Below are 44,863 nucleotides of genomic sequence, written 5' to 3'. Positions count from 1 at the left end.
CTGTCAGTTCGAGTGATTTCTTTGGAGAGCAGCGGAAAAGAAATTGTATCGAGAACTTTGACAACCATACGCATTCTCGATAAAATTTTCGATTCCATTGCATTCCATCAAAAACCACTCGAACTGACAAAGGTGTACAATTTTTGATTCCATTGCATTTCATCAAAAACCACTTGAACTGACAAGGTGTACATTTTTTATATCTCTGTCAATTCGAGTGATTTCTTTGAAGAGAAACGGAAAAGAAATTGTATCGAGTATGTCAGTTCGAGTAATTTCTTTGAAGAACAGCGGAAAAGAAATTGTATCGAGAACTTTGACAACTATACGCATTCTCGATAAAATTTTTGATTCCATTGCATTTCATCAAAAACCTCGAACTGACAAAGGTGTACAATTTTTATATCTCTGTCAGTTCGAGTGATTTCTTTGGAGAGCAGCGGAAAAAGAAATTGTATCGAGAACCCCGTTCTCTGCCTTCTAAAAGGGCTAAATGAGATTAGAAATCGTATAGAATAAAAAGCAATGTAATTCCAAACACCATCTCGAACGGATAATAAAAATACCTTTGCTTTATGGAAAAAACAAAAAAAAGCAGTTGGAAAAGCAATCTAATTTTTATTGGAATAATGGCTTTAATTTTTTTTACACCCCTTGGGTTTCATGTGAAAAAATGGACCTCCAGACTTTTAAGCTTTACGCCAAGTATTCTTGATAAAGAAGATCAAAAAACACTTAAATCTTATCAATGGATTCTTGTAAACGAAGAAGGAAAGCAAGTGAGTTTTGAAGATTCAAAAGGAAAAGTGGTTTTAGTGAATTTTTGGGCAACTTGGTGTCCTCCGTGTATGGCAGAATTACCAGAGTTGCACGATTTGTATCAGAAATATAAGGGTCAAATAGATTTTTATTTTGTTTCTAATGAAGAAAAAGGGATCGTACAGAAAAAATTAGAAGAAAAAAAATATGAATTAGCCACTTTTCAGGCAATCACTCAAACGCCCAATGCATTAAATTCAAATAGCTTGCCTACCACTTATTTAATCAATAAAAAAGGAGAAATTTTGATAGAAAAAACAGGAGCTGCCAAGTGGAACAGTGAAGAAATTCATCAGTTGATAGAAAAATTGATACAAGAATAAAATAGGAATCTTAATTTTGAGCTAAATTTAGTTTCAAAATTGAAGATTTATGAAGGTTTGTATTGCAGAAAAACCCAGTGTTGCAAGAGAATTGGCTAAAGTACTTGGAGCCCAAGAAAAATATGATGGTTACATCCAAGGTAATGGCTATCAAATTACTTGGACCTTTGGGCATTTTTGTGGATTGTATGAACCTAATGAATACTTCCCGCATTGGAAACGTTGGGATTTAAATTCCCTTCCTATGCTTCCTAAGAAATTTGAAACCAAGGTTATTAATGATCAAGGGGTTCAAAAACAATTTGGAATCATCAAAAAACTTTGCGAAAACGCCACCGAAGTTATTAATTGTGGCGATGCTGGGCAAGAAGGTGAACTGATTCAAAGATGGGTGCTTAAACAAGCAGGTTTTGAAGGGAAAGTAAGAAGACTTTGGATTTCTTCCTTGACGAATGAAGCCATTAAAGAAGGTTTTAAAAATCTTCAAGACGCTGAGTCTTTTGATAATCTATACTATGCAGGAAGTTCTAGAGCCATTGGCGATTGGCTTTTAGGGATTAATGCAACCCGTTTATACACACTTAAATACGGTAGAGACCGTCAAGTATTATCCATAGGACGTGTACAAACACCCACACTGGCTATGATTGTCAACCGTTTTTTGGAAATAGAGAATTTTATTTCAAAACCTTTTTGGGAAATTCAGACGCAGTATCGTGAAACCACATTTTATTCCGAAAAAGGAAAATTCACCATAAAAGAGGAAGCAGAAAAGATCGCTTCAGAAATAAAATTACATCCGCTGTCCATTCTTTCGGCAGATAAAAAAAACGGAAAAGAACTTCCGCCAAGACTGTTTGATTTAACAAGTTTACAAGTAGAATGTAATAAAAAATATGGCTTTTCGGCTGATCAAACATTGAAACTCATCCAGAGTCTCTATGAGAAAAAAGTAGTTACTTATCCTAGAGTAGATACCACTTATCTTCCCAATGATATGTACCCTAAAATAGAGGGAATTCTAAAAAACTTATTGGATTATAGAGATTTGATTAGCCCGCTTTTAGGTAAAAAAATTAGAAAAAGCAAAAAAGTATTTGATGATAAAAAAATCACCGATCACCATGCCATTATTCCCACAGGGGAGCAAACACATCTTCAGCCATTAGAGCATCAAGTTTATGAGGTAATTTGTAAACGTTTCATTGCCAATTTTTATCCTGATTGTCTAGTAGCAAATACGCTGGTGAAAGCTCAAGTAAATAAACATAAGTTTAAAGCAACAGGAAAGGTGATTACCGATATGGGATGGCGTGTGGTATATACTTCAGAAAAGAAAAAAAGCACGAATAAAGATAAGGAGCAAATTATGCCTGCCTTTGTAGTAGGGGAGTCTGGAAATCATTTTCCTTCTTTATTAGAAAAGAAAACAAATCCTCCAAAACAATTTACAGAAGCTACACTCTTAAGATCTATGGAAATGGCAGGGAAAAACATAGAAGACGAGGAACTCAGAGATGCTATGAAAGAGAATGGAATAGGGCGTCCTTCTACACGTGCAGGGATAATAGAGACACTTTTTAGAAGACAATATATCAAAAGAAACAAAAAACAAATTTTGCCTACTCAAATGGGAGTGGAGCTCATTAGTTTGATAGAGAACGACCTGTTACTTTCTCCCGAACTTACAGGTAAATGGGAAAAACAACTGAGAGAGATAGAGGCAGGTAGTTTTAGCGCGGGAACTTTTATCAAGAATATGAAAAAAATGGTTGATGATTTAGTTTTTGAGGTAAGGATGTCTTCTCATTCTGCCAGACTTTCTCAAAGGATGAATGATGCTAAGAAAGCTAAAAAACAAAATGCCAAAGTATTGATTGGGAAATCCTGTCCTGCTTGCGAAAACGGTAAAATGATCAAAGGAAAATCTGGTTATGGTTGTAACCAATGGAAGAACGGCTGTAAATTTGTGATTCCATTTGAGTTTATGGGTAAAAAAGTTTCAGAAAATCAATGGATTAGACTGCTGGATAAAAATGAAACAACTTTACTAAAAGGTTTTAAGCAAGGAACAGAAAAAGTAGATGGAAAAGTGGTTTTAGATGAGTATAAAAAACTCCAATTTTTCCCAAAAGAAAACCAAGCTACCAAAGAAAATACCTGTCCTAAATGCCATAAAGGAACTCTTTTAAAAGGAAAAACAGCTTATGGCTGTAGCCAATGGAAACAGGGCTGCGATTTTAGTTTTGAGTTTGACAAAATAAGGGCCTTAGCCAATGGACAACAACTTACCAAAGAATTAGTATTGGAAATTATTGCCAAAAATTCAAATTGATAGTGCATCAAATTGTCTCACTTTTGGCAGTAGAATAGTGCAAATAATGTATTTTTGACTTTCCTTAAAAAAATGACAAAATGAATCATCAAGAAACAGTTTTTATCACAGGAGCTACCAGAGGTATAGGTGCTTGTTTGGCAGAAGAATTAGTCAAAAAAGGCTATCAAGTGATTGGAACAGGAAGAAATGTTCAAAATTTAGATAAAAGCCTTGATGGGGTACATTATGTAGATTTAGATTTATCAAAACCTGAAAGTATTTCTACTTTAAAAAATAGGATTGATTTATCTGATGTTTCTATTTTGATCAATAATGCTGGCCAGTCTCAAATAGGAAGCTTAGAGGAAACTCCGATAGAAAAGTATGAGGAACTTTTTCAAATTAATGTTTTTGGGATTTTACAACTAACTCAAGAATTGTTGCCCTTTTTAAAGCAAAAACCCAAAGCTCGGGTGATAAATGTAGGTTCTTTAACAGGAAAATTTCCACTTCCTTATTATTCATCTTATTGTGCTACAAAATTTGCGGTTGATGGAATGACTCAAGCGCTTCGTCATGAAATGAAAACTGTGGGAATAGATATGGTGGTGGTGCATCCCAATGATATCAAAACCAGTATAACTCCAACATTTTTTGGGAAAGAAGGCTCAGATTTTTACCAAGCAGCAAACAAAATTCGTGAACGAGTAAAAATGAAGATGGCAAATGCCACACCTGTTGAATATTTTGTAGAAAAGATGGTGAAAATAGTAGAGGCCAAAAAGACTAAACCTGCCTACTATATTGGCGGAAATGCCAATTTTTTGGTTTTTGTTCGTCGTTTTATGACTGATACTTTTGCACTAAAGCAAATAGAAAAATCCTATAAATAATAAAAAAGCCTCATATTTATGAGGCTTTTTTTATTTAAACATCTGTGAATTTTGGATCAGAATCCATTACTGTTCCACATTTTTCACAAGTTCGTAGCTCCTCTGAATTATAAAATTTTCTAAAAACAGGGAAGAAATCCTTCTCAATATTGGTTAAGTAAAAATACTCTTCAAAAAGTTTGTGATTACAGTGATCACAGAACCACATAAGACCATCTTTTTCGGGGTTTTTACGCACTTTTTCTACTACCAAACCTACCGATCCTTCAGATCTCCCCGGTGAGTGGGGAACATTTCCGGGAAGTAAAAACATGTCTCCAGGACCCAAATGCACTTCTTTTGCTTCTCCATCTTCTTGGATTTTTACACAAATATTTCCTTCTATCTGATAAAATAGTTCTTCACTTTCATTGAAATGATAATCTTTTCGGGCATTTGGACCGCCAACAATCATCACAATAAAATCCCCAGCTTCGTGGTATAAGTTTTTGTTTCCCACTGGTGGTTTTAGTAAATCTCTATTTTCTTCGATCCATTTATGAAGGTTGAAAGGCATTTTTACAGGCATAATTCAATTTTAAAATTTAGTAAAACATCTCAAAAAAGCTTTTTTGGGCTTTTAGGATTGCCCTTATATTTAAAAAAGGAAGTTCTTTTTTACTTTATGGGCTTGCGTAAAATTAGTAAAAATCTCGAATACAAATTATCTTGAGATTGCTTTTTTGAAATTTTACCAGTGGTTGTTTGTTTGCTAATCCCAATTTTTCGCATAGGTTGTTGATTTAAAGCTTGTTTTGTGAGTGATTTGCGGGTTTGGTTATTGAGCTCTGTGTTTTTCTGTTTTAATTATGTGTACATTTCCAAAACCTTGTTTTGTGCTAATTGTAAAATACCAAACGTTTTTCAATCCATTCAAAAGAACAGGTTGCTTGTCTGATTCCTTGGAATCAATCTGTTCCTTAATTTCTTCAATCGTTTTTGTTCCAATTTGATAAATTTGTTCTTGTTCCTCTTTGATTTTCACAGTCCATTTATCTATTGAATCGTGTAGATTAATTGATTCTACCTGAGTAGTATATGTTCCTCCTCGAAACTCCAGTATGAATGTAAATAAGCTTTTCATTATTTATCTAAATTTTTTTATACAACTGTATTAAAGCTCGTTAGTTTCTATCTGCTTCCTCCAGCTACAATCATAAAATAAATTAAAAACATAACTAAATTCGATATGGAATTTGCTTCTAGATAAGTCCAAATTCCTTTTTTTCTTTTCTCAATTTCTTTCACTGACAACAAATAAAATGGCAATTCCAAAATCAATGTAGCAACAAATGAGGCTAACATTCCAAATATGAATCCGTTTAATTCATAATTCCCGTGACTTGTACTTCCTCCCCAAAAATCAATATTTCCTGTTATAGTTGAAAAATATGGAGCTATATAATAAAATCCAATAAACATCGAAAAATAGTTTCCAATAATTATCAGCCACATTCTATTTTCGATTTCATTTTTCTCTAAATATTTACTTTCATAAAACCCAATAAGTGAATTCAAAAGCAGTGAATGTAATATTCCAAACCACATCATTGGCGAGCCAGCATTTGCAAATACAAATGTTGGAATTAGAGTAAGAATCAGGGTTATTTTTAAATTCTCTTTATTCAATCCTATTTTTTTGTGTTCAGCCAAATGTTTGCTTTTTTTGTAAAAACTTGATAATGAGTTGTCTTGTGTCGAATTAATAGTTTGTCAGATTCTAGTTGAATGATTTATCGCTTATTGTTCTCCACAAATTTTCGGGATAGAGGCTACTGAGTTTAGGTTTATGAATAGTCCACACTCTTCCTTTAGTCAGTAGTTGTTATTCATAAAATACGGTCTTTATCGGGTATTTTTCTATATAATTCTTAGTTGTTTTATCTGGGTAAATATGACTTTCATTTTTATTAATTCCTTCACATATTCCTATCGCAATATTTTTAGGTGTCGATTTTTCTGTTTTTGTTTCTTCTGGGACCATGCTAGTGTCTACGTATCCGATATATGTTGCCATTACTTTAATGTTTTTTTCTTCTAATTCTTCTCTAATTGTTTCTGTTAAAACATGAGCGGCTGATTTTGAAGCACAATAAGTTCCTAATCTTTTTACAATTGCAAGAGCGCCAAGAGATAGAATATTCACTATGCCAGCATGATTTAGTTTTTCAAGATTCGGAATAAACGAATTAATCATTTCAATTAATGCGATATAATTTACTTTCATTTCCATTAATGCTGCTTGGCTACTTTTTTCTGCAATGAAAGGGATCTTAAATTCTACTCCAGCATTATTAATTAACAAGTTTGTATCGGCACATAATTCGGCACACTCTTTTATCCGTTCAGAGTTTGTTACATCTAATTCAACTGGAACTACTTTTTCAACATCTCTAAATGTCTGATTCAAATTTTCCAATTTCAAGCCTGTGGCATAAATTTTCTTTGCACCTTGAACTAAACACTCTTTAACAAGTGCTATTCCTATTCCTCCATCTGCACCTGTTATTAAAATTGTACTATCTTTTATTTGTGTCATTCCTTATACTTTATAAGTTAGAATCAAAACACAAAAACACCAGTAAATACACAAATATGAAGGTGAATTTAGTGGTTTATTCATGTTTTTGAATATTAAAAAGCAAGGTACAAAAAACATTGTTATTGAGAATACGCTGTGCGTTTTAGTCAATCCCGATGTTTTCGGGGGCTTCAGATTTTGCTCTGTGAGTAATCCGAAGACTTAGTTATTGTAGTCAGTTTTCTTGATCTTTATTTTTCTTTAATAGCTCTTTCGTTTTGTTTTCAATTTGCTTTTTTTCTGTTTTAATAGTTTCCTTTTTTTTTAACTTCATGTTTTTTTCTTTTTCACGAAATGCCCTCAATTGTTCATTGTTCATCCCTTTAGTTTTTCGGTTCGAGGGAAAGTCTTTAATTCTTGTTAGTCTATTAGTTTCTGGGTCGACATAAAATTCCTTTGAGGTATAAAGTTTCCAATCAAAAGGTTCGTTTAGTTCAAGTCTTATATATTTTTGTTCTCTTTTGTCCCAAAGTCCATCTTCACGTTTTTCTATTAAGTCTGATACGAACCACTTTACGCAATCTTTATATTCTAAAAGGTCTGTCGGTATTCTATCTTGAATTTCTTTACTAACCTCATTCCAATCATTTCCAACTTTACCACGAAGAAATCTGACTAAAAGACCGTAGTTTATTTTGCTATTAAAGAATTTAAAACTTTTCCCCATTCCCTCATAAGAAGGAAGGTTTTCCCAATCTTTATTTTTTTTTGAATTTCGAGTATCAGAATAGTCACCATCAATCACATATCTTCTTTTACTTCCAGAAGTTTTTAAGCGTGAGATTAACCATTTCTTGTTATGACTTTTTCCTTTATTACTCATTTTCCTTAATTGACTACAACGTTTAATGCAAGCGGACGTTTTAATTCCGTTTGCATTGTGTTGAACTAAACCCGTTTCACGGGTAGCTTTTTCTTAAAAGTATATAAAACTACAAAATTCTCTAATTTTAAGAAAGTTAAAATTACCGATTATGAAAAAAAAGAGAACTTTTAGTAGACAAAGCCAGTAGGATAGTAGCCTCCTTTTCTAGGAATTTTGTAAAGCTAAGACGGCATTACGAATTAGCAGGAAAGAGTCAGAGTACGGTTAGCAATTATGGTAGATGCTTGGCTCACATGGCTTTGCATTTTATACTATTTTGATGTTAAAAATAAATTAATTCAAGGAATAATGCCGATACATTACTAAAAGTCAATTATGAACAAAGTGAACTAATTGAATATTTAGTAAGTAATAGGTACAACAGCTTGGTTTTTAGTTAATCCCGATGTTTCGGGATCTTCAGATTTTGCTCTGCGAGCAATCCGAAGACTTAGTAATTGGTTGCAGTATTTTAACGTAAATGCAATTCAATCTTCTCATCGTTATCCCAAAATTGATTTTCTAAATTTTGTTCTCCACTAACACAATCAGTCAGCATTGACATCAATTCCTCTTTGTTATTTTCTAGTTTATCTTTCCAATTGTGGTAGTAAATGTGCTTGATTGTAAATAGAACAAATCTTAATGGAGAAAGTATTTTGTCAATGGGAATTCTAATATTGCTCAAATGACCAATGTGTATATGTGATACAGAATGTAATATAGGTTTGTAATTTTTAAAATCCGAATCATATCTAATTGTAGAATAATTTGATGATAGGTCTTGTTCATTTAAAAATTGATTATATTCTATCTCAAATAAACTACCTATACTTTCAATAGATTCTTCAATTTCATCTAGGCCAATTTCATTAGCTAAATATTCTTCATATGTTAGGTATTCAAAAGGGTTTTGAAAAAATGAATATCTAATTTCTAAAATACCTTCTTTAATAGAAAATTGAAATTGAAAATATGACTCATCATCAAGTAAGAAGTCAAAGTCGTAATTTTCTAATCCAGTCTTATATGCTTCATAATATTTATTGCCTAATGAAGCTTTTTTAAATTCGTCTGTTACTCCGTCATTTTTCAAATTTTTAATTCCTCTCATCTTGAAAAGATTAAAGGATTTAAGGGTTTTTTCTATTTTTGAAAATGAAATATTAAAATTGGCTTCTGTCATTTTTTATCTAAGAATTTAATTTTCAACTGCTCAACAATCTCATCTTTTGATAAATCAGTTTCTTTAACTAAATCATCTGCTAATCGTTCTAACTTATTTAATAGTTTTTGCTTTTTATTAATTCCTTGCCTAACTGTTCTTACATCCCTTTCACTAGGTTGTTTAAATATTAATTTATAATCATTATTTCTTAGTGTAGTAATTTCATTGATGCAATAATCAATAGAATCTCCTACTCCAGTCAAAGTAACCCAACCTAAACTTCTAGTAAGGGCTGTGAAAATTTTATTTCTTTCAGTTATATCATCTTTTTCTTGAAAAACTGAATCAATTCCAACGATATATACTTTTCCAGTTTCATTTCCTTTAGCATTATAAATAGTACTTAAAGTAACGTGGTCTTGTACTTTAAAAAACTTATTACTGCTTGAAACCTTTAATAGGTTGAAACTACTAACACCATTTAGCTCTAGTTTTTTTTCAATGTAATCGAAATATTTTTTGACGTTTATGTTATCCATACACACAACGCTAATATCTTCAGGCTTCAATTCTTGAGTTAAGTCTTTTAAGATTGACTCAACAATGTAATCCAACTCTTTTCTGAATTCATCAAATTTTAAAATTTCAATAATCTCATCATCACTCAACATCTCATTTTTAATAGAAGCACTATTATGAATTGGTCTCTCAATTTCCATTTGAGATTTATCTGCTGAATCTCCTCTATTAACTTTAAATCCTAAGCTTTCCCAATGGTCATTGCTCTCTAATCGTTGAATAATTTTAGGATTGTCCTTTTTATTTTTATTATAAATACCAAGACCTAGAGCAAACGCAGTTATCAAAATTTTTCTTGGATTACGATAACAAATATGTAATATCAAGTCTTGTAATTTGTCCTCACTTCTTGAAAAGTCTATAAAATATTTTCCTTCTTCGTCTTTTCCAAAAGTTTCTTTCTCATCTTGAATTTCAATATCTAAAATATTCTGAAAATCGTCATAAGCCCATACAACTCTGTCTTTGTAAGTTATTTGTCTACAAATTCTATAAAAACTATTTGGAAAATCTTGTGCTTCATCGATTAAACAGTAATCAAATTGCTTCTTTAAGCTGTTTTTATTCAGTTCTTCACAAACATATTTAAATGGTTGTTCTTTGTTATTTGCTCTAGCTTTGGAAAGGTTTATAGGTGATATTCCATTATTTTTACTAGCATTATAATAAACACCTTCTAAATACTTTCCTCCCCAAGCGTGCATAATATTAATCTTATTCCAATTTGGGTCTCTATCTGCAAACTGTCTATAAAATCTTGTTATTAAATTTTTGACTACGTCATTTAAACTTTTAGTGTAATATGTATAGAGAACATTAGCTTCAGGGTTTTGTAAATGAATTAAAGCAGCTTTCATTGAAAGAATAACTGTTTTTCCAGAACCGGCTAGACCTCTAATTCTTTGAGGACCATCTAATATGAATAAAGCTGCTCTTTTTTGCTCTAAATCAAAATTGTAAATTTCATTTTCAATTGCAGATAATATTGCTCCTTTAGAGTTTTTAAAGTCGAACTTATCTTTTAATTTTCTATTCTTAGGTTTCGGTATTCCTTTTGAACCTTCTATTGTTGCTTTTAAATCTCTATATTCTGATTCAGTTAGTTCATTGTTTTCGCCTGAATCTATTATTAATTTTCTAATATCATTAAATGTAGTACAGATTTCAAATTCAGATTCAATTTGATAATCATTTGGAATATTGTTTAAAAATAAAATTGATGTTATATCAATTTTGAGAGTCTTTCTTCTTCTATCTTCAATAAGAATTGGTGATTCTTTAAGAAGTTTAGCAAAGATTAATCTGTCAATGTCATCTAATGAATTTTCTTCATATTCAATCGAATCTAATTCTTGATTAGAACATTCAATAGTTTGGAATATAAATAATCCGTAATTTTTTGAAACGAATATTACGTTTGCAGAAATTGTATCATCAGAGTCTAAATTCGGATAAATAGGAAAATTATGATAGATAGCTGAGTTTTCGAATAGTAGTTCTTCATCTATTTGATACAAGTAAGTCAAAAGAGCCCTTGCTGAAGAATCTTTCTTTACTAAGTTTTCGTTTATGTTTTTTTCTATCATAAAGTTTTTTTCAATATTGCAACCAACAACCGTATAAACACACCCTTGCATAACATAGGTGTGTTTATACGCTCTATACGTTTATACTTTTTCTGTCATTATCAAAAACACAAAAAGCCCAGTAAAAACAGGTTTTGGAAGTGAATCTAGAGGTACTATTTATATTTTTGAATATCATAAGACTAAGATACAAAAAACAATTTTATGAAGGAAGGATAAGCGAATAATTATACGTGTAATATTCGAATAATATACGGTTATTGTTATTAGATTTCGTTGGACTTATCTTCCCCTGCACGATCTCCCTAGCCCCGATAGAGGCGGTATCCTTTTGTTTTTTGAAGAAAAACAAAAGATAAAGCCGAAAGCGGGAAATAGCTCCATAAAAAAACCCAACTCAAAAAGAGCTGGGCTTATATAAGAAAGTTCGAAGTCTAAGTTAACAATCTACTTAGAGAATTATTTTTTTACTTGATCTACGATTGCTTTAAAAGCTTCTGGGTGATTCATCGCTAGGTCAGCAAGTACCTTACGATTTAATTCAATTCCTTCTGCTTTTACGGCTCCCATAAATGTAGAATAGGTCATACCGTGAAGACGTGCACCTGCGTTAATACGTTGGATCCAAAGCGAACGAAAATTTCTTTTCTTTTGCTTACGCCCAATGTAGGCATATACAAGTCCTTTTTCAACCGCGTTTTTAGCTACGGTATATACATTCTTTCTTCTTCCGAAGTATCCTTTAGCAAGCTTAAGGATTTTTTTTCTACGTGCCTTAGAGGCAACATGATTGACTGATCTTGGCATAATGTTTCTTTTTTTTGTAATTAGTGGAGTTTATTGCATCTCACTTGGGGTACTAATTCCATGGTTAATGAATTTACCTAAAGACTTAAAGTATTTCAGTAATTATTTAAGTCTCAATTGTAATTTGATGTTCTTCTCGTCTGATTCATGAACCAAACCAGTTTGGGTCAAATTACGTTTTTGTTTAGTCGTTTTCTTTGTTAAGATATGACTTTTGAAAGCGTGCTTTCTTTTGATTTTACCAGAGGCAGTAAGCTTAAAACGCTTCTTTGCACTGGATTTTGTTTTCATTTTTGGCATAATCTATTCTTTTTGCGACTTCGAACTACTTCTTCGGTTTTTTAGGGGCAAACATCATAATCATACGTTTACCTTCCATTTTTGGGAGTTGCTCTACCTTAGCCAATTCTTCCAATTCTTGGGCGAATTTTAATAGTAGAATTTCTCCTTTATCTTTAAAAAGGATACTTCTACCTTTGAAGAAAACGTAAGCTTTAAGTTTCGCTCCTTCTTCCAAGAACTTTTTGGCATGTTTGAGCTTAAACTGATAATCGTGTTCGTCCGTGTTGGGTCCAAAACGGATTTCTTTTACGACTACCTTACTACTTTTTGCCTTGAGTTCTTTTTGCTTTTTCTTCTGATCATAAAGGAATTTTTTGTAATCAATTACTTTACAAACAGGTGGATTGGCTTTTGGGGCAATCTCAACAAGATCCAACTCCATTTTTTCGGCAATTTCCAGTGCTTTTCGGGTATCAATGATTCCGTTCTCAACATTGTCTCCTGCCAATCGAACTTGTGGTACACGGATATTTCTGTTTATCCTGTGTAAATCTTTCTTCTCTACTCTTACTGGTCTTCTTCTTCGACCTCTTCTAATAGCTATGGTAAAATCCTCCTATTCTTTAGTTAAACAATTCTATTTTATTCAAAATCCTTTTGGATTTCTTTTTGTACTAAGTTTTTAAACTCCTCTATAGATAGCACTCCAAGGTCTATTTTCCCGGGTTTTCTAACGGCTACCGTATCCGATTCGCTTTCTTTTTCTCCGATAATTAATAAGAAAGGTACTTTTCGCTTTTCGGCATCAAATATTTTCTTACCAATTTTTTCGGCTCTCTCATCTATTTCGGCACGAATATCGGAATTTTTCAGCAAATGTAATACTTTATTCGCATAATCGTGGTATTTTTCACTGATTGGTAATATGATAACTTGATCTGGATTGAGCCAAAGTGGGAAATCTCCTCCAGTATGTTCTATCAAAATACCGATAAATCTTTCCAAAGATCCGAATGGAGCTCTATGAATCATTACGGGTCTATGTTTTTGATTGTCAGATCCTACATAGGTTAAATTAAATCTTTCTGGTAGGTTGTAGTCTACCTGAATTGTCCCTAGTTGCCATTTTCTTCCAAGTGCATCTTTGACCATAAAATCTAATTTTGGTCCATAGAAAGCAGCTTCACCATATTCTACAACGGTGTTGAGTTCTTTGTTTTTAGCGGCTTGGATGATGGCATTTTCGGCTTTTTCCCAGTTTTCATCTTCTCCGATGTATTTTTCTGGGTTTTCTGGATCTCTTAGTGATATTTGTGCAATAAATTCTTCAAATCCTAAAGCATTGAAAGTATAACTTACCAAATCAATTACTTTTTCAAATTCATCTTGTACTTGATCTGGGCGGCAGAAAAGGTGGGCATCATCTTGAGTAAATCCTCTTACACGAGAAAGTCCGTGTAGTTCTCCAGATTGTTCGTAACGATAAACGGTTCCGAATTCTGCTAAACGCAAAGGTAAATCACGGTAGGAGCGAGGTCTCGAATTATAAATCTCACAGTGATGCGGGCAATTCATAGGTTTGAGCATGAACTCTTCGTTATCACTTGGTGTTTTGATGGTTTGGAAGGCATCTTCACCATATTTTTCAAAGTGACCTGATGTTTTGTAGAGTTCTACATTCCCTATATGTGGGGTAACTACTGGGTCGTATCCTCTTTCCATTTGGGCGTTTCTCATAAAACGCTCTAATCTTTCTCTTAGCATAGCACCTTTTGGTAACCAAAGTGGTAAACCAAGTCCTACACGTTGAGAAAAGTGGAAAAGATCCATTTCTTTCCCTATTTTTCGGTGGTCTCTCTTTTTTGCTTCTTCCAAAAGTGCAAGGTGCTCTTTGAGTAGTTTTGCTTTTGGAAAACTTACTCCATATACACGGGTAAGTTGTTGTTTTGTTTGATCTCCACGCCAGAACGCTCCCGAAATATTGGTGAGTTTTACGGCTTTGATAATTCCTGTATTCGGAATATGTGGTCCTCTACAAAGGTCTGTAAATCCTCCTTGTGTATAAAAAGTGATGGATCCATCTTCTAGACCTTCTAGGAGTTCTAGTTTATAAGGATCATTTTTTTCTGTAAAGTAAGCAATGGCTTCATCCTTGGAAATTTCTTTACGGATATAGTCGTTTTTCTGGCGAGCTAATTCCATCATTTTGTCTTCCAATTTTTTCAAATCGGCTTCGTGGATGTTTTTTTCTCCAAGGTCTATATCATAATAGAAACCATTTTCTATAGGTGGTCCGATAGCAAATTTTACTCCTGGGAATAATTCTTCAATGGCTTCTGCCATCAGGTGAGCCGAAGAATGCCAGAACGCGTATTTTCCACCTTCGTCATTAAAGGTAAGAAGTTTAATGTTTACATCTTCTGAAATGGGGCGTGTAGCATCCCAAATTTCACCATTGATTTCTGCGGCAATTACATTTCTTGCCAATCCTGCTGAAATGCTTTGAGCAACGTCTATAGAATTGATTCCAGCTTCAAATTCTTTGACACTATTATCGGGTAAAGTAACTTTAATCATTTTGAGCAATTTTTAGTAAGCCTTAGCAAATAAGACTCTTTTATTGGATGGTTTTCCAGAATAAATACACACGCCTTCTTCTTCTTTAGCGTCTAAAGGAATACAACGAATGGTTGCTTTGGTTTCTTCTTGTATTTTTTCTTCTGTTTCGGTGGTTCCGTCCCAGTGTGCTGAGATAAATCCTCCTTTGGTTTCCAATACTTCTTTAAACGCTTCGTAGCTATCTACTTCTGTGATATGTTCATCACGGTAGGTTCTTGCTTTTTGATAAATACTTGATTGGATATCATCTAGTAGATTTGGTATTTTGGCGAAAGCCTCTTCAATAGTCAAGGATTCTTTTTCTTGGGTATCTCTACGAGCTATTTCTACCAAACCTTTTTCTAGATCTCGCATTCCCATGGTAACTCTCACAGGAACTCCTTTAAGTTCCCACTCGGCAAATTTCCAACCTGGTTTATGCGTATCACGATCATCAAATTTTACCGAAAGACCTTTTGAGCGCAGCTCCGAAACATATTTATCGGCTATTTCTTTTATTTGCTCCAGCTGTTCTTCTCCTTTGTAGATAGGAACAATGACTACTTGAGTAGGGGCTAAGTTTGGAGGAAGTACGAGTCCTTGATCATCTGAATGGGTCATAATAAGAGCACCCATCAAACGAGTGGAAACTCCCCAAGAGGTTGCCCAAACATATTCTTGTTTTCCTTCTTTTGAGGTGTATTTTACATCAAAAGCTTTGGCAAAATTTTGTCCTAAAAAGTGAGAAGTACCTGCTTGCAATGCTTTTCCATCTTGCATTAAGGCTTCGATAGTAAGGGTGTCATCAGCTCCTGCAAATCTTTCACTTTCAGATTTTCTTCCTTTAACAACAGGAATTGCCATAAAATCCTCTGCGAAGTTGGCATATACTTCTTGCATTTGAGCAGCTTCTGCTATAGCTTCCTTTTTGGTAGCGTGTGCTGTATGTCCTTCTTGCCAAAGGAATTCAGCAGTTCTAAGGAATAAACGGGTTCTCATTTCCCATCTAACCACATTTGCCCATTGGTTTACCAAGATTGGGAGGTCTCTGTGAGACTCAATCCATCCTTTGTAGGTATTCCATATAATGGCTTCAGAGGTAGGTCTTACGACCAATTCTTCTTCGAGTTTGGCTTCGGGGTCTACCATAAGTTTTCCCTCGTTTTCCTCATCGTTTTTTAGTCGGTAATGTGTGACTACCGCACATTCTTTTGCAAATCCTTCTGCATTTTTTTCTTCGGCTTCAAAAAGACTTTTGGGAACAAAGAGTGGGAAGTAAGCGTTTTCATGCCCTGTTTCCTTGAATTTTTTATCCAATTCGGCTTGCATTTTTTCCCAAATTGCATAGCCATAGGGTTTGATAACCATACATCCTCTAACGCCTGAATTTTCAGCTAATCCCGCGTTTACTACTAACTCGTTATACCACTTAGAATAATCTTCTGAGCGCTTTGTAAGTTTTTTTGCCATTTTTTGTTTTAATTTGGTATAAAATTTGTTCCAAACAAACGGAACAACATTATCTCGCAAATCTAATTGAATTATTGCTTTTTAGTAGCAAGAAAATTGCATAAATTAGCCTTGTATAGATGTTTTTAAATTACCAAAACCATGAAAAAGTTATTTTCTATTCTATTATTAGCTTCAGTAGCCAGTGTTTCTGCACAGGTGAATAGAACTTATTTTGACGAAATTTATCTTGGAGAAAAAGACCCATTCCCAAGAAAAGTAAAAATGCGTGCAAGTGTAAGTTCTGTGGGTGCAGCAGATGATTATTATGAGAATAGAATTAAACGATTCAATAGAGGTTATGGTTTTGGCTATGATAGAATTCATAATTTTCGTTATGATGCGGTAACTTTTGGAAGACTTGATAGACATTGTGTGCATACAAGTTTTTATTTCCCAGGTCATCTTCATACGCCACATTGTGCTTTTCATCATAATCACTTTGTTCCTGTATATGTTCAAGTAAATCCAAAAGTTTATACTAGAGGTGTGCGTGGCTCAGGAATTTTGGGAAGTAATTCTGGTGTAGGAAATCGTATAATAAACAATGGACGTAGTGCTGATAATGGACGAGGAAGAACCTCAAATAATTATACAACTAGGTCAAGAGTGAGTATTCAAAATATTAATACTAGAGTAGCAACCAATAGAGTCAATGAGTCGATAATGACTGGTTATTCTAGACCTGCAACATCTGTGAGGAATTTTGATAGAGTTACTCCAACAAGGGTCATAGACAGAAATCCATCAAGAGGTACTGTTGTTACTCAACAAGGAGCTCGTAGCATGAGTCCAGTTTACAGAGAAACCACGAGTCCAGTTCGTTCTCGATCAAACAGAAGTTCTTATTCAAGAATAAACTCAACCAATTCTCGTTCGAGTTATTCTCGTCAGCCAAGTCGTTCGCAATCGCAAAGTAGAGTGAATAATCAGCGTTCAAACACAAGAACATATTCACCAACAAGATCTAGCTCAAGTTTTTCTAGAGGTTCTGTTTCAAGATCTTCAGGAATGGTTAGAGGAAGTAGATAAGAGTCTATTACATGAGGAAAATATTATTTGTAACTATCTCAGTTATTTGTGGAGGATTTACGCTTCAAGCACAAAATTCTTATGAGGCGCTCAATTATGGCTTAAAAGAAAGTCAAGGTTCTGCAAGAATGATTTCTATGGGTGGAGCCTTTACGGCTTTAGGCGGAGATTTAGCTAGTGTTATGCAGAATCCCGCAGGATTGGGAATTAAAAGATTGGATGAATTTTCGGTATCCTTGGGTTTTGAAGCAAGAAATAGAAATACTCTTTTTACAAGAACTAATGAATCTGTTAATCAACTTACAGGTAATTTGAATATTCCCAGTTTAAATTATGTAATAACTTCAGATTATGGAAAGAGGAAAACACTTAGAAGGTTTAATGTAGGTCTAGGATACAATAGAACTCAAAATTTAAATCACAGCTTTAAGGCTTCGGGAAAGGGTATTTTTCCTTCTTTTATTTCAAGCTTAGCTAGAGCAGCGACTGATAATAAATTTGCACCCAATTTTTTACAAAATTATTCCACGGATAAGATTGCTTACGAAAGTTATATGATAAACTATGACACGGCAAACAGTCAGTACACCCCAAGTTCACAGGTTTTTGGACAAAGAACTGAGTTTGAGGAATCAGTAAGTGGAAGTATGAGTGAGTTTTACCTAAATATGAGTATCTCATTGAAAGATAAACTCTTTTTAGGAGCAAATTTGAGCTTTCCAACAATTACAAGTGTTCGAAAGAAATATATATATGAAGGAGAATACACTCAGGCAGACAGTATTGATGTAAAAGGAACAACAGTGCTTTATAGAAATCTAGTGATGGAAAATCATTTAGATATTCAAGGAAGTGCTGTAAAAGGATCTTTTGGTTTACTTTATCGTCCATCAAAATACATCAGGTTTGGGCTTGCTTACCATACACCAACTTCTTATACTATGAGAGAGTCTGAGATTCGATCTGGGAAATCTTTTTTTAGTAACAATGATAATGCAGAGTATGGTTTCACGGCGAATTGGGAGCCTTATGCACTCACTTTACCACAAGAGTTTAATGCGGGTTTTGCAATTGTTTTTGGTAGAAAAGGACTTTGGTCTGTAGATGCTCACTATATTGATTTAAGTAAAATACAATATTCTCTGCCTCAAAATCCCAATGCATTTGCAAATCTTAATAAAGAAATAAAAGAAGAGTTTAAAGAAGTTTTTACAATTAGAACTGGTTTTGAGTATAATGTAAAAAGGCATACACGTCTTAGAGCAGGTTTTGAATTTAAAACATCGGGATTAAGATATGATAAACTACCAGCATCAATAATGCCTTCCATTGGGTATGGATATGCCAAAGAAGGATTTTATGTTGATTTAGCTTATAGCCTTCAAATGACAGGTTTTGTAAGAAATCTTTACCAAAATTATCACTCAAGTACGGCACCAATAGACGCAGAAGTCGATACCCAAAATCATAGAATAGTAGCCACTGTAGGTTGGAAACTTTATTGATTTAAAAAAATACTTTCAAAAAACCTTTTTAACAGCATCAAAAAACTTTATTTTTGATGCTGTTAATTTTTAAAACATATTCATTATGTACGGAAAAACGAAAAACTTCTTACAAGAAGAACTCAAAAATATAGATGAAGCAGGCTTGTTTAAACGTGAAAGAATCATCACTTCAGAACAAGGAGCCGAAATCACAATTAGTACAGGAGAAAAAGTACTAAACTTTTGTGCAAACAATTATCTAGGACTTTCCTCTCACCCAGAGGTAATTCAAGCTGCAAAAGATACTCTAGATTCTCATGGATTTGGAATGTCTTCAGTGCGTTTTATTTGTGGAACACAAGATATTCACAAAACTTTAGAAGAGAAAATAGCCGAGTTTTACCAGACAGAAGATACCATTCTTTATGCAGCAGCTTTTGATGCAAATGGAGGAGTATTTGAACCGCTTTTAACAAAAGATGATGCGATTATTTCCGATTCTTTGAACCACGCTTCTATTATAGATGGTGTACGCTTATGTAAAGCTGCAAGATATCGTTATGAAAATAACAATATGGAAGCACTAGAAGAACAATTGATAAAAGCAAATGAAGCCAATCATCGTTTTAAAGTGATTGTAACAGATGGTGTTTTCTCAATGGATGGTTATGTAGCTCAGCTAGATAAAATTTGCGATTTGGCTGATAAATATGACGCATTGGTAATGGTAGATGAATGTCATGCTGCTGGATTTATTGGTAAAACAGGAAGAGGAACAATAGAACTTTGTGATGTAATGGGACGTGTGGATATCATCACAGGTACGCTAGGTAAAGCACTTGGTGGAGCAATGGGAGGTTATACCACAGGACGAAAAGAAATCATTGAAATGCTTCGTCAAAAATCACGTCCATATTTATTCTCAAATTCTTTAGCTCCAGCAATTGTAGGTGCTTCAATAAAAGTATTCGAAATTTTATCTTCTACCACAGAACTTAGAGATCAACTGGAATGGAATACAAATTATTTCAAAGAAGGGATCAAAAAAATAGGACTAGATTATTTAGATGGTGATTCTGCCATTGTTCCAGTAATGCTTTATAATGCCAAAACGTCACAAATTATGGCAGATAAATTATTGGCAGAAGGAATTTATGTAATTGGGTTTTTCTATCCTGTAGTTCCAAAGGATTTGGCTAGAATTAGAGTACAGCTCTCAGCGGCTCATACTAAAGAACATTTAGATAAAGCTTTAGCAGCATTTGAAAAAGTAGCTAAAGAGATGAATTTAATTAAATAAGTTGTAATTGTTATTTATATTAGGCCTTTTAAAGGATATAACAAAGGCTTGGTATAAATTTTGAGAGAAGTTAACAGTCGAAAAATTTGAAATTTCGATTTTTGTTTTATTTTTGCGGAATTACAATAATACTGAATAGTTATGTATTGGACATTAGAACTAGCATCTTACTTAAGTGATGCACCTTGGCCAGCCACAAAAGATGAACTCGTAGATTATGCAATAAGAACGGGAGCACCTTTAGAGGTTGTAGAGAACCTTCAAGCCATAGAGGATGAAGGAGAAAATTATGAATCTATTGAAGAAATATGGCCTGATTATCCATCGGAAGAAGATTTCCTTTGGAATGAAGATGAATATTAGGCATTTTCTAAGATACTAAAGCAAAAAGGTTATTGGTCATTTGATTAATAACCTTTTTTGTTTTTTATACAACTCTAGGTAATAGAGTTTTTTATTGATGTGTGTGATTCATAAAAATACGTTTTGAATCCTGAAATCTGTACAAGACTTTTTTTATTTCTCTATCACCATGATAATCAATCATTGCTTTTATTCCCAGTCACTAGAGCAAAATATGAACACTTGAAAATAAAAAGTTTATTAGAAGAAGATCTGTTCACTTGTTTGAAATCAGCGTACTATAAATCTAAGTATGATTCGTTTTTATGTTGAATTTAGGTTAAATGAATTTTGATGAAAGTTAATTGTCAATTAACTTATCAAAAGTTACAATATATATCATCTAGATTCGTTAGTTTTACTTGCTAGATTATGAATCGAATTTATGATTAAAGTTTTTCTAAAATAAAGAAAATATATTGTGATTTGTTCGTTTTTTGGTCTTATGCCAAATAAAATTCAAAAAAGAGATTGGAAACCGATTTTTATCACTTGTTTTGGAATTCACTTACTATTTAGTAGCAATATCAAATAGAACTACAAAGAAAAACTATCTATGTCCAATAAAATTCGCTTCGCAAAAAACTCAAAAAACGATTTTAATAATACTTTGAGAAATAGAGTCAATCAATATTTTGAAGAAAATCAAATTGACCGCTATGGAAATAAGAGTATGTATATTAAAACGATAGTGATGTTCCTTCTCTATCTTGTGCCTTTTGTTTCCAGCTTCTTTGTTTTATCGAACCCGGGGTTTTATTTTTCCCTATGGGTATTAATGGGATTAGGCTTAGCTGGAATAGGACTCTCTGTAATGCATGATGCAAGTCATGGAGCATACTCTAGAAATAAAAAGTTAAATACTTTTTTATCTTACTCATTAAACTGGGCAGGAGGAGGAAGTGTATCCATGTGGGATATTCAGCACAATAAACTACACCATACCTACACCAATATTTATGGAATGGATGAAGATATATCAAGAACAAAAATATTGAAGTTTTCACCTCATGGTAAAAAGATGAAGATGCACAGCTATCAGCATTATTATGCATGGTTTCTTTATAGTCTTATGACAATTTCTTGGATTACTGAAAAAGAATTTAAGCAAATAAATGAGTTTAAAGAAAAAGGTCATATCAAAGGGAGGAAAAAATATAGAAAATTGATGACCGAAATTATCATAACAAAAGTGATGTATTACTCTGTCACACTTTTATTACCTATATTGTTAATGCCATATTCTGCTTGGTTTATTGCACTTTGTTTTTTGAGTTTACACCTAGTTGCTGGACTCATTTTAAGTCTCATCTTTCAACCAGCGCATGTAGTGCCTACTTCTCAGTTTCCATTACCAGATAAGAATGAGCCTTTAGAAAATACATGGGCAATTCATCAGTTATTAACCACATCAAATTTTTCGCCTAATAATAAAGTGTTTTCTTGGTTTGTTGGCGGACTTAATTATCAAATAGAACATCATCTTTTTCCTGGTATTTGCCATGTTCATTATAAAGATCTTTCAAAAATAGTAGAGCAAACTGCAAAAGATTTTGATTTAAACTACCATTGTGAAAAAACATGGTTTGGAGCTATTTATAACCATGGGAAAATCCTCAATAAATTTGCAAAAATGCCCTAGCTTATAACGCAAAATAAAGATTTTTTTTGTGCTTAAATGAGGTAAAATAAAAGGATAAACGATTAATCATAGTTTGTTTAATTAATTGAATTTTCTATGAAAATAGAATTATAAAAAAAATGTAATTTTGATTATTAATTCATAATATCTTTAAAATGAAGAAAATCTTACTAATTACCTTAATATTTATACTAATGATGAAAGGTAATGCACAATCAAATTGGCAAGTTTTACAGAGTAATACTTCAAATTTCCTTATAAACTTACACATTGTATCTGCAGATACTGTGTTGGTTGCTGGTGATAATTCCAGTATTTTTAGGACTGTAGATGGTGGAAATAATTGGAATATAGTTTATAATGGAAGCAACAATAGTACATGGATTTATGATATTGTACAAAACGGTAACACATTAATAGCTGTTGGAGATAATAGTTTTATTGCCAGATCTATAGATGGCGGTTCTACTTGGACTCCAATCTCATTACCAAACGCTACATTGGTCAATTTTCGTTCTGTAAAGTTTCTTTCTCAAAATGAATTGATTGCTACCGGTGGAGTTACCAATTCAACCACTCCAAGGTTTTACCGTTCATTAGATGGAGGGCTCACTTGGAATTCACAGACTTGGAGTTTTGGTATTTCATTATACCAAATAATTCAACAGGCTAATGGTGATTTGTTCATTGGAGCTTGGAATGGTAAAGTTTACAAATCAATTAATAATGGGCTGAATTGGACAGAACATGCTGTTGGTGCTTTGAATCAACAAACAACAAACTTAGCTCAAAAGCCTAATGGTGATTTGTTTGTAAATGGCTTTTTCTCTAATAGCTATTACAAATATAATAACCAAACAAATACTTGGTCAAATATTACGAATATAGCCCGACAAGATGTTCAATATGCTACATCAACATTTATAGATAATCACAATGGCTATATGGGGGGGAAGATGATCAATTCCTCACAAGGTAAAATCTATAAAACGACGACTGGTGGTGATACTCAAAATTCTTGGGTAGTAGATTATATTCATACCGATAGAATTGCGAGAGTTAAATTTTTTAATTCAAATATAGGATATGCTGTTGGGGAAAACGGAACTATTTTGAAGAAGGGTGTAGATTGTAGTTCCGGACAACAATATGTAATTTCCTCAAATGATACCTCAATATGTGTAGGGGATACGGCATACTTAGGAGCAAATAATGTTCTGAATTATTCTTGGAATAACTCTATAACGACGTCAACAAATCCAGTTAGCCCTTCTCAAGAAACAAACTATATTGTTACTGGAACGGATAATAATGGGTGTATATCATATGACACGACGACCGTATATGTGTTACCAAATATCAACCCAACTTTAGTATATGTAAATGGAACTCTTTCTTGTAGTCAAAATTATGGTATTTATGAGTGGTATTTTAATGGTGTTTTAGTATCCAATAACAAAAGTTTTGTTCCTGCTGTATCTGGAGTATATACTTTTAGTATTGGAAGTGAAAGATGTAAAACATCAAAGTCTATTTATGTTCAACTCTTAACTACAATAGAAGAAGACAAAGAAGAATCTTTTATTGAAATAGTAAATAACAAGCAAGAACTATTGATAAAAAACATATATAATCAAGGAATTTCTAAAATTCAAATATTCGATTTTAATGGAAAAAGAGTGGACTATATAGATCGATACGATTCAATTAATAATCCATCAGTTATAAATATCTCAAAATTAGAAAAAGGTATTTATTTAATTCAATTTCATTTAACGAATGGTAAAAGTATGAGTAAAAAATTCATTAAAACTTAAAATGAATTTTTAAGCTTCTTACATTCAGTTTTCACAAGCACTAATAGCACTTGCAGAAATACAAAAACCCTTGAGAAATACGAAGGTTTTTTGTTTATGATTAATTCCCTTTTTTTGGAGGACTCCATTTTATACCATTTATGGTGTTAATTTACTCATAGGTATAATGCCGATACATTGCTAAAAGCCAATTATGAACGCAGTGAAAGAAGTGGGTGATTTTAGCAAGTAATCGGTATTAATTATCAATAGATATCATGAATAATTTGTTTAAAATAATGAGGGAAATTAGTGAAATATAATATTTTATTTAGAATTATTTCGTATATTTACTTGATAATCAACAATTAATAAACCTTGTACTTATGAAAAAACATATATTATTTATTTTTGCATTTATCTTTAGTTTTCAAGTGTTTTCTCAAATGTTTGCCCAACCTGAGCTGTACCTCTTGGAGCCCGTAAATATTGCACAGAAAATCGATTCTATCATGTATAGTGAACCACAAGGTGTTTGGGGAACAAGTGATAGTGTAAACTTATTTTATAGTCCACATGCTATTACAAGTGATTTGGTTTTTTCAAACCTTGGTACAGATTCTTTAGGATGTGACACCTTTCAGATAGATATAAACAACAAAACGGTTGTGGTAAATCAAGGAGGTTGCTCAATAGAACAGAAAGCATTAAGTGCTCAAAGTGAAGGAGCACTAGCTCTTTTAGTAATTGACACAGCTGAAACATTAAAGAAAGCAAGAGGTAACCCAATGGCTTATGGTATTTTAACAGGTAATTTTTCTTCATTTGATATTAAGATTCCTGTTCTCCTTATTTCTAAGTCGAAAGGAGCTGAGTTAATTGACCAAATAAAAGTTGGAAATTGTAAGGTGTTTATGGGAAATAAGTATGGAAATAAATTACTGAATAACGACTTAATTATCAGAAAAGGTTTTGCTGCTTCTTTGCCTTATTCCAAAATGCCGCATTATATGTATGAAGATTCTAATCATCTTAAATTTTTGATTGGATCTGATATTGCAAACGTTGGAAAAAATGATATAAGCAATGTTCAGTTAAAGGCTCAAATAAAAAAGAATGGCTTCATTGTTTATGAGGAAATATCACAAGTAATAAGTCAGCTAAAAAGTGATTCTTCCTATTCATTTATATTGCCTGATTATAGTGATTCTGCTGGTTTTGAGAATTATGACCAATATATTCTAGAGTACTCGATTTTATCTGATTCAATGGATTCTGATCAAACAGATAATCATTTTAGTGATAAAATGTCAATTGGAAATGTCCAAACTTTGAGTTCATATAGTAAATTGTCTTATTGCTCAATAAATGAAGAAGATGAACTAGATCCAGATTTGTATTTTAGAAATTTATCGACATCTTCTCCAGAATACTGTATAAATTTTAAACTTCCTTTTATGAAAGAGAATATATTTTTAGTCGACAATGTAAAGTTTAATGCTTTCAATGGAACAGGGAGTATCGTAGATAAAAGTGCCGATATCAATATCTATGAGTTAGATTTGGACCCTTTAAACTGGCAAGTGAATTCTAGGACTCACCTGCAATCAGGATCTTACACTTTTCAGCATGAAAATGAAAACAAAAAAAATGTTTCCGTTTATATACCAATGAATCACTTAATACAACCTAATATACATTATCAAGTATGTGTTGCTTTTAGTACAAATTCTGAATTATTTATGGGGTATGGAAACCAGAGGGATTATGCATTTAATTACAAACATTATACTTCTGATATCACTAAGGATCAAAGTCCAAAAGCCTCACTTTTTAGTGCAACAGATTCTGATTTTGGATTTATTCATGGTTTCGGAAGTCAATTTATGCCTGCAATAGAAGTGACTATTGGGTGGATAGATGATATTGCGGAAAATGACAAATCTTCGGGTATTTTATCTCCAAACCCAGCTTCAGATCTTGTTAAAGTTTCATTAGAAAACGTAGATGAAAAAGATTTTAATATATCTGTGTATGATGCCTCAGGAAGAGTTGTTCAGTCAAAATCCTACACTAATCAAAGTGAAATGGTGGAGATAGACATTTCTTTCCTGAAAAATGGATATTATACTCTAGTGCTGGAGGGTGTTCATAAAACACGAATGGCCTATAAGTTGGTGATCAGTAAATAGAGATTTCGGAGTTGTATTATGTCTAATTATATTAAAGTTATCATAAGTTAGTATCTGAACTTTAAGGTTATAGTGAATTTGCAAAAATGCCCTAGCTTTTTGAAAAAACAAAAAAGTGAGTGTTTTATACACTCACTTTTCAATTCTTAATATTTTCTAATAGTACTATAAATTCTAAGGGCAATTTCCATCATAGGCTTCTGATAAATTGCTAGGAGGAGTAGAATACATATCAGAATCAATAGTCGTTTCTAAGGAATCTATCAATCCATTTTGTCCAACTTCTTGATGTATAAATTGATAGACACCGTGTCCAATTTCTTGAGCATCCGAACATCCGTCAGCATCTGAGTCAATGTCTTGATGATCAAAAAGCCCATCACCATCAGTATCTCTTGTGCAAATAAAATTGTCAACACCAATCATGGCATTGTTTCCGTCAATCACGATAAGTAGTCTATCATAGGCCTCAGTGGCGGTAAATTCTATATCAAAAGTTTTCCATTCTGTGGTATTATTTATTAGTGAAGATCTACCTAGTTCAGTGAAAACTGCAGGGTAACCGTTTAGTATTGCCGGTGTAAATGAGGTGAGTCCAAAATTTGGTAGGCTCATTCCCGTTTTTATTCCAAAAATAACTATAGAACCTTCGTTTATCAATACAGTAGGTAGTTGATGCTGGTAAGCTGAAAAACCAAAGAAATACCTTCCTCCGTTTACAATACTGATGGATAAATTGTTGAAAAGGGCTTCTCCTCTATAGGTTCCAGCAGAGTGAAAAATGGTGTAATATACTCCTTCTTGAGCCGTCAATAAATTTGGAGAAGAACCAGAATAAGAGTTTCCATTCTTAAACAATCCTCCAAAAGGATTCCCAGCTCCATGATTAAGGTATTCCCATGTTCTTGGATTTTTTAAATATTGTGCATTAAAGTTTTCGTACTCATTGCTTGTGAAATTTGGGTTTTGAGGTGTTTCAAAACCTGGATCACTAAGAATTCCTGATTCCATACCATCTACAATTCCGTCATTGTCGTCATCGATATCAATATGGTTAGGGATTCCATCATCGTCTATATCAGACGTTTCACAATTGGTGATATTTACCCATTTACTACTATTGTAGAATGAAATAGCTCCTTCTACACAGCAATTTTTGCAATAAACGACCAATCCCTCTTCAGGATTAGGGATGCCATTTCTTTGTATAATGGTCATTCTAGGAGGCAGAAAACCTTTTTCAGAAGAGGTAATGTCAATTATTGCGGAAGCATGTGGATTTGTTGTTCCGATTCCGACTTGTCCAAATAATATTTGATGAGAACTGAGGCTTAATACAAAAAGTATCAAGCTTAACTTTGTGCGTGTCATGAGCTTTTTTTTTGAGCTACAAAACTATTCATTGAGTGTCATTTAAAGCGATAATTAAGCTCTTGTTTGGTATATGGTTATTTTCTGCTGATAAATGGATAATGGTGCAAAATAATTGGTTTCATAACAAAAAAGTATCGAAAGGTTTTACGCTATTCGATACTTTTAAAAAGCTTATCAAACTCGCTAAATGATAAGCTAATTCTATAATATTTTTAGTATAAAATGTGATAATATCAATAACACAAATTTTGAGCTATTGGTTAAATGATAAATAGGTGCTTGTATTCGTGAATCTTTACAAAATTAAGAATAGGAGGTCTATTTTTTACATATTTTCTTCTTACTTTGGTGTCTTGCTTGGTTGATTAAATAAGTGGTATGAATTTCGGAATAAATGGTGAATTAAAAAGTAATTGGAGAGTAAAATAATCAACAGTATTTTGTTGCCAAAGGAGAAAGCATATTTCTGTTTTGTGGAAAAAAAACCATTGTAAATTATATTATTCATTGTGTGGGTAAATTAACAACATAAGGGTATTAATTTCTTTCAGGATGGTAGTTGGTTTAATACAAAGTCAAGTCGTCTTCTTGCAATGGGTAGTTTTTGGAGGTTAATCATTTCTAATTCAGGGTTTTTAGATTTGTTTAGTGACAGTATTTTATGAGTGTTTACTAAGTATTTTGCATGAATTCTAATAAAATGATTAGGCAGTTTATGTTCTATTATCTTCAAGTGCCTAGAAGAGGTAATCGTTTGATTTGCCAAAAAAACATTTGTATAGGATCCATCTGCTTCAAGATACAGAATGTCTTCTGTTTTGATAAATTCAATTTTATTGGCCGTATGTATTGAGATAACTTCGAAAGCTTTACTTTTTAAGCTTTCAAGGAATTCAACCCCCGAAAATATCAATTTATTTAATTCTAAAAGTTGAATTGGTTTCACTAAATACCCAAAAGGACGAAAAGGAATTGCTGAAATAGCAAATTCTTTTGAAGACGTGGTGAAAATAATAACCTTTTCATTATATTCTTTTTCATATAGAAAATCAAAAATTGTTCGATCTCCAAAATGAATATCCAAGATGAGTAAATCTGGTTCAAATGAATGATACAAAAACAAGGCTTTTTCCAGCGTATATGCCGTTTGTATATCAAAAGTATCAGTGAAATTTTCTTGAAGATTATTTTCTAAAATAGTTGCTTGATCAATATCATCTTCAACTATAAGAAGTTTGTGTTTACCTAACATTTTCGGGTTTCTAAAAGTAATATTCAACTGTAGTTCCTGTTCCAAAATTAGAACTAATCCTTAATTTTCCACCTATGACTTCAGCAATATCTTCACATATAGATATTCCTAAACCTTTTTTTTCAGGTTCTGAAGACCAATTTATTTTTGATCGAATTTTATCAATTTCTTCTTTGGAAAGACCAGAACCACTGTTGTAAATTTGTAAAAATTTGGAATCTTCTTTGTTATAAAAACGGATGGTAATCTTACCATTTTTCTCTGTATTTTTAACGGCATTACTCAATAAATTAGATAAAATGATTGACAATAAATTTCGATCATATATCAAATAAACTTCTAGGGGAATTTCTATGTTCAGTTGTATTTTTTTATCCTGAATCCACAAGTTGAATGGGGCTAAAACCTCCAGGACTAATAGTTTCAGTTTAAAGTTGGAAGGTGAGATATTAATTTGCTCATTATTGAGTTTTGCCCATGTTAGTAATTCTTGAACAAAACGATGATTTACTTTCACCGCATTTTGTATTTGACTAACGGATTTATCGATGTGTTTATCCTCAAGATGATTTAGTTCATTTCGTAATTTTTTGGTATGAAACAGAAGCGCATTATAAGGACTTAATAAGTCATGTGAAATCATGCTAAAAAGTCTATTTTTAGTCTTATTCTCTTTTTCAAGTGCTTCATTTTTTTCAGAAATTAATTGATTATTGTGCTGAATCACTTCTGAATACTTTATTTTTTGTAGATAACGAGAATATAGAAGAATCAAAGTTATTATGGTTATCGTAACAATGAGAATTAACCATAATTTACTGTTTCGTTCATCTTCTATTTCTTGTTTTTTGAGTAGCAGATTAGATGCTAATATTTTTGCTTCTTGTATCTTTTTTTCTGTTTGATATTTTATAGACCATTTTGCATATTCTTTTTTATTATTAATGATCGCAATTGAGTCTTTATAGTTCAATAATTTTTTAGCGTATTCGTTGGACTCTTCAAAATGATTTAAAGAGTGGTGGATTTTAAAACCAGCCATGAGATATTGCTCCATTTTCCAATCGTTCTCAAAGTTTTTAATTTGAATCTTCTCAAACAAATTCATTGCCTTATTAAACTGATTTTTTTTTATAAATAAATCTATTAACTGTATTTGAGCAGTTGCTATATGAAATTCTTGATCTAAAGAATCGGAAATATATAATAGTTTTTGATAGAGGTGGAAAGATTTTTCTGAATCAAAATTAAGATAGGCATTCGCTTCAGCTACCAGAAGTTGCAGCTCATAGTAGTCATTGGTTTTTTTTGAAAATGCTTTTAATTGTTGGATAATCTGTTCATTTTTTTTTAAATCACCAGTATAGTTCAGCTCCATTATTTGATAGACATACTGAAGCATTGGCGGAATTTTTTTAGGGTAAAGGTTTTTAATTTTATGAAAATCAGAAATATATTTTTTTGCCATTGTGGTGTCACCTAAATCATCAAAAAGACTCAGTAAATTATAATTTGCCACTAATGTGTCTAATAAATTCTTTGCATAAGATTTACTTTTTAATCGATATTTAAGCGCTAAATCATATTCATTTTTTCTCCAAGAAATGATAGATAATGTAGCATAACAATCTAATAAAAGTTCAGGACAATTTTCTAAAGACCATTTTTTTGCTATAGCTATGTGGGAAAGAGCTTTTTGATATTCTTGAATGTTTTTATATCTATTAGCCAGTAGGATATGGGTTTTGCCAAAGAATTTACCAAGATCTAAGGATTTATTTTGTACTATCGCTTCAAATTTTTGAATAGAATTTAGGATATTTTTATCCATAAAAGCAGCTTTGATTTCCCGCTCCAAAGCATGAGTAGTATCCAGTTTGTTTGGATTGAAATTAGGAGTACAATCTTGAGCATTAATGGTCAATGTGTATATCGAAAAAAGAAAAATATATAGGAATTTCATCATAAAAAAAAATGAACGATTATGAACCAGTGGAGAACAAAGATACGTGCAAATTTATTTATTCATAAAATTGCCTTACAATTGATTGTAATGTTCCCTTGGATTATTCAAGTTATCAATAAGCAAGTATCCTAGTCGTGAATAATCGAGTAATTTGATAGAGGTATTGATCCTAATCTATTTTTATTAGAAAGACTAAGAAAAGCCTTCCTCATTGGAATTTTTATAAAAATGAATCAAAGTCTCAAATATTCCTTAATTTTACAAAAACTTTAGGGGTGTCTGTTTAGGACTGAGAAATACCCTCCGAACCTGATTGAGCTTATACTCACGTAGGGAAAAGTTGTTCATTTCTCAATAGATATCGATCTATACACCTTTGTTTTTGATAGAAAACATCAAAGGCAGATGAAAATCACCATTAATCAAGAAGAAAAAAACATTCCCGATAATACCACCATTACGCAGTTAATGGAACTTTTGGAAATGCAAAACAAAACAGGAATTGCCGTGGCAGTGGGTACAAAAATCGTTTCTCAAAGCCAGTGGAGTACTTTTGTTATTCAAGAAAACGACATCATCAATATTATCACCGCCAGCCAAGGAGGTTAAAACACCAAAGATATGAGTAAACAAGAAAGAAAACCGAGTCAGGAAACGATTACTAGAAAACCTTTTCCGAATTCAAAGAAAATCTATGTAGCGGGAAAAATTCATAAAGATATCCGCGTGGGAATGAGGGAAATTGCACTTTCACCTACTATTGATAGAACCAGTAGAGAAGTCATTGAAGAAAATGCCCCAATTACAGTTTATGATACCTCAGGTCCTTATTCTGATTTGGAAATCGATATTGATGTAAGAAAAGGATTAGCTCCTTTAAGAAAAGATTGGATCCTAGATAGAGAAGATGTAGAACAGTTGGAGGATATTTCTTCTTTTTATGGAAGAAAACGTGCGGCAGATAGAAAATTGGATCATCTTAGATTTGAATACACCCATAAGCCACTTCGAGCTAAAAAAGGAGCCAATGTTTCTCAAATGCATTATGCAAAGCAAGGTATTATTACGCCAGAAATGGAATATGTAGCCATTCGTGAAAACCAAAGAATGGAAGAATACCAAGCTTTGAGAGAGCAACACCCTGGAGAGAACTTTGGAGCGAATACGCCTAAAGGTCCTATTACTCCTGAGTTTGTTAGAAAAGAAATAGCAGAAGGAAGAGCCATTATTCCATCAAACATTAATCATCCTGAAATGGAGCCGATGATTATAGGGAGAAATTTCTTAGTGAAAATAAATGCGAATATTGGGAATTCTGCAGTAACCTCTTCTATTGAAGAAGAAGTAGAAAAGGCAGTTTGGTCTTGTCGTTGGGGAGCCGATACCATTATGGATCTTTCGACAGGGAAAAATATCCACGAAACTAGAGAATGGATCATCCGAAATTCCCCAGTACCGATTGGAACAGTGCCAATTTACCAAGCTCTTGAAAAGGTAAATGGAGATGCTACCAAACTTACTTGGGAACTTTTTAAGGATACTTTAATTGAGCAAGCAGAACAAGGAGTTTCCTATTTTACCATTCATGCAGGAGTGCGTTTGGCATATATTCCTTGGACAGCCACCAGAATGACAGGAATTGTATCTAGAGGTGGATCGATTATGGCTCAATGGTGTTTACACCATCACCAAGAGAATTTCTTATATACGCATTTTGAAGAAATCTGCGAGATTATGAAAGAGTATGATGTAGCGTTTTCACTAGGAGATGGACTAAGACCTGGTTCGATTGCTGATGCCAATGACAAAGCTCAGTTTGCAGAATTAGAAACTCTTGGAGAACTCACTAAAATTGCATGGAAACATGATGTTCAAGTAATGATAGAAGGTCCTGGGCATGTACCATTACACATGGTTAAAGCGAATATGGATAAGCAATTAGAACAATGTTTTGAAGCTCCGTTTTACACTTTAGGACCACTTACTACAGATATTGCACCGGGTTATGATCATATTACTTCAGCCATAGGTGCGGCAAATATCGGATGGTATGGAACCGCAATGCTTTGTTATGTTACCCCAAAAGAACACCTTGGTTTGCCAAACAAAGAGGACGTTAGAGAGGGAGTAATTACCTATAAACTTGCCGCTCATGCTGCCGATTTGGCAAAAGGTCATCCTGGTGCACAAAATCGTGACGATGCTATGAGTAAAGCCCGTTTTGAATTCAGATGGTATGATCAATTTAATCTGGCATTAGATCCTGAAAAGGCATTAGAATATCACGACGAAACACTTCCAAACGAAGGGGCAAAAGTGGCACATTTCTGCTCAATGTGTGGGCCTAAATTCTGCTCGATGCGTATTTCTCAAGATGTAAGAAATTTCGCAAAAGAAAACGGAATGGAAACCGCTGAGGATATCGAAAAAGCGATGAAAGAAAAAGCTAAAGAGTTCCAAAGTCAAGGGAATGAGCTTTATAGTTAGATAAAATAGTAATTCCCCCTTTGAAGGGGGAATTATAGTGAACAATTGATATTAGTCATGACAATCCGAATCATATCAAACGAGGAGAGTATGGTAGGAGAAAATGAAACTATAAATTATCTCTTTCAGAATGGTTTGGATTTTTATCACCTTCGAAAACCGAATTGGAATAAAGAGGATTTTGCGAATTTTACTAAGGAATTTGATAGCTTTATTCAAAAGAAAATCGTATGTCATTTTCCAGAGAAGATAGGGGATTGTCTTATTCACCATTCTGTGCAAAACAAGAAAAAAGAAGGTCAATTCCATTCCTGTTCTGATCACCGTTTGGAGGAAGTTTTGGAATCTCAAAAAAACTATGAGAACCTTTTTTGGAGCCCTGTTTTTGATTCTATTTCTAAAGATAATTACTCAGCAAATGAATCTATTGATTTAGAAAAAATCCCTTCAAAATTAAGGAAAAGGATTATTGCCTTGGGAGGAGTTGAGCCTTCAAAATTTAAGGAACTAAAAGAAAGAGGCTTTAGTCAAATAGCAATTAAAGGATGGTTTTGGAACCAAAAAGACTATAAAAAAGCTTGGCAAGAGATACAAAATAGATGGCAGGAATTAGAAAGAAAATAGTGAGTATTGCTGGCTTTGACCCCAGTGGGGGAGCAGGTATTTTGGCAGACATCAAAACCTTTGAACAATTCAAATGTTTGGGTTTTGCTATTCAAACGGCATTTACAATTCAGAATGAAGATAGAATAGAAGAAGTTTTTTGGCATGCATTGACAAAAATAGAAGCTCAATTCAAGATTTTGGCAGAAAAACATCAAATAGATGCTATCAAAATCGGGATTACAAAAAATGCCGAGCAACTGAATCATATTTTGGATTTTTGTGAAAACTATTTTCCCAATGTTCCCATTGTTTGGGATCCTGTTCTCAAAAGTTCTTCTGAGCATTTGTTTTGGGATCAATCAGAGATCAACAAAATTGACTGGAACAAAATTCATTGGATGACTCCAAACTGGGATGAGGCTCAGTTACTTTTTGGTGAATTTTCAGAAAAAGAACTCATTGAAAATATTCAACAAAAAATCGATAAACAAAAAGTAGTACTCAAGGGCGGTCATCATCCAACTGCTTTGGGAAAAGATTTTTTGATAGAGAAAAAAGGAATCTATCCTTTTAATCCCAAAAAGGGAAATGCTACTCAAAAGCACGGTTCAGGATGCATATTTTCATCATCATTGGCAAGTGCTTTAGCAATGGGTTACCCAAAGATAAAAGCAGTATTAAAGGCTAAAAGCTACACTTTTGACTGCTTAGTGAGTAACGAAACCCAATTGGCTTATCATAAAAAAGGATGAAAAAAGAACATTTCGTTTTTCAGTTTATTTCTTTTCCTGATGCACAAGGAAATCATTTACCCAGTATTCAAAAAGCATTGGATTGTGGCGTACAATGGATTCAGTTACGTGTAAAAGATGACCGTCAGGAAGTAGAAAAGCAAATTGTTGAGGTTAAAAAACTTTGTCAGCAGTATCAGGCTACATTTATTTTGAATGATTATCCAGATTTGGTGGCAAAATATGATTTAGATGGTGTCCATATTGGAAAAAAAGACCTTCCAGCTAGGGAAGCAAGAGCAATTATTGGAGCTGAAAAAATATTAGGACGTACCTGCAATAATTTTCAAGACTTGGAAGACGTTCAGCGCTTACCGATCGATTATATAGGTTTTGGACCTTATCGTTTTACAAAAACCAAGGAATCTTTAAGTCCCGTTTTGGGTAAAGAGGTTTTTGGAGAACTGGCATCTTTTCGAAAACAAAAAAAAATACCCCCCATTGTAGGAATAGGAGGAATTGTTCCTGAAGATATTGCCGATTTACAAGAGTTTGCCATAGAAGGGATTGCTGTTTCGGGAATTTTTAGGCAAAAGACAGAGAAAGAATTAGAAACATTTTTAGAACAAACACAAGATGGATTTACTAAAAATAGGAGATAAAGAATTTAGATCGAGATTATTTACAGGAACGGGTAAATTTTCATCGAACCAAGAAATGAAAGTGGCTTTAGAAGCTTCAGAAAGTGAATTGGTAACCGTGGGTCTCAAAAGAGTAGATGTGCAGGATAAAGAAGATCAACTACTGGCACATCTTTCTCATAACAGAATCAACTTATTACCAAACACTTCTGGTGTAAGAAATGCAAAAGAAGCCGTTTTTTCGGCACAATTGGCAAGAGAAGCGTTGGGAACAAATTGGATAAAATTAGAAGTGCATCCAGATCCAAAATACTTGATGCCAGATCCAATTGAAACACTGAAAGCAGCAGAGGAATTGGTAAAACTAGGTTTTGTGGTGTTGCCTTATGTACATGCCGATCCTGTTTTGTGTAAACGTCTTGAGGAAGTGGGAACAGCAGCCGTAATGCCATTGGCGTCGCCCATAGGAACCAATAAAGGGATTCAGGCGGAAACCTTCTTGAAAATTATTATCGAGCAAGCGAATATACCTGTAGTAGTCGATGCAGGAATTGGAGCACCGTCAGATGCTGCCAAGGCAATGGAGCTTGGTGCAGATGCCGTTTTGGTAAATACCGCAATTGCCACAGCCCAAAATACCGAAATGATGGCTATTGCCTTTAAAAAAGCAGTAGAAGCAGGAAGAGAAGCCTTTTTGGCGAAGATTCCTAGTCAAAATAATCAAGCACAAGCTACAAGCCCTTTGACGGGTTTTTTGGATTAAAAAACTAAAAAATGATTAAAACAAATAATAGCTATATTTCCAAATTAAGTTTACAAAGAGTAGGGAATAAACACCGAAACGAATTGAGTTTTTTCACAGATTCTGAACTTAGTATCGATAAGGAAGAAGAGGTGTTGCTCAAGCGATTTTTTTTAAGCTCTTTGAGGAGTGAAGATGAGTTAATGAAGTTTACCCATCATATTGAGTTAAGCTATAATCTGGTTTATGATAATGTTAAGCAATTTTTTGATGGAAGCCTTGATTTTATAGAATTATCAAGAAAAACATTGCATCATTTATACGAAAAATCAGATCATGCACAAATTAAATCTGGTGAGGTATTTACAGTGTTTTTTGAAAATATCATGTTTGAAGAAATTACCACTCAAGCTATTGGAATTTTTAAAGTAGAAAGAAAATTAGATTACCTTCATTTTGCAGCAGATGAGGAAGATAATATGTTTTTTGAACTCAGAAAAGGAACGAAGCCTCAGAAAATAGATAAAGGTTGTTTGATTCTTAATACCCATGCAGATGACGGTTTTAGAGTCTATAGTTTTGATAATAATAGTTATGATACGATTTATTGGAAAAATTCCTTTTTAAATCTTGATTTTGTGGTCAATGAATCTTATCAAACAAAACATCATCTTGATTTATTGGTGAAATTTTCGGAAACTTTGGTGGAAGAAAATAATAGTTTTGTTCAGAAAGATTTTATCACTCAAGGTGTGAAAATGCTCAATGAAAATGAATTTGTCTCTAAAAAAATGATTGAAGAGGAACTTTTAGAGCCATTTGAAGTGGTAGAATCTTATGATGATTTCAAAAAGACTTACCGTGATGATTATGAAATAGAACTTGAAGAAGACTTTTTTGTGGCTCATGAGACGCTCAAAAAAGCCCAAAGAAAAATAAAGAGTGAAATAAAATTAGATACAAAAATCTCTATTAAAATAGATCTTAAAGAGGCAGATTCTGTGGTGGATAATATTGAAAAAGGCTATGATGAAGAACGAGGAATGAGTTTTTATAAGGTCTTTTTTAACGAAGAGGAATAATTTTATTGATGTTTCAACAATTTTGTAATCATTTTAGGAGTACAAACGTAATGATCACAAAACTGGCAATGACAATTCCATAAATGATCAATTCCTTTCTTTTTTCAGCTTTTGCACGTAAACGAATTTGTTTCTTTATTTCAGTAAGTTCTTTTTCAGATACGGTTTTGAATTGTAAGCGTTCTGTTTTTTCATTGTAAATCCCAGAACGGTTATTCTCTTTGAATTTAGACCGATTTGACGGACGTTGAGCCCGGTTTGCTTTCATTCGGTTTATCATATCAATTACATGTCCTCCAAAGCTCATATTATTCTGTTTTTGATGTTAATTTGTTATGGTTGTGTTGGTTTTTAAGAATGTACATTGCTGTTAATTATGCTATATTTTGATTCATAAGATATATATTTCTTAAATAACACGTATTCTCAAATTTAACGAATAAATTGTATTTTCCGAATACAATATCCTGATCTACTTATAAATTCATTTTTTCTTATGCAGAATGTGTGTTTTTTCAAAGCCATTCGTATTTACATTTTGGTAAGTCTCTAAATTCAGATGAGGTGAAAATAAAATGATCAATTAACTTAATAATCTTCATAAGATTGAAAGCTTTTTCAGTTTCTAAATGAACAGTATTACTTGTCCACTTGATTTCTGTTGTATTTCCTTTATAAATGAATTTTAATTTATATTCAGGCTCAGGTATAATATCAACTTTACTCGCGGGACAAGATGAATATTGTTTTCACAGTTCAATAATTAGAATGTTTATTGTGTGTTTTGACAAGTATGGACTTTTAATTAGCTTGATCTTTCTTAAATGTATTTTCATACTTTCTAGTATGATGAGGGAACTCATCTTGATAAAATGGATATGGAATTCCTAGAATTGAGATTTCATATCCTTCATCTTTCATACCCGTAATTGCATTTCCAATAATTCCTTTTATTTCTAGTCCATCGTTTCTAAATACTTTTAATTCAGGTATAATTTGAGTGTCAATAAACTCAAATTCTGGGTCGTCAGTATTTATTGTAATATTATTTTCAAAACATAAATCTCTAAAGAAAAGATAAGGCGATTTGATTTCATAAAATTCAATAAATCCATATACAACACCCATTGGTGCATCTGCTTTTTCTAATTCCGTTTTTCCAATTAGAAGTTCATTAACAAGAATGTTGTATGTCTTATTCATAAATATATAAACTGTTGGTTATTAGTTTCATTATCGATTCCTTATATTTCAACACCTGATTGATAAAAAGAATTTGTTTGTGCTCCTTGAAGAAACTCTTTTAGTTTTATATCTTTTTGTTCCATCTTATATGCGGTGTTTACAATTTCTATGCTAAAAACACTTGGATTAATATACTCCTGTCCTAAACATTCATAATTAAATTTCCATCCTCTAAATAATTTCCAATTTCTTCGAACTTTTCGAGGTGTTTTAATGTTTTCAATTTCTTTGATATTACCTATAAAAATATGATAACCAGTCCAATCATTATGATTGGTTTTTGTAGGTTTGACCCACTTTATTGAATTACAACTATATGATCTATAATTGGGAAAAAAATATTGCCCTTGTATAAATCCTTCAATTGTTAATCTATTTAATAGAGAATCTTGTTCTTGAATATAAATTCTAATAGAATCATAGTTGTACACATTAAATTTATCCAATTTAAACACATTCATTGTGTTTTTCTTTAAGAATTTACATTTATCCGATTCTATTTCACGAGTAGAAATACTTTTTTCATTTTTTTCTTTTTTCCAAACATATTTCCCATTATCTTCAACACAAGTCCAATACCGATTGCAGGAAGAAAAAAAAGTAAAAAAAAGAATGGCAATTATCGATAAGCTTGGTGATGAATTAATTTTTCTCACAATCTCGTTAAGTATTTTAATATTGCTTGTCGTTTGATTTACTAAAAATAGATAACTAAATCTCGTATTTTATAGTATATAACAATACTTTCTTCAGCTCAAATAGTATTCAAATACTAAGCTTTCTACCCTCCAAAAAAAACTACCCCAAATAAGTTTTAAGAATTTTACATCTAGAGCTATGTTTGAGTCTTTTTATGGCTTTTTCTTTTATTTGTCTAACGCGTTCTCTTGTTAAATCAAATCTTTCTCCTATTTCCTCAAGGGTCATGGGATGTTCTAGGTGTAATCCAAAGTAGAGTCTTACGATATCAGCTTCTCTGGGTTGTAGGGTTACCAAGGCTCTTTCAATTTCTGTACGCAAAGATTCGAGGAGTAATTCTCTATCGGGGTTCGGGCTTTCGGAACTTTTAACTACATCATACAAGCTTGATTCTTCACCTTCCACAAGGGGGGCATCCATAGAGATATGACGACTAGAATTTCTTTGAAATTCTTTTACTTCTCTTTCTGTCATATCAATACTTTCGGCAATTTCTAGGGCAGAGGGTTCTCTTTCGTAGGTTTGTTCAAGTTCGTTAAATTTTTTATTTACTTTGTTTATTGATCCAATTTTATTGAGAGGCAAACGAACAATTCTAGATTGCTCCGCTAAGGCTTGTAGAATAGATTGACGAATCCACCATACGGCATAAGAAATAAATTTAAAACCTCTTGTTTCGTCAAATCTTTTGGCGGCCTTAATCAATCCTACATTCCCTTCGTTAATCAAATCGGGTAAAGAAAGTCCTTGGTTTTGATATTGCTTGGCAACAGAAACCACAAATCTCAAATTTGCCTTAGTGAGTTTTTCCAAAGCCACCTTATCTCCAGCTTTAATTCTTTGAGCAAGTTCTACTTCTTCTTCGGCGGATATAAGATCCACTTTTCCTATTTCTTGTAAATATTTATCTAGAGAAGCAGTTTCTCTGTTTGTAACCTGTTTTGTGATTTTAAGTTGTCTCATATTATATATTTTGGTATGATTTTTGTGAAAGTTGTGAGTTTCTTTTTTTTACATTTTGAATTTCAATTTTATACATTTTTTTTTAAATCTGACAAGTATTTTGTTAAATTAATTTATTGTTTTGATAAAATAAATGACTCTTTAAGTTGTTCAGAACCATTTATTATGATACCAATACTATGAACTCCTCCGTAGTATTTTCTTGTGCTGATGATTTTAAAGTCGTGATTTTTTTTAACAAAAACTTGTTGTAATGGTAAAGTAATTTTTTCTGAGATTTTAAAAACTTTTTTGTGATAAGTTCCATTTTTTCTTAAAAAATAGATACAATATTCTATTCTGGTAAGAATTTTTTCTTCCGAAATATTTTTTAGGGTAAAGGAAAAAGAAAGTTTTTCGCCAATTTTTATACTTCCTTCTTTTAACACGAAGTTTTCCATTTTTGTTTGTTCTGCAGAGGCGTAGCCAAAGAGAGGCATAATCTGAGAATCTCCTAGTTTTAGGAGTGTCCTACAGCCGTGTTTAAGTGTCTTGTTAATCGTTTCGTTTTTGTTAATCCAAGTCTTGGTAAATAAGATTGCTTTGTTTTTATTGAACTTAGACAAGTCATTCAAACTATTGGAGACAGATTTCCTAATAGACTCATGTGAGTCATTAATTAGTTGATTTAAAATCAATAGGATAGAGTCTGTTTCTTCAAATAAAATGGGAACTTTTTTTCCCCAAGGTAGATAGAGCCGGCATCCTTCACTTGCTAAACGCCTGACCATTGGGTGTGGGTGTTGAGACCAGTTTTTCATGCTTTCTAAAACCAAATTGGGATGAGCAATTAGTAAGGGTCTTACGGTAAATTCGCAACTGGTAAATTGGGTTATTTTTTCAATTGCTAAAAGAGATTCTTTGAGATTTTTAGTGCCATTTTTTTCTATATAAACGGGTAAAAACATATAAAGAAAATTCAAGCCAGATGGAGCTGTTTTTGCAATTTCGTGGGTGAATTCCACTAAGAAGTTTAAGTGTTTTGAAAAATCCCAATGTTTAGGAAGTCCTTTGTGTAAACAAACAGAAATCCAAGACATTCTATCTTTTAGTTCAAAGGATTTCCAATTTTTATCAAAAACACTCTCAGAAAAAGATTGAAAATCAAAATCTGGTTGAACCCTTTGGATAGGCGAAGCCAAATTCTCAATAAAATCTTGGGTATATAAATCTTTTAAAGCAGTTGCCATTATTTTTTTAGTTAAAAACTTCCATTAAGTTAATTCCGCCATAGTTTCCTGAGCTCATAAAGAGGTAAACGGTGGCTTTTTCTTGTTGTTTTCTATGGCTAATGATCTTCTGCTCGAGTTCTTTCGCTTCATGATAAATAATAAGATCTTCTTGATTGAACGCCTCTCGAACAAATTCATCCTTTAAAGGTTCCATCTTTTTAATTTCTAGTGCTTTTTTACTAAAAAATAAATGAGGTTTATCGGTTCCCAGTAGGCTGTTTTTATAATGAGGAATAAATTGTTTTGTAAGGCTAGAGTAGGTATGTAATTCTAAAAATATTTTGATATCAAAATTTTCAAACTGTTCATTTACTGCTTTTACACATGCCATTACCTTTGAGGGTGAATGAGCAAAGTCTCTAAAAACAAAAGTACTTTTGTCTTCATAAATTTTCATCAATCTTTTATCGGCACCCATAAAGTTTTGAATGCTCAGATGAATTTGCTTTTCGCTTAAATTCATATTTTTCAATACCTCATGAGCCGCTAAATAGTTACTTAAATTATGTTTCCCAAAAAAATGAACAGGAACTAGATCTTCATTTTGTTTTATGATCGTTTTTCCATCAACTATATCGTAATTAGGGAGTTCGTAGGGAATGCAAATAATGTCTTTTGCTGTTTCTTTTACAATTTTAGTGAGTGTTTCATCCTTTTTATCATAAATGAGTACGCCACCTTTTTTGATACTTCTAATAAATGCCCTAAAAGTTTCTAGATAGGATTCAAAAGTGGGAAAAACATTAATATGATCCCATGCAATACCTGTGAGTACAGCAATATCAGGTTGATACCAGAGAAATTTTGATCTTCGGTCAATAGGGGAACTTAAATATTCATCTCCTTCTAAAATCACCCATTCTGCATTGGGACTTATTTTAACCATTCTATCAAAATTACTCAGCTGAGCACCTACCATAAAATCTATAGAATCTTTCCCAAGAACATCTTGAAGAACGTGAAGAATCATTGAGGTTGTGGTCGTTTTTCCATGACTTCCGCCAATAACTACACGCTTTTTGTTTTTGTGTACTTGAAAGAGAAATTCTGGATAAGAAAAAATTTCAAGACCCAATTTTTGTGCTTTTTTAAGCTCAATATTATCAGGTTTTGCATGCATTCCTAAAATGACAAAATCAAGATCTTCGGTAATATTGTCCTCGTGCCAACCTAATTTTTTTGGGAAAATACCCGCTTTTTGAAGACGAGATTTCGAGGGATCAAATATTTGATCATCAGAACCCGATACCATATAATCGTTATGATGTAGTTCTAATGCTAGATTATGCATGGCAGCACCACCAATGGCTATAAAATGGACTTTTTTCTTATTCATTATTTTTTGGCTTTAATCATTCTATCAAGACCATTTAGGTCTTTTCTAAGTTCGATATCTTTATATCCTAAATCTGCAAGTAAAGCTACAGTTTCTTGACCGAAATCTTTATGAATTTCGAAAAAAAGAAGTCCATTTTCTTTTAAATAATCCAATGATTGAATGGCAATTTTTTTATAAAAAAGTAGGGGTGTTTCATCAGGGACAAAAAGCGCCATTTCAGGGTCAAAATCCTTAACATTGGCATGTATTTCTTCTTTTTCTTTGATGGGAATATAAGGAGGATTACTCACAATGATATCAAACTGTTCTTTCCCTATATTCCATGTTTCAAGCACATTTTCTTGTATAAAAGTTACCGAGAGTTTTAAGTTTTCGGCATTTTGTTTGGCAATTTCTAAGGCAGGATTACTTAAGTCTATTCCTAAAACATTTATTTGTTCTTTTCTGTTTTTAAGGGCCAGAGCAATACAACCAGAACCTGTACATAAATCAAGGACTTTATTGTTAGGTTGAAGGTTTTGAGAAATCCAATCCACAAGTTCTTCCGTTTCTTGCCTTGGCACAAGAACATGGGAATTAACGGCTATTTTTAGATCATCAAAATAAGCATAGCCCAAAATATGTTGAATAGGCTCATTGGCTTTAAGTCTTTTTAGATCCTTTTCAAGCTGATCTAAGTGTGTGTTTTGAATAGGATCATCTATATATAATAAATGCGCATGGTTATGGGAATATCGATCGGAAATGAGTATTGAAAATAAACTATTTAACTCCAAAGAATCATAAATACTTGCTAATTCTTTTTGGAATCTTTTTTTCCAATCTCTTAATGTTGTAATTTTGACAGTCATGGGGTATTAAAAATTATCCAGACGGAATTTAGCTAATTTATAAGCAAAGCGAATATGATTCAAGAAAAGATTTTGCTCAACAGTCAAGAAATTGATATCATTATCACACGATTGTGTTGGCAACTTATTGAGGTTCATCAAGATTTTGAAAATACTTGTTTTGTAGGTTTACAGCCTAGAGGAGTGTTTTTTGCAGACAGAATTATCAAAAAACTGAAAGAAATAACAGGAAAAGATCATTTTACTTACGGTAAACTAGATATTACTTTTTTTAGAGATGATTTTAGGCGTAGGGAAGAATTATTGGTTCCAAACCAGACAGAAATCAATTTTGTGGTAGAGAATAAAAATGTAATTTTTATTGACGATGTACTATATTCAGGAAGGAGTGTGAGGTCTGCACTTTCTGCTATAAATACTTTTGGAAGAGCTGCTCAAATAGAATTACTTACGTTAATAAATCGTCGGTTTAGCAAGGAGTTACCTATTGTAGCAAAATATATAGGAAAAGAGGTAGATGCCATTAAATCTGAAAAAGTTAAAGTAAGCTGGAAAGAACAAGGAGGAGAAGATTTAGTAACCCTAATTAGCAAAGGTCATGAGTAATTTGAGTGTAAATCACGTAACGGGAATCAAAGAGTTGACTCGAGAGGATATCGATTTAATTCACCAAACAGCAAAGACTTTTAAAGAACAAATCAATCGTCCTATTAAAAAGGTACCTTCTTTAAGGGATATTACTATTGCCAATTTATTTTTTGAAAATTCTACAAGAACGAAATTATCCTTTGAATTAGCAGAGAAAAGACTTTCAGCAGATGTGATCAACTTTTCAGCAGCCAGTTCTTCTGTAAAAAAAGGAGAAACCTTGATGGATACTGTTAATAATATTTTGGCAATGAAAGTGGATATGGTCGTGATGCGACACCCACATCCTGGTGCGGCAAAATTTTTATCAGAAAATATTGATGCGGCCGTTGTGAATGCAGGTGATGGAGCACATGAGCATCCTACACAAGCGCTGCTTGATAGTTTTTCAATGAAACAAGCTTTAGGAGCCGATAATATTGAAGGGAAAAAAGTAGTAATTGTTGGGGATATCAAACATTCTCGTGTGGCTTTATCAAATATTCTTTGTTTGCAAAAATTAGGAGCAGAGGTGATGGTATGTGGTCCCACAACATTAATTCCAAAACATATAGAAAAATTGGGAGTAAAAGTTGAACACAATCTTCAAAAAGCTTTGGAGTGGTGTGATATTGCCAATATGCTAAGAATTCAATTAGAAAGAATGGAAGTGAATTATTTCCCATCTTTAAGAGAATATACGCAGCTTTATGGACTCACTAAAGAAATTTTGGACGGCTTGCCTAAAAAAATTGTGGTGATGCACCCAG

General features: G+C 32.8%; 41 protein-coding genes and 1 riboswitch (1 of these 42 cut by a window edge). Of the genes, 19 read left to right on the top strand and 22 right to left on the bottom strand.

Going from position 1 to position 44,863, the window contains the following annotated elements; translation table 11 throughout:
• The first annotated feature begins 575 nt into the window (after window positions 1–575).
• The 3 genes from N4A45_09490 to N4A45_09480 all read left to right on the top strand — a co-directional run bounded on the left by N4A45_09490 (window position 576) and on the right by N4A45_09480 (window position 4,352).
• Window positions 576–1,142, top strand: a complete 567-nt coding sequence (locus N4A45_09490; protein MCT4665451.1) for a TlpA family protein disulfide reductase — start codon at window positions 576–578, stop codon at window positions 1,140–1,142.
• A 49-nt stretch (window positions 1,143–1,191) separates the two neighbouring features.
• A complete protein-coding gene (locus N4A45_09485; GenBank protein ID MCT4665450.1) occupies window positions 1,192–3,477 on the top strand; it encodes a DNA topoisomerase 3 in 2,286 nt (761 codons plus the stop codon).
• A gap of 80 nt (window positions 3,478–3,557) precedes the next feature.
• The gene (locus N4A45_09480) at window positions 3,558–4,352 is read left to right on the top strand and encodes an SDR family oxidoreductase (GenBank protein MCT4665449.1); all 795 of its coding nucleotides are present in this window, start codon (window positions 3,558–3,560) and stop codon (window positions 4,350–4,352) included.
• Window positions 4,353–4,386: 34 nt separating this feature from the next.
• On the opposite strand, the gene N4A45_09475 is transcribed toward N4A45_09480, so the two are convergent.
• From N4A45_09475 to proS, 12 genes are all read right to left on the bottom strand, one after another.
• Window positions 4,387–4,920 (bottom strand): 3-hydroxyanthranilate 3,4-dioxygenase, encoded by a 534-nt coding sequence (locus N4A45_09475; GenBank protein MCT4665448.1) that lies wholly within the window; start codon window positions 4,918–4,920, stop codon window positions 4,387–4,389.
• A 249-nt stretch (window positions 4,921–5,169) separates the two neighbouring features.
• The gene (locus N4A45_09470; GenBank protein ID MCT4665447.1) at window positions 5,170–5,475 is read right to left on the bottom strand and encodes a hypothetical protein; all 306 of its coding nucleotides are present in this window, start codon (window positions 5,473–5,475) and stop codon (window positions 5,170–5,172) included.
• A gap of 47 nt (window positions 5,476–5,522) precedes the next feature.
• Window positions 5,523–6,044 carry a hypothetical protein gene (locus N4A45_09465; GenBank protein MCT4665446.1) on the bottom strand — a complete coding sequence of 174 codons (522 nt, stop codon included), beginning with the start codon at window positions 6,042–6,044 and terminating at the stop codon, window positions 5,523–5,525.
• Between the two features lie 172 nt (window positions 6,045–6,216).
• Window positions 6,217–6,930: an SDR family NAD(P)-dependent oxidoreductase gene (locus tag N4A45_09460; protein ID MCT4665445.1), complete on the bottom strand. Its 714-nt coding sequence runs from the start codon at window positions 6,928–6,930 to the stop codon at window positions 6,217–6,219.
• A gap of 217 nt (window positions 6,931–7,147) precedes the next feature.
• Window positions 7,148–7,795, bottom strand: a complete 648-nt coding sequence (locus tag N4A45_09455) for a hypothetical protein (GenBank protein MCT4665444.1) — start codon at window positions 7,793–7,795, stop codon at window positions 7,148–7,150.
• Window positions 7,796–8,309: 514 nt separating this feature from the next.
• Window positions 8,310–9,023, bottom strand: coding sequence for a DUF2290 domain-containing protein (locus tag N4A45_09450; protein MCT4665443.1), 714 nt, complete (start codon window positions 9,021–9,023; stop codon window positions 8,310–8,312).
• Window positions 9,020–11,170: an ATP-binding domain-containing protein gene (locus tag N4A45_09445; GenBank protein MCT4665442.1), complete on the bottom strand. Its 2,151-nt coding sequence runs from the start codon at window positions 11,168–11,170 to the stop codon at window positions 9,020–9,022. The genes N4A45_09450 and N4A45_09445 overlap by 4 nt, the downstream gene beginning before the upstream one ends.
• Before the next feature lie 459 nt (window positions 11,171–11,629).
• Window positions 11,630–11,977 carry a 50S ribosomal protein L20 gene (rplT, locus tag N4A45_09440; GenBank protein MCT4665441.1) on the bottom strand — a complete coding sequence of 116 codons (348 nt, stop codon included), beginning with the start codon at window positions 11,975–11,977 and terminating at the stop codon, window positions 11,630–11,632.
• A gap of 102 nt (window positions 11,978–12,079) precedes the next feature.
• Window positions 12,080–12,277, bottom strand: coding sequence for a 50S ribosomal protein L35 (gene rpmI / locus N4A45_09435; protein ID MCT4665440.1), 198 nt, complete (start codon window positions 12,275–12,277; stop codon window positions 12,080–12,082).
• 25 nt (window positions 12,278–12,302) lie between these two features.
• Window positions 12,303–12,857, bottom strand: a complete 555-nt coding sequence (gene infC, locus N4A45_09430; GenBank protein ID MCT4665439.1) for a translation initiation factor IF-3 — start codon at window positions 12,855–12,857, stop codon at window positions 12,303–12,305.
• A gap of 44 nt (window positions 12,858–12,901) precedes the next feature.
• The gene (thrS, locus tag N4A45_09425) at window positions 12,902–14,836 is read right to left on the bottom strand and encodes a threonine--tRNA ligase (GenBank protein ID MCT4665438.1); all 1,935 of its coding nucleotides are present in this window, start codon (window positions 14,834–14,836) and stop codon (window positions 12,902–12,904) included.
• A gap of 12 nt (window positions 14,837–14,848) precedes the next feature.
• Complete coding sequence (gene proS / locus N4A45_09420; protein MCT4665437.1) at window positions 14,849–16,327, bottom strand: proline--tRNA ligase; 1,479 nt, start codon at window positions 16,325–16,327, stop codon at window positions 14,849–14,851.
• 141 nt (window positions 16,328–16,468) lie between these two features.
• Between proS and N4A45_09415 the strand changes: the two genes are divergently transcribed.
• The 7 genes from N4A45_09415 (at window position 16,469) to N4A45_09385 (ending at window position 26,217) form a co-directional block, all read left to right on the top strand.
• Window positions 16,469–17,398, top strand: a complete 930-nt coding sequence (locus N4A45_09415) for a hypothetical protein (GenBank protein MCT4665436.1) — start codon at window positions 16,469–16,471, stop codon at window positions 17,396–17,398.
• Between the two features lie 11 nt (window positions 17,399–17,409).
• The gene (locus tag N4A45_09410; GenBank protein MCT4665435.1) at window positions 17,410–18,903 is read left to right on the top strand and encodes an outer membrane protein transport protein; all 1,494 of its coding nucleotides are present in this window, start codon (window positions 17,410–17,412) and stop codon (window positions 18,901–18,903) included.
• Window positions 18,904–18,988: 85 nt separating this feature from the next.
• The gene (gene kbl / locus N4A45_09405) at window positions 18,989–20,185 is read left to right on the top strand and encodes a glycine C-acetyltransferase (protein ID MCT4665434.1); all 1,197 of its coding nucleotides are present in this window, start codon (window positions 18,989–18,991) and stop codon (window positions 20,183–20,185) included.
• A 141-nt stretch (window positions 20,186–20,326) separates the two neighbouring features.
• The gene (locus N4A45_09400) at window positions 20,327–20,548 is read left to right on the top strand and encodes a DUF2795 domain-containing protein (GenBank protein ID MCT4665433.1); all 222 of its coding nucleotides are present in this window, start codon (window positions 20,327–20,329) and stop codon (window positions 20,546–20,548) included.
• A 595-nt stretch (window positions 20,549–21,143) separates the two neighbouring features.
• Window positions 21,144–22,229 (top strand): acyl-CoA desaturase, encoded by a 1,086-nt coding sequence (locus tag N4A45_09395; protein MCT4665432.1) that lies wholly within the window; start codon window positions 21,144–21,146, stop codon window positions 22,227–22,229.
• 155 nt (window positions 22,230–22,384) lie between these two features.
• Window positions 22,385–24,046, top strand: coding sequence for a YCF48-related protein (locus N4A45_09390; protein ID MCT4665431.1), 1,662 nt, complete (start codon window positions 22,385–22,387; stop codon window positions 24,044–24,046).
• A gap of 365 nt (window positions 24,047–24,411) precedes the next feature.
• Window positions 24,412–26,217: a T9SS type A sorting domain-containing protein gene (locus N4A45_09385; GenBank protein ID MCT4665430.1), complete on the top strand. Its 1,806-nt coding sequence runs from the start codon at window positions 24,412–24,414 to the stop codon at window positions 26,215–26,217.
• A 174-nt stretch (window positions 26,218–26,391) separates the two neighbouring features.
• On the opposite strand, the gene N4A45_09380 is transcribed toward N4A45_09385, so the two are convergent.
• From N4A45_09380 to N4A45_09370, 3 genes are all read right to left on the bottom strand, one after another.
• Complete coding sequence (locus N4A45_09380; GenBank protein MCT4665429.1) at window positions 26,392–27,588, bottom strand: hypothetical protein; 1,197 nt, start codon at window positions 27,586–27,588, stop codon at window positions 26,392–26,394.
• A 550-nt stretch (window positions 27,589–28,138) separates the two neighbouring features.
• A complete protein-coding gene (locus N4A45_09375; protein MCT4665428.1) occupies window positions 28,139–28,843 on the bottom strand; it encodes a LytTR family DNA-binding domain-containing protein in 705 nt (234 codons plus the stop codon).
• Between the two features lie 10 nt (window positions 28,844–28,853).
• The gene (locus tag N4A45_09370; protein ID MCT4665427.1) at window positions 28,854–30,809 is read right to left on the bottom strand and encodes a HAMP domain-containing histidine kinase; all 1,956 of its coding nucleotides are present in this window, start codon (window positions 30,807–30,809) and stop codon (window positions 28,854–28,856) included.
• A 261-nt stretch (window positions 30,810–31,070) separates the two neighbouring features.
• Window positions 31,071–31,162: riboswitch (TPP riboswitch) on the top strand.
• 52 nt (window positions 31,163–31,214) lie between these two features.
• Between N4A45_09370 and thiS the strand changes: the two genes are divergently transcribed.
• The 7 genes from thiS to N4A45_09335 are packed head-to-tail and all read left to right on the top strand — an operon-like array spanning window position 31,215 to window position 37,098.
• Complete coding sequence (thiS, locus tag N4A45_09365; GenBank protein ID MCT4665426.1) at window positions 31,215–31,418, top strand: sulfur carrier protein ThiS; 204 nt, start codon at window positions 31,215–31,217, stop codon at window positions 31,416–31,418.
• A 12-nt stretch (window positions 31,419–31,430) separates the two neighbouring features.
• The gene (gene thiC / locus N4A45_09360; GenBank protein ID MCT4665425.1) at window positions 31,431–33,296 is read left to right on the top strand and encodes a phosphomethylpyrimidine synthase ThiC; all 1,866 of its coding nucleotides are present in this window, start codon (window positions 31,431–31,433) and stop codon (window positions 33,294–33,296) included.
• A gap of 57 nt (window positions 33,297–33,353) precedes the next feature.
• A complete protein-coding gene (locus tag N4A45_09355) occupies window positions 33,354–33,920 on the top strand; it encodes a thiamine phosphate synthase (GenBank protein ID MCT4665424.1) in 567 nt (188 codons plus the stop codon).
• Window positions 33,896–34,654, top strand: a complete 759-nt coding sequence (locus N4A45_09350; protein ID MCT4665423.1) for a hydroxymethylpyrimidine/phosphomethylpyrimidine kinase — start codon at window positions 33,896–33,898, stop codon at window positions 34,652–34,654. The genes N4A45_09355 and N4A45_09350 overlap by 25 nt, the downstream gene beginning before the upstream one ends.
• Window positions 34,651–35,295: a thiamine phosphate synthase gene (thiE, locus tag N4A45_09345; GenBank protein ID MCT4665422.1), complete on the top strand. Its 645-nt coding sequence runs from the start codon at window positions 34,651–34,653 to the stop codon at window positions 35,293–35,295. The genes N4A45_09350 and thiE overlap by 4 nt, the downstream gene beginning before the upstream one ends.
• Window positions 35,270–36,037, top strand: a complete 768-nt coding sequence (locus tag N4A45_09340; protein MCT4665421.1) for a thiazole synthase — start codon at window positions 35,270–35,272, stop codon at window positions 36,035–36,037. Before thiE ends, N4A45_09340 begins: the two co-directional genes overlap by 26 nt.
• Before the next feature lie 11 nt (window positions 36,038–36,048).
• Window positions 36,049–37,098, top strand: coding sequence for a nucleoid-associated protein (locus N4A45_09335; GenBank protein ID MCT4665420.1), 1,050 nt, complete (start codon window positions 36,049–36,051; stop codon window positions 37,096–37,098).
• Window positions 37,099–37,126: 28 nt separating this feature from the next.
• Here N4A45_09335 and N4A45_09330 read toward each other — a convergent pair whose 3' ends face one another.
• From N4A45_09330 to prmC, 7 genes are all read right to left on the bottom strand, one after another.
• Window positions 37,127–37,405, bottom strand: a complete 279-nt coding sequence (locus N4A45_09330; protein ID MCT4665419.1) for a hypothetical protein — start codon at window positions 37,403–37,405, stop codon at window positions 37,127–37,129.
• A 494-nt stretch (window positions 37,406–37,899) separates the two neighbouring features.
• The gene (locus N4A45_09325; GenBank protein MCT4665418.1) at window positions 37,900–38,301 is read right to left on the bottom strand and encodes a hypothetical protein; all 402 of its coding nucleotides are present in this window, start codon (window positions 38,299–38,301) and stop codon (window positions 37,900–37,902) included.
• Window positions 38,302–38,342: 41 nt separating this feature from the next.
• The gene (locus N4A45_09320) at window positions 38,343–38,999 is read right to left on the bottom strand and encodes a hypothetical protein (GenBank protein MCT4665417.1); all 657 of its coding nucleotides are present in this window, start codon (window positions 38,997–38,999) and stop codon (window positions 38,343–38,345) included.
• Between the two features lie 142 nt (window positions 39,000–39,141).
• On the bottom strand, window positions 39,142–40,005 hold the full coding sequence (locus tag N4A45_09315; GenBank protein ID MCT4665416.1) for an RNA polymerase sigma factor RpoD/SigA: 864 nt from the start codon (window positions 40,003–40,005) through the stop codon (window positions 39,142–39,144).
• Between the two features lie 113 nt (window positions 40,006–40,118).
• Window positions 40,119–41,234 carry a DNA alkylation repair protein gene (locus N4A45_09310; protein MCT4665415.1) on the bottom strand — a complete coding sequence of 372 codons (1,116 nt, stop codon included), beginning with the start codon at window positions 41,232–41,234 and terminating at the stop codon, window positions 40,119–40,121.
• 7 nt (window positions 41,235–41,241) lie between these two features.
• Entirely contained in the window at window positions 41,242–42,612 is a 1,371-nt protein-coding gene (locus tag N4A45_09305; GenBank protein ID MCT4665414.1) for a Mur ligase family protein, read from the bottom strand.
• Window positions 42,612–43,466 carry a peptide chain release factor N(5)-glutamine methyltransferase gene (gene prmC / locus N4A45_09300; protein MCT4665413.1) on the bottom strand — a complete coding sequence of 285 codons (855 nt, stop codon included), beginning with the start codon at window positions 43,464–43,466 and terminating at the stop codon, window positions 42,612–42,614. Before prmC ends, N4A45_09305 begins: the two co-directional genes overlap by 1 nt.
• A 57-nt stretch (window positions 43,467–43,523) precedes the next feature.
• Between prmC and pyrR the strand changes: the two genes are divergently transcribed.
• Window positions 43,524–44,072 carry a bifunctional pyr operon transcriptional regulator/uracil phosphoribosyltransferase PyrR gene (gene pyrR / locus N4A45_09295; GenBank protein MCT4665412.1) on the top strand — a complete coding sequence of 183 codons (549 nt, stop codon included), beginning with the start codon at window positions 43,524–43,526 and terminating at the stop codon, window positions 44,070–44,072.
• Window positions 44,065–44,863 carry the 5' portion of an aspartate carbamoyltransferase catalytic subunit gene (locus N4A45_09290; protein MCT4665411.1) on the top strand. Its footprint extends 158 nt past the window's final position, so the window shows 799 of its 957 coding nt (coding positions 1–799); its start codon is at window positions 44,065–44,067; its stop codon lies beyond the right edge, outside the window. Before pyrR ends, N4A45_09290 begins: the two co-directional genes overlap by 8 nt.

The organism is Flavobacteriales bacterium (genome assembly GCA_025210805.1).
In the GTDB taxonomy this organism is placed as follows: domain Bacteria; phylum Bacteroidota; class Bacteroidia; order Flavobacteriales; family CAJXXR01; genus JAOAQX01.
The sequence above is the reverse complement of the archived record's forward strand: the minus strand, read 5'-3'. Positions and strand labels throughout refer to the sequence as shown.

Bases quoted from the DNA above. Each gene is read 5' to 3' on its own strand.
- N4A45_09460 (MCT4665445.1), bottom strand. From the start codon at position 6,930: ATGACACAAATAAAAGATAGTACAATTTTAATAACAGGTGCAGATGGA.
- N4A45_09445 (MCT4665442.1), bottom strand. From the start codon at position 11,170: ATGATAGAAAAAAACATAAACGAAAACTTAGTAAAGAAAGATTCTTCA.
- N4A45_09330 (MCT4665419.1), bottom strand. From the start codon at position 37,405: ATGAGCTTTGGAGGACATGTAATTGATATGATAAACCGAATGAAAGCA.
- N4A45_09385 (MCT4665430.1), top strand. From the start codon at position 24,412: ATGAAAAAACATATATTATTTATTTTTGCATTTATCTTTAGTTTTCAA.
- thrS (MCT4665438.1), bottom strand. From the start codon at position 14,836: ATGATTAAAGTTACTTTACCCGATAATAGTGTCAAAGAATTTGAAGCT.
- N4A45_09380 (MCT4665429.1), bottom strand. From the start codon at position 27,588: ATGACACGCACAAAGTTAAGCTTGATACTTTTTGTATTAAGCCTCAGT.
- N4A45_09470 (MCT4665447.1), bottom strand. From the start codon at position 5,475: ATGAAAAGCTTATTTACATTCATACTGGAGTTTCGAGGAGGAACATAT.
- N4A45_09335 (MCT4665420.1), top strand. From the start codon at position 36,049: ATGATTAAAACAAATAATAGCTATATTTCCAAATTAAGTTTACAAAGA.
- N4A45_09410 (MCT4665435.1), top strand. From the start codon at position 17,410: ATGAGGAAAATATTATTTGTAACTATCTCAGTTATTTGTGGAGGATTT.
- proS (MCT4665437.1), bottom strand. From the start codon at position 16,327: ATGGCAAAAAAACTTACAAAGCGCTCAGAAGATTATTCTAAGTGGTAT.
- N4A45_09325 (MCT4665418.1), bottom strand. From the start codon at position 38,301: ATGAATAAGACATACAACATTCTTGTTAATGAACTTCTAATTGGAAAA.
- N4A45_09400 (MCT4665433.1), top strand. From the start codon at position 20,327: ATGTATTGGACATTAGAACTAGCATCTTACTTAAGTGATGCACCTTGG.
- N4A45_09480 (MCT4665449.1), top strand. From the start codon at position 3,558: ATGAATCATCAAGAAACAGTTTTTATCACAGGAGCTACCAGAGGTATA.
- thiS (MCT4665426.1), top strand. From the start codon at position 31,215: ATGAAAATCACCATTAATCAAGAAGAAAAAAACATTCCCGATAATACC.
- N4A45_09340 (MCT4665421.1), top strand. From the start codon at position 35,270: ATGGATTTACTAAAAATAGGAGATAAAGAATTTAGATCGAGATTATTT.
- N4A45_09455 (MCT4665444.1), bottom strand. From the start codon at position 7,795: ATGAGTAATAAAGGAAAAAGTCATAACAAGAAATGGTTAATCTCACGC.
- N4A45_09310 (MCT4665415.1), bottom strand. From the start codon at position 41,234: ATGGCAACTGCTTTAAAAGATTTATATACCCAAGATTTTATTGAGAAT.
- thiE (MCT4665422.1), top strand. From the start codon at position 34,651: ATGAAAAAAGAACATTTCGTTTTTCAGTTTATTTCTTTTCCTGATGCA.
- N4A45_09305 (MCT4665414.1), bottom strand. From the start codon at position 42,612: ATGAATAAGAAAAAAGTCCATTTTATAGCCATTGGTGGTGCTGCCATG.
- N4A45_09490 (MCT4665451.1), top strand. From the start codon at position 576: ATGGAAAAAACAAAAAAAAGCAGTTGGAAAAGCAATCTAATTTTTATT.
- N4A45_09350 (MCT4665423.1), top strand. From the start codon at position 33,896: ATGGCAGGAATTAGAAAGAAAATAGTGAGTATTGCTGGCTTTGACCCC.
- N4A45_09370 (MCT4665427.1), bottom strand. From the start codon at position 30,809: ATGATGAAATTCCTATATATTTTTCTTTTTTCGATATACACATTGACC.
- kbl (MCT4665434.1), top strand. From the start codon at position 18,989: ATGTACGGAAAAACGAAAAACTTCTTACAAGAAGAACTCAAAAATATA.
- rplT (MCT4665441.1), bottom strand. From the start codon at position 11,977: ATGCCAAGATCAGTCAATCATGTTGCCTCTAAGGCACGTAGAAAAAAA.
- N4A45_09485 (MCT4665450.1), top strand. From the start codon at position 1,192: ATGAAGGTTTGTATTGCAGAAAAACCCAGTGTTGCAAGAGAATTGGCT.
- N4A45_09395 (MCT4665432.1), top strand. From the start codon at position 21,144: ATGTCCAATAAAATTCGCTTCGCAAAAAACTCAAAAAACGATTTTAAT.
- rpmI (MCT4665440.1), bottom strand. From the start codon at position 12,277: ATGCCAAAAATGAAAACAAAATCCAGTGCAAAGAAGCGTTTTAAGCTT.
- N4A45_09450 (MCT4665443.1), bottom strand. From the start codon at position 9,023: ATGACAGAAGCCAATTTTAATATTTCATTTTCAAAAATAGAAAAAACC.
- N4A45_09415 (MCT4665436.1), top strand. From the start codon at position 16,469: ATGAAAAAGTTATTTTCTATTCTATTATTAGCTTCAGTAGCCAGTGTT.
- N4A45_09390 (MCT4665431.1), top strand. From the start codon at position 22,385: ATGAAGAAAATCTTACTAATTACCTTAATATTTATACTAATGATGAAA.
- thiC (MCT4665425.1), top strand. From the start codon at position 31,431: ATGAGTAAACAAGAAAGAAAACCGAGTCAGGAAACGATTACTAGAAAA.
- N4A45_09315 (MCT4665416.1), bottom strand. From the start codon at position 40,005: ATGAGACAACTTAAAATCACAAAACAGGTTACAAACAGAGAAACTGCT.
- N4A45_09375 (MCT4665428.1), bottom strand. From the start codon at position 28,843: ATGTTAGGTAAACACAAACTTCTTATAGTTGAAGATGATATTGATCAA.
- N4A45_09355 (MCT4665424.1), top strand. From the start codon at position 33,354: ATGACAATCCGAATCATATCAAACGAGGAGAGTATGGTAGGAGAAAAT.
- prmC (MCT4665413.1), bottom strand. From the start codon at position 43,466: ATGACTGTCAAAATTACAACATTAAGAGATTGGAAAAAAAGATTCCAA.
- N4A45_09475 (MCT4665448.1), bottom strand. From the start codon at position 4,920: ATGCCTGTAAAAATGCCTTTCAACCTTCATAAATGGATCGAAGAAAAT.